47 protein-coding genes and 2 pseudogenes (1 of these 49 running past the window's edge) are annotated in these 53296 nt (G+C 73.4%); 20 read left to right on the top strand and 29 right to left on the bottom strand.

From position 1 onward, the window contains the following. Positions 1-243, top strand: a pseudogene (locus tag E4P41_RS22980) (hypothetical protein); the annotation flags it as partial. On the opposite strand, the gene shc reads toward E4P41_RS22980, so the two are convergent. The 9 genes from shc to E4P41_RS03255 all read right to left on the bottom strand — a co-directional run bounded on the left by shc (position 194) and on the right by E4P41_RS03255 (position 10521). Beyond that, a complete protein-coding gene (gene shc / locus E4P41_RS03295; protein WP_135139447.1) occupies positions 194-2098 on the bottom strand; it encodes a squalene--hopene cyclase in 1905 nt (634 codons plus the stop codon). The pseudogene E4P41_RS22980 and the gene shc sit on opposite strands and share 50 nt — an antisense overlap. Position 2099: 1 nt before the next feature. Then, positions 2100-3113 carry a polyprenyl synthetase family protein gene (locus tag E4P41_RS03290; protein WP_135139446.1) on the bottom strand — a complete coding sequence of 338 codons (1014 nt, stop codon included), beginning with the start codon at positions 3111-3113 and terminating at the stop codon, positions 2100-2102. Beyond that, positions 3110-4459, bottom strand: a complete 1350-nt coding sequence (gene hpnE, locus E4P41_RS03285; RefSeq protein WP_135139445.1) for a hydroxysqualene dehydroxylase HpnE — start codon at positions 4457-4459, stop codon at positions 3110-3112. Before hpnE ends, E4P41_RS03290 begins: the two co-directional genes overlap by 4 nt. Then, on the bottom strand, positions 4456-6315 hold the full coding sequence (gene hpnC, locus E4P41_RS22560) for a squalene synthase HpnC (RefSeq protein WP_209307514.1): 1860 nt from the start codon (positions 6313-6315) through the stop codon (positions 4456-4458). The genes hpnE and hpnC overlap by 4 nt, the downstream gene beginning before the upstream one ends. A 103-nt stretch (positions 6316-6418) precedes the next feature. Next, positions 6419-7159, bottom strand: a complete 741-nt coding sequence (locus E4P41_RS03275; RefSeq protein WP_245177073.1) for an SDR family NAD(P)-dependent oxidoreductase — start codon at positions 7157-7159, stop codon at positions 6419-6421. Beyond that, positions 7156-7974 carry a 4'-phosphopantetheinyl transferase superfamily protein gene (locus E4P41_RS03270; RefSeq protein ID WP_135139442.1) on the bottom strand — a complete coding sequence of 273 codons (819 nt, stop codon included), beginning with the start codon at positions 7972-7974 and terminating at the stop codon, positions 7156-7158. Before E4P41_RS03270 ends, E4P41_RS03275 begins: the two co-directional genes overlap by 4 nt. Continuing rightward, positions 7971-8642, bottom strand: coding sequence for a class I SAM-dependent methyltransferase (locus tag E4P41_RS03265; protein WP_135139441.1), 672 nt, complete (start codon positions 8640-8642; stop codon positions 7971-7973). The genes E4P41_RS03270 and E4P41_RS03265 overlap by 4 nt, the downstream gene beginning before the upstream one ends. Further along, positions 8639-9859, bottom strand: a complete 1221-nt coding sequence (locus tag E4P41_RS03260) for a 4-hydroxybenzoate 3-monooxygenase (RefSeq protein ID WP_135139440.1) — start codon at positions 9857-9859, stop codon at positions 8639-8641. The genes E4P41_RS03265 and E4P41_RS03260 overlap by 4 nt, the downstream gene beginning before the upstream one ends. A 62-nt stretch (positions 9860-9921) precedes the next feature. Further along, positions 9922-10521, bottom strand: coding sequence for a hypothetical protein (locus tag E4P41_RS03255; RefSeq protein ID WP_135139439.1), 600 nt, complete (start codon positions 10519-10521; stop codon positions 9922-9924). A gap of 153 nt (positions 10522-10674) precedes the next feature. Between E4P41_RS03255 and E4P41_RS03250 the strand changes: the two genes are divergently transcribed. From E4P41_RS03250 to E4P41_RS03225, 6 genes are read left to right on the top strand one after another with little or no spacing between them, the layout of a single operon-like run. Next, the gene (locus tag E4P41_RS03250) at positions 10675-12264 is read left to right on the top strand and encodes a fatty acid--CoA ligase family protein (RefSeq protein ID WP_167760898.1); all 1590 of its coding nucleotides are present in this window, start codon (positions 10675-10677) and stop codon (positions 12262-12264) included. Between the two features lie 23 nt (positions 12265-12287). Then, the gene (locus E4P41_RS03245) at positions 12288-12782 is read left to right on the top strand and encodes a PaaI family thioesterase (protein ID WP_167760897.1); all 495 of its coding nucleotides are present in this window, start codon (positions 12288-12290) and stop codon (positions 12780-12782) included. Beyond that, complete coding sequence (locus E4P41_RS03240; protein WP_135139436.1) at positions 12776-14122, top strand: condensation domain-containing protein; 1347 nt, start codon at positions 12776-12778, stop codon at positions 14120-14122. Before E4P41_RS03245 ends, E4P41_RS03240 begins: the two co-directional genes overlap by 7 nt. Next, entirely contained in the window at positions 14119-15312 is a 1194-nt protein-coding gene (locus tag E4P41_RS03235) for a cytochrome P450 (RefSeq protein ID WP_135139435.1), read from the top strand. The genes E4P41_RS03240 and E4P41_RS03235 overlap by 4 nt, the downstream gene beginning before the upstream one ends. Before the next feature lie 35 nt (positions 15313-15347). Further along, positions 15348-16922 (top strand): class I adenylate-forming enzyme family protein, encoded by a 1575-nt coding sequence (locus E4P41_RS03230; RefSeq protein WP_135139434.1) that lies wholly within the window; start codon positions 15348-15350, stop codon positions 16920-16922. Continuing rightward, complete coding sequence (locus tag E4P41_RS03225) at positions 16919-17176, top strand: acyl carrier protein (RefSeq protein ID WP_135139433.1); 258 nt, start codon at positions 16919-16921, stop codon at positions 17174-17176. The genes E4P41_RS03230 and E4P41_RS03225 overlap by 4 nt, the downstream gene beginning before the upstream one ends. A 126-nt stretch (positions 17177-17302) precedes the next feature. Here E4P41_RS03225 and E4P41_RS03220 read toward each other — a convergent pair whose 3' ends face one another. Further along, positions 17303-18628 carry an ATP-binding protein gene (locus E4P41_RS03220; protein WP_135139432.1) on the bottom strand — a complete coding sequence of 442 codons (1326 nt, stop codon included), beginning with the start codon at positions 18626-18628 and terminating at the stop codon, positions 17303-17305. Positions 18629-19168: 540 nt separating this feature from the next. Here E4P41_RS03220 and E4P41_RS03215 point away from each other — a divergent pair. The 7 genes from E4P41_RS03215 to E4P41_RS03185 all read left to right on the top strand — a co-directional run bounded on the left by E4P41_RS03215 (position 19169) and on the right by E4P41_RS03185 (position 25128). After that, complete coding sequence (locus E4P41_RS03215; protein ID WP_135139431.1) at positions 19169-20629, top strand: metallophosphoesterase; 1461 nt, start codon at positions 19169-19171, stop codon at positions 20627-20629. Positions 20630-20797: 168 nt separating this feature from the next. Beyond that, entirely contained in the window at positions 20798-21379 is a 582-nt protein-coding gene (locus E4P41_RS03210) for a hypothetical protein (RefSeq protein ID WP_135139430.1), read from the top strand. Positions 21380-21648: 269 nt separating this feature from the next. Beyond that, positions 21649-22545: an alpha/beta hydrolase gene (locus tag E4P41_RS03205; protein ID WP_167760896.1), complete on the top strand. Its 897-nt coding sequence runs from the start codon at positions 21649-21651 to the stop codon at positions 22543-22545. Further along, positions 22545-23948, top strand: a complete 1404-nt coding sequence (locus tag E4P41_RS03200) for a metallophosphoesterase family protein (RefSeq protein ID WP_135139428.1) — start codon at positions 22545-22547, stop codon at positions 23946-23948. Before E4P41_RS03205 ends, E4P41_RS03200 begins: the two co-directional genes overlap by 1 nt. 263 nt (positions 23949-24211) lie before the next feature. Then, entirely contained in the window at positions 24212-24340 is a 129-nt protein-coding gene (locus E4P41_RS23555) for a hypothetical protein (protein ID WP_280659041.1), read from the top strand. 5 nt (positions 24341-24345) lie between these two features. Then, positions 24346-24627 carry a copper chaperone PCu(A)C gene (locus E4P41_RS03190; protein WP_245177072.1) on the top strand — a complete coding sequence of 94 codons (282 nt, stop codon included), beginning with the start codon at positions 24346-24348 and terminating at the stop codon, positions 24625-24627. 198 nt (positions 24628-24825) lie between these two features. Further along, complete coding sequence (locus E4P41_RS03185; protein ID WP_135139426.1) at positions 24826-25128, top strand: urease subunit gamma; 303 nt, start codon at positions 24826-24828, stop codon at positions 25126-25128. Between the two features lie 273 nt (positions 25129-25401). Here the strand turns inward: E4P41_RS03185 and E4P41_RS03180 are convergent, their stop codons facing one another. From E4P41_RS03180 to E4P41_RS03130, 11 genes are read right to left on the bottom strand one after another with little or no spacing between them, the layout of a single operon-like run. Beyond that, positions 25402-26325 (bottom strand): DMT family transporter, encoded by a 924-nt coding sequence (locus tag E4P41_RS03180; RefSeq protein ID WP_167760895.1) that lies wholly within the window; start codon positions 26323-26325, stop codon positions 25402-25404. After that, entirely contained in the window at positions 26322-27278 is a 957-nt protein-coding gene (locus E4P41_RS03175; RefSeq protein ID WP_135139424.1) for a C-terminal binding protein, read from the bottom strand. Before E4P41_RS03175 ends, E4P41_RS03180 begins: the two co-directional genes overlap by 4 nt. Then, positions 27275-28702 (bottom strand): aldehyde dehydrogenase family protein, encoded by a 1428-nt coding sequence (locus E4P41_RS03170; RefSeq protein ID WP_135139423.1) that lies wholly within the window; start codon positions 28700-28702, stop codon positions 27275-27277. The genes E4P41_RS03175 and E4P41_RS03170 overlap by 4 nt, the downstream gene beginning before the upstream one ends. An 8-nt stretch (positions 28703-28710) precedes the next feature. Beyond that, a complete protein-coding gene (locus E4P41_RS03165; protein WP_135139422.1) occupies positions 28711-30312 on the bottom strand; it encodes a 5-guanidino-2-oxopentanoate decarboxylase in 1602 nt (533 codons plus the stop codon). Further along, a complete protein-coding gene (locus E4P41_RS03160) occupies positions 30309-31109 on the bottom strand; it encodes a glucose 1-dehydrogenase (protein ID WP_135139421.1) in 801 nt (266 codons plus the stop codon). The genes E4P41_RS03165 and E4P41_RS03160 overlap by 4 nt, the downstream gene beginning before the upstream one ends. Further along, positions 31106-33211 carry an acetate--CoA ligase family protein gene (locus tag E4P41_RS03155; RefSeq protein ID WP_209307513.1) on the bottom strand — a complete coding sequence of 702 codons (2106 nt, stop codon included), beginning with the start codon at positions 33209-33211 and terminating at the stop codon, positions 31106-31108. Before E4P41_RS03155 ends, E4P41_RS03160 begins: the two co-directional genes overlap by 4 nt. After that, positions 33208-34377 carry an acyl-CoA dehydrogenase family protein gene (locus tag E4P41_RS03150; protein WP_135139420.1) on the bottom strand — a complete coding sequence of 390 codons (1170 nt, stop codon included), beginning with the start codon at positions 34375-34377 and terminating at the stop codon, positions 33208-33210. The genes E4P41_RS03155 and E4P41_RS03150 overlap by 4 nt, the downstream gene beginning before the upstream one ends. A gap of 52 nt (positions 34378-34429) precedes the next feature. Continuing rightward, positions 34430-35566 carry an ABC transporter ATP-binding protein gene (locus E4P41_RS03145; protein WP_135139419.1) on the bottom strand — a complete coding sequence of 379 codons (1137 nt, stop codon included), beginning with the start codon at positions 35564-35566 and terminating at the stop codon, positions 34430-34432. After that, on the bottom strand, positions 35563-36369 hold the full coding sequence (locus E4P41_RS03140; protein ID WP_167760894.1) for an ABC transporter permease: 807 nt from the start codon (positions 36367-36369) through the stop codon (positions 35563-35565). Before E4P41_RS03140 ends, E4P41_RS03145 begins: the two co-directional genes overlap by 4 nt. Further along, positions 36369-37322, bottom strand: coding sequence for an ABC transporter permease (locus E4P41_RS03135; protein ID WP_209307512.1), 954 nt, complete (start codon positions 37320-37322; stop codon positions 36369-36371). Before E4P41_RS03135 ends, E4P41_RS03140 begins: the two co-directional genes overlap by 1 nt. Continuing rightward, positions 37319-38371, bottom strand: a complete 1053-nt coding sequence (locus E4P41_RS03130; RefSeq protein WP_135139417.1) for an ABC transporter substrate-binding protein — start codon at positions 38369-38371, stop codon at positions 37319-37321. Before E4P41_RS03130 ends, E4P41_RS03135 begins: the two co-directional genes overlap by 4 nt. A 207-nt stretch (positions 38372-38578) precedes the next feature. On the opposite strand from E4P41_RS03130, the pseudogene E4P41_RS03125 reads away from it, so the two are divergent. Then, positions 38579-39828: pseudogene (locus E4P41_RS03125) on the top strand (IS3 family transposase). Between the two features lie 35 nt (positions 39829-39863). On the opposite strand, the gene E4P41_RS03120 reads toward E4P41_RS03125, so the two are convergent. Then, the gene (locus E4P41_RS03120; protein ID WP_135139416.1) at positions 39864-40481 is read right to left on the bottom strand and encodes a TetR/AcrR family transcriptional regulator; all 618 of its coding nucleotides are present in this window, start codon (positions 40479-40481) and stop codon (positions 39864-39866) included. Positions 40482-41058: 577 nt separating this feature from the next. On the opposite strand from E4P41_RS03120, the gene E4P41_RS21890 reads away from it, so the two are divergent. After that, the gene (locus E4P41_RS21890; protein ID WP_167760893.1) at positions 41059-41490 is read left to right on the top strand and encodes a zinc-binding dehydrogenase; all 432 of its coding nucleotides are present in this window, start codon (positions 41059-41061) and stop codon (positions 41488-41490) included. A 64-nt stretch (positions 41491-41554) separates the two neighbouring features. Here the strand turns inward: E4P41_RS21890 and E4P41_RS03110 are convergent, their stop codons facing one another. From E4P41_RS03110 to E4P41_RS03100, 3 genes are all read right to left on the bottom strand, one after another. Beyond that, positions 41555-43264, bottom strand: a complete 1710-nt coding sequence (locus E4P41_RS03110; RefSeq protein WP_135139414.1) for an urease subunit alpha — start codon at positions 43262-43264, stop codon at positions 41555-41557. Then, positions 43257-43649: an urease subunit beta gene (locus E4P41_RS03105; RefSeq protein ID WP_135139413.1), complete on the bottom strand. Its 393-nt coding sequence runs from the start codon at positions 43647-43649 to the stop codon at positions 43257-43259. Before E4P41_RS03105 ends, E4P41_RS03110 begins: the two co-directional genes overlap by 8 nt. A gap of 101 nt (positions 43650-43750) precedes the next feature. After that, a complete protein-coding gene (locus E4P41_RS03100; RefSeq protein ID WP_135139412.1) occupies positions 43751-44053 on the bottom strand; it encodes an urease subunit gamma in 303 nt (100 codons plus the stop codon). 285 nt (positions 44054-44338) lie between these two features. Between E4P41_RS03100 and E4P41_RS03095 the strand changes: the two genes are divergently transcribed. Next, a complete protein-coding gene (locus E4P41_RS03095) occupies positions 44339-44872 on the top strand; it encodes a copper chaperone PCu(A)C (RefSeq protein ID WP_135139411.1) in 534 nt (177 codons plus the stop codon). Between the two features lie 101 nt (positions 44873-44973). Here E4P41_RS03095 and E4P41_RS03090 read toward each other — a convergent pair whose 3' ends face one another. The 3 genes from E4P41_RS03090 to E4P41_RS03080 all read right to left on the bottom strand — a co-directional run bounded on the left by E4P41_RS03090 (position 44974) and on the right by E4P41_RS03080 (position 49828). Next, positions 44974-46746: an ABC transporter ATP-binding protein gene (locus E4P41_RS03090; RefSeq protein WP_135139410.1), complete on the bottom strand. Its 1773-nt coding sequence runs from the start codon at positions 46744-46746 to the stop codon at positions 44974-44976. 62 nt (positions 46747-46808) lie between these two features. Then, positions 46809-48863 carry a hypothetical protein gene (locus tag E4P41_RS03085; protein ID WP_135139409.1) on the bottom strand — a complete coding sequence of 685 codons (2055 nt, stop codon included), beginning with the start codon at positions 48861-48863 and terminating at the stop codon, positions 46809-46811. Beyond that, entirely contained in the window at positions 48860-49828 is a 969-nt protein-coding gene (locus E4P41_RS03080) for a phosphotransferase (protein ID WP_167760892.1), read from the bottom strand. Before E4P41_RS03080 ends, E4P41_RS03085 begins: the two co-directional genes overlap by 4 nt. A gap of 617 nt (positions 49829-50445) precedes the next feature. On the opposite strand from E4P41_RS03080, the gene E4P41_RS21885 reads away from it, so the two are divergent. Genes E4P41_RS21885 through E4P41_RS03070 form a run of 3 tightly spaced genes read left to right on the top strand, consistent with a single transcriptional unit; the run spans position 50446 to position 52787 of the window. Beyond that, positions 50446-50604 (top strand): hypothetical protein, encoded by a 159-nt coding sequence (locus tag E4P41_RS21885; protein WP_167760891.1) that lies wholly within the window; start codon positions 50446-50448, stop codon positions 50602-50604. Between the two features lie 6 nt (positions 50605-50610). Further along, entirely contained in the window at positions 50611-52098 is a 1488-nt protein-coding gene (locus E4P41_RS03075; protein WP_209307511.1) for a HAMP domain-containing sensor histidine kinase, read from the top strand. Continuing rightward, positions 52095-52787 (top strand): response regulator transcription factor, encoded by a 693-nt coding sequence (locus tag E4P41_RS03070; protein ID WP_135139406.1) that lies wholly within the window; start codon positions 52095-52097, stop codon positions 52785-52787. The genes E4P41_RS03075 and E4P41_RS03070 overlap by 4 nt, the downstream gene beginning before the upstream one ends. Positions 52788-53074: 287 nt before the next feature. Here the strand turns inward: E4P41_RS03070 and E4P41_RS03060 are convergent, their stop codons facing one another. Beyond that, positions 53075-53296 carry the 3' portion of an urease accessory protein UreD gene (locus tag E4P41_RS03060; protein WP_167760890.1) on the bottom strand. The gene runs 561 nt beyond the window's last position, so only the last 222 of its 783 coding nucleotides appear in the window; the start codon falls outside the window, past its right edge; the stop codon is at positions 53075-53077.

Below are 53296 nucleotides of genomic sequence, written 5' to 3'. Positions count from 1 at the left end.
GGCATGGAGCAGACCCGCACCGGCGACTGGGTGCTCTCCCGGCTCGCCGTCCAGGAGCCGGGCCGGCTGGGCCGGCGCGGGCAGCTGCACCAGCTCGCCTGGGACGAGGTGACCGGGCTGGCCCTGCGCAGCCCGGTCCGCACCGCCCGGGCCTCGAGCCGCAGCGGGGCCAGCACCAGCACGGCGGGCGGGCTCACCGGGCGCCGCCGGGTTCCCGGTGCAGGTACCGCCCCAGCGCCATGAGCGGGAAGACCTGCCGGTACAGGTGGTAGGTGAGGTAGAAGTCGCCGGGGAAGCCGGTGCCGGTGGCCTGCGGCTCCTCCCAGGAGCCGTCCGGCCGCTGGGTCCGGGCCAGCCACCGCACCCCGCGGTCGACGACCCCGCCGCGCTCGCCGGCGGCCAGCAACGCCAGCAGGGCCCACGCCGTCTGGGACGCGGTGGGCGTGCCGCGACCCCGCCAGGCCTGGTCTGCGTAGGAGCGCGGGTCCTCCCCCCAGCCGCCGTCGGCCGCCTGGGAGGTCTCCAACCAGCGGACGGCGCGTCGGACCGGCGGAGCTCCCGGGTCGACCCCGGCAGCGACCAGCGCGGGGACCACCGCCCCGGTGCCGTAGACGTGGTTGACGCCCCAGCGGCCGAACCAGGACCCGTCCGGTTCCTGGACGTCCAGCAGCCACGCGACGCCCCGGCGGGCGGCGGTGCTGTCCGCGGAGCCGGTGACGGCGAGCATCTCCACGACGTGTGCGGTGACGTCGGCCGACGGTGGGTCGGTCACCTCGCCGAAGTCGAGGAAAGGCAGGTGCCGGCACAGCCGGCTGGTGTTGTCCGCGTCGAAGGCTCCCCAGCCGCCGTCGCGGCTCTGCATCCCGACCAGCCAGGCGGTCCCCCGGTCGACGGCGGCGCGGGCCGCGGGCGAGCCGGCCGCCGTCCGGGACAGGGCGACGACGACCTCGGCGGTGTCGTCGACGTCGGGGTAGAGGTCGTTGTCGAACTCGAACGCCCAGCCGCCCGGCGCCAGCCGCGGCCGCCGCACCGCCCAGTCGCCGCGGATCCGCACCTCCTCGCCGAGCAGCCAGTCGGTGGCCCGCCGCAGCGCCGGGGCGCCCGGGGGGAGGCCGGCGTCGGTGAGGGCGATGGCAGCCAGTGCGGTGTCCCAGACCGGTGACTGGCAGGCCTCGATGCGGCGCATGCCGCCCGCGCGCACGGTGAAGCGCTCCAGGCCCAGTCCTGCCTGCACCGGCGGGGAGTCCAGCGGGTGCCCGAGCAGGTGCAGCGCGATCAGCGAGTACACCCACGGCGGCTGGATGCCGCCCCAGGACCCGTCGGCCTCCTGCCGCTCCAGGATCCACCGCCCGGCCCGCGCCAGCGCCAGCCGGCGCAGTGGTCGCAGCGGATGCCGCTCGTAGCGGTGCAGCAGGCGGTCCAGCCGCTGGAAGGCCCGCCCGGTGCGGGACGCGGCCGGCGCCGCGGGCCGCGGGCCGGCGCGCAGCTCGGCCAGGTCGAAGCCGAGGGACCGGCTCGGGCGCAGCGCGCCGACGACGGCCAGCGGGACGATGGTCTGCCGCGCCCAGCAGGCGAAGCCGTACACGTTCAGCGGAGCCCACCGCGGCAGCAACACCAGCTCGGGGGGGAGCACCGGCAGCTCCGACCAGGGCTCCTGGCCGAACAGCGCGAGCCAGAAGCGGGTGAACACCCGGGCGTTCTCGATCCCGCCGGAGGCGAGGACGAACTCCCGCGCCCGGCGCAGGGAGTCGCTGTCGGGAGGATCGCCGGCCAGTCGCAGGGCGACGTAGGCCTCCACGCTGGTGGACAGGTCGCCGGGACCGCCGGGATAGGTGGCCCAGCTGCCGTCGTCGCGCTGGCGCGACCGGATCCAGGCCGCGGACTCCCGGGTCTGCGTCGCGGTCCGCACCCCGAGGAACTCCCGGAGCAGGAGGTCCTCGGCGTCCATGGTCACGTTGCTCTCGAGCTCGCCCTGCCACCAGCCGTCGGGGTGCTGCCGGTCGAGCAGCCAGTTCCGGGCCCGCTCCAGCGCCTCCGCCGCCCCGGCAGCAGGAGCGGTGGAAGGGGTCGGGACATCGGATGCGGGGATGCGGGTCATCTCAGCGCCTCCGCGCGGTGACGAAGCAGGCGATGTCGGTGAGCTCCTCGTGCACGTCGACGGGGACCGCCGCGGCGGAGAGCCGGTCGAGGGCCAGGTGCAGCCGGCGGTCGGCCTCGGCCGCCGCCCACTCCCGTCCGCCCGCCCGCTCGACGAGCAGCGCGGCCCGGCGGAGGTCGCCGTCGCCGGTCAGCGGACCGCGGCCGAGGAGCTCGGCCAGCCGGTCGCCACTGGGGGTGCGGCTGCGGAGTGCGGCGACGACCGGACCGCTCTTCTTGCGGGTCCGCAGGTCCGACATCGGCGGCTTGCCCGTGACCGCCGGATCGCCCCAGATCCCGAGCAGGTCGTCGGTCAGCTGGAAGGCCAGACCCAGGTGGGCGCCGAAGGCGCCCAGCGACTCGGCGAGGGCCATCCCGGCGGAACCGCTGAGGGCACCGGCGCGCAGGGCGCACACGAGGAGCGCACCGGTCTTGCGCCCGGCCATCGCCAGGTACTCGGCCACCGTGACGTCGGTCCGGTCCTCGAAGGCGAGGTCCTCGGCCTGGCCGCCGATCAGGGCGGCGGTCGCCTCGGTCAGGCACCGGTCCACGGCCAGGGCGGCGCCGTCGGGGAGCTCCAGGGCGAGCTCGGCGGCGAGGGCGAGCAGCGCGTCGCCGGCCAGGACCGCGCGCGCCGGCCCGAACGCGGCCCAGGCGGTCGGCCGGTGGTGCCGGGTGCGGTCGCCGTCCATGAGGTCGTCGTGCAGCAGCGAGAAGTTGTGCACGAGCTCGACGGCGACCGCGGCCCGGGTGGCAGCACACTCCGGCGCTCCGGCCGCGCGGGCGGCCAGCAGCGCCAGGGCCGGCCGCAGCGCCTTGCCGGTCTCCGCGGCCGGCCGTCCGTCGACGCACCGCCACCCGAAGTGGTGGGCGGCCACGGCCTGCAGCGAGGGGGCCAGCCGCGCGACCGCCGCGCGCAGCGGACCGTCGATGGCGGCACGGGCCTGCGGCAGGCCGGCCGGGAGCGCGAGGGTCATCGACCGGCTCCCGCGGGCGCCGGTCGGCGCAGGTCCGCCAGGACGACCTGGGCCGCGCGCCGGCCGCTGCGGACGGCGCCCTCCATCGTCGCCGGCCAGTCGGTCCGGGTCCACGCACCGGCGAGGGCGAGCCGCGGGACGGCGGTCCGGGCAGCGGGACGTAGCGCGCCGGCCCCCGGGGACTGCCGGAAGGTGGCCGCCGGCTCGCGGGTCACGAAGCTGTCCACGACCTGCGCCGACGCGGCAGCGGGCAGCAGGCGGGACAGCGCGGGCAGGTACCGCTCCCGCAGCGCCGCGACCGGCTGGGCCACGTCGGCGTCGGCCGCCGAGATCGACATCGCGAGGTACTGCCCCCGGCGCAGCCCGGAGCTGCCGGTGCGGTCGAACACCCACTGCACGGGCGAGTCGACCGCGGCCAGGAACGGCAGGGCGGTCACGGGGCGGTCGTAGACGACGTGCACGTTGAGGATCGCCGCCGTCCCCAGCCGCGCCGGCGCCTGCGGGTCGGCCAGCGCGCCGTCCGGCAGGAGCCCGCCGACGGCGTCGTTCGGGACGGCGAGGACCACCGCGTCGGCGGGCACCGGGCCGGACCGGGTCTCGACGGTGAACCCGGCCGCGGCGGGGCGGACGGCCTCCACGACGGCGCCGCAGCGGATCTGCGCGCCCAGCCGGCGCAGCTCGGCCGCGGCCGGCTCGGCGTGGAGCCGGGACAGGGGCACGGCCGACCAGCCGATGTCGGCGGCACCCGGCTCCGTCAGCAACCCGCGTCGCACGACCGTCGCGGCCAGGGCGAGCGAGGCCTCGGAGGCCCGGGCGTTGAGCGTGGCCACGGTGAGCAGCTCCCACAGCCGCTCGACCGCGACCGGCCGCTGGCCTCGTCCGGTCAGCCACGACCCGAAGCTCACGGCGTCCGCCGCGGGGTCGTCGGGGCGCACCCGGCGCAACGCGAGCGCCGCACGCACGGCGCGTGCCCGGTCCAGCGGCGGCAGCAGCCGGTAGCCGGCCAGCGCCCCGGCGAGGTGCAGCGGGGCCGGCAGGCGACTCCGGCGCAGGCGGCCGGCTCCTCCACCGGCCGCGACGACCGGCACGTCCAACCGCTCCTGCAGGACGGTGCGGTCCTCGACCCCGAGGCGGCGGAGGAAGGTGCGGTAGGCCGTGCAGCAGCGCAGGAAGACGTGCTGGCCGTTGTCCACCTCCAGCTCGCCCCGCCGGAAGGAGGAGGTGGCCCCACCCAGCCGCGGCCGGCGTTCCAGGAGGATCACCCGCGCGCCGGAGTCGGCGGCCTCGAGGCCGGCAGCCAGCCCGGCCAGCCCACCGCCGACGACGACGACCTGCGACCGGCTCACCGCGCCCCCCGGACCAGGGCCTGCACCGCCACGAGCAGCTTCTCGCGCCCCGGCAGGGCGACCCGGCCCTCGAGCACCCGGCCGGGCTCGGCGGCGATCCGGTCGAGCAGCCGGGAGTAGATGCCGGCCATGGCCAGGCAGCAGGCGGCGCTGCGGCGATCCAGCCGCGGAACGAGCCGCAGGCCGATCTCGTACCAGCCTCGGGCCCACACCGCCTCGGATCGCACCAGGTCGGGCAGCCGGTCGGCGGCGGCGTCCAGCGAGGAGGGCTTCCCGGCCTCGAGGGTGATGCCGTGCTCGGCGAGGTCCTGCTGGGGCAGGTAGACCCGGCCGTTCTCCAGGTCCTCGCGGACGTCGCGCAGGATGTTCGTCAGCTGCAGCGCGACGCCCAGCGCGTTCGCGAGACGGGTGGACCCGTCCGGGTCGGCGGTGCCGAAGACGCCGAGCGAGAGCCGCCCGATGGAGCCGGCCACGCGCTCGCAGTACCGGACCAGGTCCTCCGGGGTCCGGTAGGTCGTGCCGCGGACGTCCATCTCCACCCCGTCGACGAGGTCCGCGAAGGCGGCGAGGGGGATCGGCAACCTGGCGGCGGCGTCGGCCAGCGCCACGCTGACCGGGTCGTCGCGGTGGTCGTCCAGCGCCCCGAGCTGGGCCCGGACGGCGCCGAGCAGGCGGGCCTTCTCCTCGGTGGGGAGGACGGGATCGTCGCCGATGTCGTCGACCCGCCGGGCGAAGGCGTACACGGCCGACAGCGCCCGTCGCTTCCCGGGCGGGAGCAGGCGGATGCCGTAGGAGAAGTTGCGCGCCTGCTCGCGGGTGATCCGCTCGCACTCGCCGTAGGCGGCCGCGACCCGCCGCCGGCGGCCGGCACCGGGCCGGGGGTCGAGCAGGGCCCGCACGGCCTCGGTCGCGATCTGCCGGCGGGACGGGCGGGGAGCTCCGGCGAGCACGTCGTGGCCGGCGGCCCGGATGGCCCCGATCGCCGCCCGGCCGCCACCGACGAACCCGGCGACGAGCAGCCGCGCCTCGCCGCGCAGCGTGCCGACGAGGGCGGCCCCGGCGTCCAGGAGGGCCTCGGCGCGGTCGACCTCGAAGGCGATCAGCCGCCGCACGCCCGCGCCGGCGGAGTCGGCAGCGAGGTCGGCCTCGGTCACCCCGAAGCGGACGAGGTCCTCCGCGGGCAGGTAGACGCGGCCACGGCGGAGATCCTCGGCCACGTCCTGGCAGTGCTCGACCAGCTGCAGGGCCGTGCAGACGTCGGCGGCCAGCCGCAGCCGCTCGGGGGTCGCGGCGCCGTAGACGTGCAGCACCAGCTCGCCGACGGACTGCGCCGAGAGCCGGCAGTAGCCGACCAGCTCCTCGAACGTGGCGTACCGGGAGACCACCTGGTCCTGGAGGTTCGCCCGGACCAGCGCGTGCAGCGGGTCGGGAGGCAGGGTGCAGGCGCTGACGGCGGTCCGCAGGCCGGCCACGGCGGGCAGCTGCGCCCGGCCGGTCGCCAGTCGGTCCAGGTCCCGGTCGACGAGGCGCAGGAGCTCGGTGCGTCGGCCCCCGTCGTCGCGGACGCCGGCGTCCGGCTCGTCCCCCACGTCGTCCACGAACCGGGCGAAGCGGTAGAGGGCACGCAGGTGCCGGCGCCGGTCCGGCCGGACGAACCAGGGCGCGACGGGGACGTTCTCGGTTCCCTCCCGACCGGCCACCCGGCCGTCGAAGCGGTCGAGCACCGCCTGGTCGTCCGGGGACGGCACGGCACGGGACGTGCCGGTCGGGACGTCGGAGGCCGCACGCGCCGGGGCATCGGCCGGTGCGGCCGCTCCCCCGGTCCCCTGCCGGTCCTGGTCCTGCTCGGTTCTCACCGTTCCCTGTCCCTCCTGGGCCCGCGGGCCTGTCTGCCTCACCGTTGCGGATTCCTCGTGGCCGCGTACGGCTCGCGGCCGGTGCCGCGCCGCCCCGAGCCGGTCACGCCAGCCACCGGGCCAGTCCTCGGTACAGGGCCGGCGCGCCACCGTGCAGGCGCGCCGGCAGCCGGAGCCACCGCGGGGTGACCAGCTCGGCCGCACCGTGCTCGGCCGCACGGACAATGCTCCGGGCGACCTCCTCGGGCCCGCGCATCCGCGGCCACGACCGGTCGTACCGCCGTCCCCGGCGGGCGAAGAACGGAGTGTCCACCGCTCCGGGCAGGACGACCGAGACCCCCACTCCCCTGCGGCCGACTTCCATCCGCAGCGCGTCGGCGAAGGCGATGAGGCCGCCCTTGGTGGCGCTGTAGACCACCTCTCCCGGCACCGGGACGGCACCGGCGATCGAGGCCACGAAGACCAGGTGCCCCGACCCCCGCGCCAGCATCGAGGGCAGGAGCCGGCGGGTCAGCTCCACCGGTGCGCCCAGGTTGAGCGCCAGCATCGCCTCCAACCGCTCGACCGGCATCCCGGCCGTGTCCCCGGCCCACCCGGCACCGGCGGCGTGCACCACCAGGTCGACGGACCGGGCGGCGGCCGCCGTCGCCGCGAGTCCGTCGGACGAGGTGAGGTCGGCCGGAACCGGTTCCCCCCCGGTGCGCGCCGCCACCTCGGCCAGCGCATCCCGGTCCCGGCCGCCGAGGAGGAGACGGCCCGCCCCGCGCCGCGCCAGCTCGACCGCCACCGCCCGGCCGATGCCGCTGGACGCCCCGGTCACGAGGGCAGCGCTGCCGGCGATCACCACGGCACCCGGGCCCCGGCACGGGCCGGCTCGGGCACCTGCTCCTCCGGCCGGCTCCCCGCGTCGCGCAGCATCGTCTCCGCGTCGCTCTCGACCACCGACCGGACCGGGCCGAGGACGGCGAGGGCAGCCGCGTGGCCGAGCGGCGCGGAGAGGTCGTGCAGCGTCACGCCCGCCGGCATCCCCATGTCGTGCGGCCAGGACAGCAGCCGCGGTGGCGCTCCGGGGCCGCTCAGGCGCAGGGAGGCGGGCCGGGCCGCCAGGCCGACGCCGACCGCCTTGAGCACCGCCTCCTTGCGGGTCCACACGGTGAGCGCCCGCTCCTCCAGGTCGGCCCCGTCCCCGTCGACGGGCTCGGCGCGCCAGGCGTCCTCCCCCGGCCCGGTGGCGACGGCGAGCACCTCGGCCGGCGGCACACCGGCCGGCAGCCGCTCGACGTCCACGCCCACCGCCGTGTCCGCTGCGGCGGCCACGACCGCCCAGTTCCCGGCGTGGGCCAGCGACAGCTGCAGCCAGGGGGACCCGGCGACCCGCGGCCTGCCGTGCGGACCGCCGCAACGGTCACAGCGCCGGCGGATCGGGACGGACGCCGGATGACGGCCCAGGAACGCCGCTGCGACGACCCGCAGCAGCGCGGCGCCGACCACCTGGCGGCGCCGGTCGGCCGGCCGGTGGAAGCCGTCGGCACGGCGCAGCTCGTCGGGCGCGAGGAGGGCCTCCAGGCCGGGCACCGCGCGCTCGGTCCGGGCCCAGTACACGCGGACGCGGCCGGGAGCCGGCGCCAGGGGTGGGCGCGCGGGTCGCACGTCGCTCATCTCTTGTGCACCAGGGTCAGCCCGTCGGCGATGGGCAGGAGGGCGACCTCCACCCGCTCGTCGCCGGCGAGGGTGGCGTTGAAGGCCCGCATCCTGGCCGCGTCGCCCCGAGCGTCGGGCGCCAGGACCTCGCCGCCGAAGAGGGTGTTGTCGAACACGAGCAGCCCGCCGGGCCGGGTCCGGGCCAGGAGCTCCTCGTAGTAGTCCGGATAGCTGCCCTTGTCGGCGTCGACGAACGAGAAGTCGTACTGCTCCTCCCGCGGTTCGGCGCGCAGGGTGCCGATGGCGGGGCCGAGGCGCAGCTCGATGCGGTCGGCGAGCCCGGCGTCCCGCCACGCCCGGCGGGCGAACGCGGTCGCGGGCTCGCTGATGTCGCAGCAGAGCAGCCGACCGCCCGGGGCCAGGCCGCGGGCGATCGACACCGAGGAGTACCCGGTGAAGGTGCCCACCTCGACCGCGCGGCGCCCCCCGGTCAAGCGGGTCAGGACGGTGAGCAGCGGGCCCTGCTCCGCGGCGATCTGCATGCGGGCGTGCTGGGGATAGGCCTCCCGGGTCAGCGTCACCAGCTCCCGCTGGACCGGGTCCGGAGGCAGGCTGTGCCCGACCGCGTAGTCGATCACCTCGGGAGTCGGGGGCACGCGGGTGGGGATGGAGGGGGGCCCGGTCATGCGGCCGGCGCCCCCTCCGTCCGGACGGCTCCGCCGGCGCGGTCGGGGGGACATCCGGCGTGCTGCTCGGCGAGCAGCTGCACCGCTCGGTGCGAGGAGAGCAGGGCCCGCAGCTCGGCCCGCTGCAGGCTCCGGTCGAACGGGTCGGCGTTCGGCGGCACGTGCAGCAGCCGGGTCAGCCAGCAGGCGAACTGCTGCGCGCGCCACACGTGCCGCAGGCAGGTGTCGGTGTAGTCGTCGACTGCCGCGGGGTCCCTGCCGGTGAGGGCCGCGGTCAGCCGCTCGGCGAGCACCACCACGTCGCGGACGGCGAGGTTGAGCCCCTTGGCCCCCGGCGGGGGGACGATGTGGGCGGCGTCCCCGGCGAGGTACAGGTTCCCGAACTGCATGGGTGCGGCCACGAAGGCCCGCAGCGGGGTCACCGACCGCTCCACGATCGGGCCCTCCTGCAGCGCCCAGCCGTCCGTGGCCAGCCGCCGGTGCAGCGCCGCCCAGATCCGGCCGTCCGGCCAGTCCTCGACCCGGTCGTCGGGCCGGCACTGGACGTAGAGCCGGGTCAGCCGGGGGGATCGCATGCTGAGCATGGCGAACCCGTCCTGGTGTGCGGCGTAGACGGCGACGTCGGAGGACGGCGCGACCGCGGCGAGCACGCCGAGCCACGCCAGGGGGAAGCGGCGCTCCACGGTGGAGAGCACCCCGGCCGGCACGGTCGACCGGCCGACGCCGTGGAAGCCGTCGCAGGCCACCACGACCTCGCACCGCAACTCTCCCGTTCCCCCGGCGTGTCGGTACCGGACCACGGGCTCCCCCGTGGGGTCGGCGATCTCCTCCACCGGCGCCTCGAAGACCAGCGGCGCTCCGGTGGCCTGCCGCAGCTCGATCAGGTCCTTCACCACCTCCTGCTGGCCGTAGAAGGTCAGCGGACGGCCGGTCAGCGCGCGCACGGGCACCCGGTGGCGCTCCCCGTCGACCCGCAGCTCGAAGCCGTCGTGGCGCATCGCCTCCCGCGCGAGCCGGGCACCGGCTCCCAGCTCGGTGAGCACGTCGACGGTGCCCTGCTCGAGCACCCCGGCCCGCACCCGCGCCGCCACGTGCGCGCGGCTGCGGGCCTCCAGGACGACGGTGTCGATGCCCGCACGGTGCAGCAGGCAGGAGAGCACCAGACCCGCCGGGCCGGCCCCGACGATCGCGACGCGGGTCCGCGAGGGAATCGTCATCGCGACCGCTCCGTCACCGGAGCCGCACGGACGGCTGCCCGGTTCCGCCTCAGCACGCGCGGTCAGCGGCGGAACACGGACCGGACACCGGAGGTCTCCCGCATGTCCTGCTTGAGGTGGGAGTACATGAGCCAGCCGGTGGCGGCGGGGACGGCCACGTGCAGCGCGTGGCCGATCCGGTCCATGCGCTGGGCCTGCTCCAGGGTCTGCGGGGAGACCTGCGTCGACGTACCGGCCTGCCCACCGGCGGTCACCTGGCCCGCGGTGCCCGACGTCTGTCCCCCCTGCTGCAGCATGCGGTCGCCCTTCTCCCGCACCGTCCGCGCGGCCACGGCCGCACCGAGCGCGGTGGCGGTCAGGAAGGCCCGGAGCGGGCTCTCCGGCCCGTCGGTCAGCCACCGCGGCACGCCGTTCTGCAGTGGCTTGCCGTCGTAGCGGACCATCCCGGTGCCCACCACGTAGGCGGTCACCGAGCCGGCGATCAGGCCCCGCGAGGCCTTCCACCCGGCGTCCACGACGCGGGCGCGCTCGACGGGGTCGTCGATGGCGCCGCCGACGCCGCGGAGCAGGGATCCCAGCCCCATCAGGGAGCTGCCCCACCAGGCGGCCAGCCCCATGTTGCGGATCGCCCGGTAGTTGATCTGAGCTCGGTTCGTGGTCACCGCTGGTCCTCTCCTCGGGTGTGCTGGACGGCGGCCGGTGCACCCCGTCGGCTCGGGTGCGACCGGCTCCGGCTCGTGGTTACGGTGTGCCCCCCGTGAGCTCCGGGGTGCGCCATGTCACAGACCGTCGCAGGTGTCGGGAGGAGTCGCGAGGTGAGTCCGTTCCCTGGAGAGCCGCCGCAGGGCACAGCGGCCGGCAATGTTGCAGACCTGTGTCAGATCTACGCCGACGTGCTGGGCGCCGAGCGGGTCGACGACCGGGAGGGGTTCTTCGCGCAGGGAGGCTCCTCGCTCCTCGTCGAGGTCCTGCTCGAGCGGGTCGCCGCACGGCTGGGGGTGCACGTTCCCGTCGAGGCCTTCTACGCCGACCCCACCCTGGCCGGGCTCCGGACGCTGGTGGTGGGCCCGGACGTGCCGACCGGTCCGGCCGACCTGCCCGGGCTGCTGGCCGCGGCGGCCGAGCCCGACCCGGAACGACCGGCGGTCGTGGGACCGGACGGGGTCCTCAGCTACGCCGAAGTTGTCAAGTTGGTGACAGGTGCGGTGACCGCCGACCGAGGTGCCGGGGAGCTCCGACGGCTGCGCGTGGCCACCACCGTCGCCGGTGCCCGCAACGTGCTGGAGCACCTGGCCCGGCGGGCCCCGACGCTCCTGGTGGATCCGGGGGCCACCGCCGCGGAGGAGCAGCGGGCCTGGCAGCTCTTCGCCGGCGAGTTCGAAGCCGGCAGCGGAGTCCTCGGAGCGGATGCGGTGCACGGGGTGACCACCTCCGGGTCCACCGGTCGGCCCAAGGTCGTGCTCTCCCCCGACGACGGGATGGTGGTCATCCGTCGGCGCCAGGCCGAGGGCCTCGGCATCCGCCCCGGCGACCGTTACCTGGTCACCGCGCCGCTGCACTGGGGCTTCGGCCTGGGGGGCGGCCTGATGACCGGGCTGCTGGGCGGCGCCACCGTCGTGCTGCCCTCGCTGCCGCTGACCCCTGCCGGCCTCTCGGCCACCGCCGGACAGCATGCGGTCACGGTGACCATGGGTGTGGGCACGGCCTACCGCTTCCTGCTCGCGGGCGGTGCCGCACTGCCGGCCCTGCGCCTGGCCGTGGTGAGCGGCGAGCCGCTGCCCGCTGCGCTGGCCCGCCAGTGGCAGGAGCGGACGGGGGTGGCGCTGACCGACGGCTACGGCACGAGCGAGACCGGCCACGTCAGCGACAACGTCGCGGGGGTGCCCGGGTCGGTCGGCCGTCCCCTGTCCGGCGTCGAGGTCCGGGTCCGGGGGGACGACGGAGTGCTCGTCGAGACCGGCGTCGGGGAACTGTTCATCCGGTCGCCGGCGCTGGCGAACGGCTACGCCGGCGATCCGGAGCTGACTGCACAGCGGTTCCGCGACGGCTGGTTCCGCACCGGCGACCTGGCCGAGGTCCGCGCCGACGGCCACCTGTTCCTGCGCGGCCGCCTGGACGACCAGCTCAACGTGGGCGGCACCAAGGTCGACCCGCGGGAGGTGGAGACCGCCTGCCGGGAGGCACTGGGGCTGACCGACTGCGCCGTGATCGGCGTCCCCCTGGGCCCGGGCCGGACGGAGGTGTGCGCCTACGTCGTCGCCGACCGGCCGGTGACCCGGGCCGACCTGGTGCGTGCCCTCGCCGACCGGCTCAGCGGCTACAAGATCCCCACTCGCGTGGTGCAGCTGGCCGCGCTCCCGAGGACGCCGAACGGCAAGCTCGCCCGCACGGAGCTGCCGCAGTGAGCGGTGGCGACGATCGGCCCCCCGTGGCCGGCGACCCGCAGGTGGCGGCGCGCCTGGGCCGCGGAACGCTGGAGGACGTGCCGCTCGAGGTGCTGCAGGCCGGGCTCCGGCTGCCGCTGCACGACCACCTCGGGCTGGAGCTGACCGGGCTGCGGCCGGTCGTCGTCGAGCTGCCGCTGACCGAGCGCAGCCGCAGCCTGGCCGGGCCGCTGCACGGCGGCGTGCTCGCCACCCTCGTGGACGTCGCGGCGAACGTGGCCGTGGCCACCAGCGGCGCGGTCGACGTCACCCGCTACGGCCTGGTCACCGTGCGGGCTGAGATCGACTTCCGCGCCCAGCCGTCCGGGACGCGGGTCCGCGCCGAGGCCCGGGTGGCCGAGGTCGGGCGGCGGACGGCGCGGACGGAGTGCGTGGTCACCGACGACGGAGGGCGGACCGTGGGGCGGGCCGCGATCACCACGCGGATGCTCCCCCGGGCAGGGGTTCCCGGCACCGGGCTGGCGGGCGCCGCGTGCTGACCCCCGGTGGACCGGGGCTGTCCTGGCCGCAGCAGGTGCTCTCGCTGGCCGAGCGGATGCGCCCGGGGACGGTGCTCGACCCCCGCTGCGGGGTCCGCCGGGCGTTCGTCTTCGACGAGCAGCCCGACCTGGACCTGCTGGGCCGGGTGCTGACCGCGGTCGTCGAGCGGCACGACGCCGTGCGGACCCTCCCCCGACCCGGCGGGGACGGCGTGGTCCCGGAGCCGCGGCTCCCCTCCCCGGTGACCGTCGCGGTGGCCGCCCTGCCACCCGGCGCGGGGGACGAGGAGACGCGACGTGCGGTGCTGGCCGCCGCCACGGCCCCCTACGACCTGGCGGCCGGGCCGCTGCTGCGCGGGGTGTGGCTCTCCCGGCCGGGCGCCGGCGGCGTCCTGCTGCTGGGGCTGCACCACTGGGCCGGCGACGCCGCCGCGCTCGACGCCCTCCAGCAGGAGACCGCGGAGCTCTACTCGGCGCTGCGCTCCGGCCGGCCGCTGCCCCCGCCTCCGCCCCGGTACGCCGAGCTGGTCGCGGCCCGCAGCTGCGCTCCCTCGGAGCGCGACGGCGAGCTCAGCGCCTGGTGGCAGGCCGAACTGGCCGGCGCCCGGCGGGGGAGCCTCCCGGCCCCCGGCTCCGGCCGGACCCCCGGTGGGGCCACCGGTCTGCTGGCCCGACCACTGTCCGACGCGGCGTCCGAGGCGCTGCTGGAGCTCACCGACCGGCACCGCGCCTCGCCGTACATGGTGCTGCTCGCCGCGCTGGGCGCGCTCCTGGACGACGGCCGGTCCGCCGACGACCTCGACGCCACCCTCTTCACCGTCGACGGCGGGCGCTCGGCCGGCGAGCGCCGCACGATCGGCTTCCTGGCCGAGCCGCTGCCGCTGCGGCTGCGGCTGGACCGCACCCGGCCGCTCGGCGACGCGATCGGGGCGGTCCGGACCACGGTGCTGGCGGCCATGGCCCACCGCGACGTCCCCTTCCTCCAGCTGCTGCAGACTGCACCGCGGCTGGCGGTGGCGCTGCTGCGCGGCCGGCGGCCGGCCACGCTGGTGCAGTACTTCTCCCCCTCCGACCTCGTCCTCGACGGGCTCGTCGGCCGGGTGCTGCCCACCTTCCCGGCGTCCGACGTCGACGAGCCCCACCCGTGGGCCGTGCCGATCGACCTCGACGTCACCGTCGAGAGACGAGGGCGGAGGCACGACGTCGCCGTCCTCTTCGACCCCGGGCTGTGGAGCCGCGGGGACGTTGCTCGGGCGGTGGACTCGTGGGAGGCCGTGCTGAGCCAGGGCCTCACCGATCCGCGGCGGCCGCTGGGCCGGCTCGCGGGAGGCCCGCGGTGACCGCCGCCGAGGCCGGGCCGCGGCCCAGCGACTGGTTCCCGCTGCAGCTGCACGACGGCGTGGACGCAGAGCAGCGCTCCGCCTGGCTGGCCGCCCGGCGGGCGCGCACCCCGGTGGAGCCGATCGCCGCCGTCCCCGGCGCGGAGCCGGTGTGGCTCGTCTACCGCTACGGGGACGCGGTGGCCGTCCTGGCCGACGACGCCGGGTTCTCCCTCGGCGTGGTCGAGGAGCGCTACGGCGCCGTCCTCGGCCGGTCGATGCTCACGCTGGCCCCGCGGGCGCGGCGGGCCCTGCGGCGCGTGGTGGCCGGGCACCTCTCACCGGGTGCGCCCGGGGTGGCCGACGTGGTGCAGGCGGTCGTCGCCGAGCGGGTCGCCGCCCTCGCGGCGGCCGCCGAGGGGCCGGTCGACCTCGTGCCGCTGCTCGCGGGGAACGTGCCGGCCCGGGTCCTCGTCCGGCTGCTGGGCCTGCCCGAGGAGGAGTGGCGAGCCGTCGCCGCGCTGGCGTCGGCCGCCGCCGGCTTCCTCACCGATCCCCGCGGAGCCCTGCGGGCGGCCCGGGGGCTGCGTCGGAGCTACACCGACCTGGTGCGCGGGGCCGGGGCCCGGGACGGCCTGGTCGCCGCCTTGGCCCGGGCAGAGGTCGACGGCCGCCCCCTGGACGAGGCCGAGGTGGTCGCGTCCCTGCTGCTGCTGACCTGGGCCGGCACGGAGACGGCGGTCCCCGCCATCGCCACCTGCCTGTACGCGGTGCTGTCCGACCCCGTCGTGCAGGAGGCGGTGCGGGCGGATTCCGCACTCGCCGGCGCGGCGGTCGACGAGTCGCTGCGCTGGGAGGCTCCGGTCCAGGTGACTTCACGCCGGGCCGAGCGCGCCACGCAGGTCGCCGGCACACCGATCCCGGCAGGTGCCACCGTGCTGGTCCACCTCGGGTCGGCCAACCGGGACGAGCGGGTCTTCCCCGCCCCGGACCGCTTCGACCTCACCCGGCCCGTGGGCCCGCCGGGGCACCTGGCGTTCGGCTCAGGGGCCCACCGCTGTCTGGGGTGGCGGCTGGCCCGGGCCGAGGTCGCCGGCTGCCTCCAGGCCCTCCTCGCCCGTTTTCCGGAGATCCGGCTGGCCGCCGGTTCGCCACCGCCGGAGGGCGAGGTGCTCCGCAGCCCGCGCCGGCTGCTCGTGCACCTGCACTGACCCGCCCGTGCCACCCGTCCCGATCCGGAGACCCCATGTCGCAGCCGTCCCTCCGTCCGACGATGACCCTCGGGGAAGCGTTCGACGCCGCCGTGGCCGCCGCCGGGAACGCCTGGCTGGCCGACGACGGGGGGCAGGTGACGCTGCACCGACTCGCCGAGCGGGCCGAGGCGTTCGCCGCGGCCCTCCGCGGGGCCGGGATCGGGCCTGGTGACCGCGTCGGCCTGCTCCTGCCCAACGGGATCGGCTACGTCGAGGCGTTCTTCGGAACGGTCCTGCTCGGCGGCGTCGCCGTACCGCTGGACGACCGGCTGACCGACCGCGAGCTGGCCGAGGCCGATGCGGCGATCGACCTGGGCGCCACGGTCGCCGAGCGGGCCCGCCCCGGACGGACCGGGCGGCTCGACGTCCTCACGGGCGGCGGGAACTGGCTGGTGCCCGGCGGTCCCGCACCGGTGCACGCGCCCGCGGCCGTGCGCCGCCGGGACGACCCGGCGGCGGTCTTCTTCACCTCCGGCACCACGGGGGCCCCCAAGCCGGTGACCCTCACCCACCACGGGCTGGTCCGCCCCCTGCTGGCCCTGCAACGGCTGCACGCCGCCTTCTTCGCCGGCTCCCCGGTCACGCGGGTCAAGCGGGTCGCCACCGTGGCCTCGCGGCACGGCAGCAAGCTGCTGCGGGCCGCCGGCCGCCAGACCTGGCTGACCGCCAGCCCGTTCCGCAGCATGGCCGGCCACCAGGTGCTCACCGGCTCGCTGCTGCTGGGCCACAACCTGGTCACCACCGCGGCGTTCACGCCCCGCCGCGTCCTGGAACTGGTCGACCGGCACCGGGTCAACGTGCTCGCCGGCACGCCGGCGATGGCCGAACTCCTGCTGCGGGTGGAGGACCTCTCCCCCTACGACCTGTCCTCCCTGCTGGTCCTCGGCCTCGGCGGTGGCCCGGCGTCCCCGGACCTGGTGACGCGGGCCCGCGATCGCTTCTCCTGCGCGGTGACGGTGGGCTACGGCTCCACCGAGCTCGGCGGCGGAGTGCTGGCCACCCGGCTGGAGGACTCGCTGCGCACCCAGGCCGAGACCGTGGGACGCCCGTTCCCCGGCACGGCGGTGCGCGTCGTCGACGAGCACGGCGCCGAGCTGCCCGCCGGGACGCCGGGCGAGCTGCTCTGCCGCCCTCCGGACGCACCCGAGGACGCACCGTGGCTGCGCACCCGGGACCTGGCGGTCGCCGACGGCGACGGGAACATCCGGATCCTCGGCCGGGTCGACGACCTGGTCGTCCGGGGCGGCCAGAACATCCACCCGGCCGAGGTCGAGCGGGTCGTGGCCGAGGTTCCCGCGGTGCAGCGCTGCGCGGTGGTGGGCGTGCCCGTGCACGGGGACCAGCAGGTGTGGGTGTTCGCCGTCCCGGTCGACGGACGAGAGCTGACCGCCGACGACATCCGCCGGCACTGCCGCGCCGGCCTGGCGCCGGCCCGCCGGCCCGACCGGGTACGGATCGTCCCCGAGTTGCCGGTCAACGAGTACGGCGAGGTGCGGCGGCACCTGCTCCGCGAGCAGGCGGTGGCCGAGATGTCGGGGCGGGGCACACGTGAGGGAATCGAGGGATGAACGATCAGCCGATGTCCTTCGGGGCCTTCCGCGACTACCTGACCGAGCAGCTCGAGGTGGACCTGTCCGGCGCCGGCCCGGGCAGCCGGCTGAACGACGACCTGGAGCTGGACTCGATCCAACGGCTGGAAGCCCTCGTGGCCGTCGAGGAGCTCGGCGTACGCCTCGCCGACGAGAGCGCGGGGCCGGAACAGACGCTCGGCGGACTGCACGAGCTGTACCTGCGGGCCGGCGACACCGGGTCCGCGGCCTGACAGCGCTCTGCCGACTGCTCGGATGCATGGCCGGCTCGAGCGCGTCCGCAGAGCGCGGGAGGATCCGGCGAAGGGGTCGGCGTGAGCCGGGAGACCGCTGTGAGCTCTCGCGGACCTCCGCCGAGGTCAGCCGCGGCCGTCCCGCCGGGTCGCGGTCGGGCAGTCGCCGGCCGGCTCGAGCAGGTGGGTCAGGCCGGTGAGCCGCAGCAGGCGCAGCACCGGCGCGCTCGTCCCCTCCAGTCGCCAGGCCGAGGCCGCGCGCCGGAGGCGAACGAGGACGCGGGCGAGACTCGCGCCGGCGAACGTGACCCCCGAGGTGTCGACGATCACCGGGCGGCGCGCCTGCACCACGACCCGGTGGACGGCCTCGGCCTGCTCGACGCAGCTCATGTCGAACTCCCCGGAGACGACGACCCGGACGAGGTCGGCGTGGACGCGTGCCTCGATGCTGTCCGTGGGCCCCGGTGCCGGACCGAGGTCGGAGCGGTGGGGGGCCGGACCGGCGGACGTGCTGCTGCCGGGGCGCACGGGTGCGTCGGACGTCGGCCCGGCCACGTCCGACGGACCCGCCCCCACGGGGAGCCGGAGGACGAACCGGGCCCCGCCGCCGGGGCCGTCCTCGACCTCCACCGAGCCACCGACCGCGGTGAGGTGCTGGCGGACGAGGGTCAGCCCCAGCCCGGTGCCGGTCCTGCTCGCCGCTTCGCCGCGCCGGAACGGCTCGAAGATCCACTCCCGCTCGGCCTCGGGGACCCCTGGACCTGCGTCCTCGACCGCCACGCAGGCGTGGCCGTCCGCCAGGCCGATCCGGACGGCGGTGGGGCCGCCGGCATGCACCCGCGCGTTCTGCAGCAGGTTCTCCAACGCGCGGCGCAGCCGCCGCTTGTCCGTGACGACCGCCCGACCTGCCGCCCCCGCCTCCACGTGCACGGGCACCTGCGGCTCGGGCGAGCCGGCGACCACGGCGCGGACCAGGTCGTCGAGCGGGAAGGTGTCCAGCACCGGTTCGGACGGCGCCGACCGGACGTGGGCCAGCTGCAGCAGGTCGTCGACGAGGCGCTGGAAGCGGTGCAGCTCGGCGGTGAGCAGCTCGACGGCCTCGGCCTCGACCGGGCTCAGCCGGGCCCGGGCCTCGGCCAGGATCGCCGCGGCGCCGGCCAGCGTGGTCAGTGGCGCCCGCAGGTCGTGGCTGACGTCTGCCGCGAACCGCTCGGCACGGGAGACGCGTTCCTCGATGACGTCGGCCATGCGGTTGAAGGAGGAGGAGAGGTCGTCGACGTGGACCTCGTCGGCGACCGGTATGCGGGCCCGGAGGTCACCTGCGGCCAGCTCGTCCGCAGCGGCCGACGCCTCGACGAGTAGCCGCAGGAGCGACCATGCCTGCCCCGTGGCCGACCCGGCGGTTCCTGAGCACCCACGCGCCCGCGACGTGCCCCATGGGTCATCCGCCATGCCGCTCCCCGCTGCGTCGCCTCCGCACGGAGACACCCCTGCACCGGCCGGGAGGCACTGCGGCGCCGTACCCGGCTTATCGAGAGTAGAACCGCCGGGAACACACGGGTCACGTGTGGCAGCAGAGATCCGCACGACCTCGCGGTGTGCGCCCGCGGCCTGGTGCCGTGGCCGCGCGCCCGGGCCGTCCGTGCGACCGTCGGTCAGCGGGGTCGCCCCTCGGGGACCGCCTCCGCCGGCGGACCGATCACCGGGTCGATCCCCGCCGCGGTGAGCGCGCGGTTGCGGTGCGCCTGCCAGCACGCGTCCAGCAGGAGGACGAGGTCCTGGTCGGAGGCTCGTGGATACGGGTGAGTGCCGTCCGGACTGCGACCAGGTGGTGAACCGCTCGTCCTCCGGCAGGTAGCCGGCGAGGCGGCGCAGGTTGCCGGGGAGGGCCCCGTCACGGGAGCGCAACGCCGCCGGGGCCGGCGTGACGGCGAGGTGACGATCTGCGTCCCCGCCGGGCCGCGGCGCCGACCGTCTTCCTACCGTCCGGGGGTGAGCTCCCCGAGCGGCCTGGGCCGGCGTCGACGACGCGGCCGCCGAGTTGCCGGCAGATGGGCCGTCCGGATCGCCGTGGCCGTGGCCGGCGCCCTCCTCGGAATCCTCCTCGTCGGCCGGGTCGACGCGCCGATCGGGCCGTTCGACGCCACCCTCGCCTTCTCCCCGACCGGGGGCGGCGCGGAGCTGATCATCCCGCCACTGGGCTCGCTCGCGGTGGACGCCTACGACGGGCCGCTGGGCCTCGACGTCCGGTTGCAGCGGCTGGACCAGCAGCGGGTCACCGAGCTGGCCACCGACCCCGCCCAGCTCGACGGCATCATCGACGAGGTCACCGCGGACCTGCGGAACGCCGTCGTCGAGCTGGTGTGGACCACCGCCGGTGCGGCGCTCCTCGGCGCGGCCCTCGCCTCGCTGCTGGTCCTGCGCCGCTGGCGCGAGCCGGCCATCGCCGCGGGCCTCACCGCCGTCCTGCTGGCCGGCACCGCGGCCTGGTCGGTCACGACCTGGCGGCCGCAGGCGCTGGCCTCGCCGACCTACAGCGGCCTGCTGGTCAACGCGCCCGAGCTGCTGGGCGACGTCGAACAGGTGCTGGCGAAGTTCGGTGCGTACCGGGCCTCGCTGCGCGGGCTGGTGAGCAACGTCAGCACCCTGTACGCCACGCTCTCCACCCTGCCGCCACCGGACACCATGGACGGCACCGTCGCCCTGCTGCACGTCTCCGACATCCACCTCAACCCGGCCGGTTTCGACCTGGTCGAGCAGCTGGTCGAGCAGTTCCCCGTCGACGCCGTGCTCGACACCGGGGACATCACCGACTGGGGCAGCGAGCCGGAGAACGCGATCATCGACCGGGTCGGCAACCTGGGCGTGCCCTACGTCTACATCCGCGGGAACCACGACTCCGCGGCGACCGTGGACCTCCTGGAATCCCAGCCGAACGTCACCGTCCTCGACCGGGAGGCGACCACCGTCGCCGGAGTCACCGTCGTCGGCACCCCCGACCCGCGGTACACCCCGGACGGCGACGACCCCGCGAGCCGGCCCTCCCTGGAGCAGACCGGGGAGGCGCTCGCCGAGTTCGCCGAGAGCCTGCCGGAACCCCCCGACATCGCGCTGGTGCACGACCCCGAGCAGGCGCCGCCGCTGGCCGGGTCGGTCCCGCTCGTCCTGGCCGGGCACACCCACCAGCGCGACGTCAGGATGCTCGACGGCGACACCCGGCTGATGGTGCAGGGCTCCACCGGCGGGGCCGGGCTGCGCGCGCTGCAGGGCGAGTACCCCGAGCCGCTGACGGCGACGGTGCTCTACCTCGACCCCGGGAGCGACGAGCTCGTGGCCTACGACGAGGTCACCCTCGCCGGGCTCGGCCGGACCGAGGCGACGATCGAGCGCACCGTCGTGCAACCCCTGCCGGACGACGGAACCGGCGCCGCGGAGCCGTCCACGGCCGACTGAACCCCTCCGTCACACAGCCGTCATCCACGCCTCGCACATCCGGCGGCTGGGTTTCAGCTGCGTGACGAAGGAGCCTCCCGGCGGATGCCGCCGCGGGACGTGGACACGGTGGAGGTGCACGTGAACGACAGACCGGGGCCCCTCCCCGGACGTATCGAGAGGAACCCCATGCGCTCCACCCTGACCCGCCGCTCGCTGCCCGCCCGCACGGGCGCGGCTGCCTTCGCCGCCTTCGCCACCGTCGGGCTGGCCGCCTGCGGCGGCGACACCGCCGGCACCGAGGCCGGTGCCGACGTCGAGGACATCGTGGAGGAGGAGCCGGCCGCGGACGAGCCCGCCGCGGAGGAGCCGGCCGACGAGCCGGCCGCCGAGGAGCCGGCCGCCGAGGGTCCGTTCGAGGGCCCCTTCGACTCGGCCTTCTACGACGAGATCGACTCCTACGTCGGCCAGGAGGTCGTCCTGTCCGCCGACGTCAACGAGGTGATCACCCCCACCGCCTTCACCATCGCCGGCACCGACGACACCTCCGTCGAGGCACTGCTGGTCGTCAGCGCCACCGAGAACAACGAACTGGCGCCCGAGACCACCGTCGAGGTGACCGGCACGGTGCAGCAGGCCTTCGTCGTCACCGAGGTCGAGGAGGAACTCGGCATCGACCTCGACGACGCGCTGTTCGCCGATTACGAGCAGGAGCCCTACGTCGTGGCCGAGAGCGTCGAGGTCCTCGAGAACGTCGACTCCGTCGACTGATCTCGCCCCGGCCCGGCCGGGAGGCACCTCCCGGCCGGGCCGTGCCGTTCGAGCCCCGCGGAGCAGACCGCGGTCGGGCACGGTCCGCAGGGGACAGGCTCGCCGGTCCTCCCACCGCTGTGACCGTGGGACGGCGCCACTGCGGAGTATCCAGGAAGTGCCCGTCCGGCCGCCGCGTTCCAGCGGCCGCGATCCAGGCCGGCGTCGGAGAGGATCACGGAATGGGACGACGAGACCTCCCGGACGACGCAGGCCGTCCTGTCGAGGCCATGACCGGTCCGGCAGCGGCGGACACGACTCCGACCGACGTCCGCTCCTTCGACGGCACCCGCCTGGCACTCAGCGTGTGGGGTCCGGAGGAGGCGCCGGTCGTCGTCCTCGTGCACGGGCTGGGCCTGTCGATCGAGTCGTGGGGAGAGGTCCCCGAGCTGCTGGCCGACCGGCACCGGGTGCTCGGCTACGACCTGCGCGGGCACGCGCAGAGCGGGGACGCGCGCTCCGGCGGGTACGACCTGGAGGCCCACGCCCGGGACCTGGACGCCGTGCTCACCGCCTGCCTGCCCGAGGGGCGACGGGCGGTGGTCGCGGGGCACAGCTTCGGTGGGGGGATCATCCTGGCCACCGCCCGGCTCGTCGGCACGGAGCGCATGGCCGGCGTGGTCTTCGCCGGCTCGGGCGGCTCGGGGGTCACCGCGCCCGGTCTGCCTGCCCGCCGCCTCCCCCACGGCGTGCAGGCGGCGGCGCAGAAGGGCTGGTTCCGCGTACTGCGGGTCACCGCCCTGGTCGGCCGGAGGCTCCGTCCGGTGAAGGCGGTGTCCGACCGGCTGGTCCGCCGTGCGGCCTTCGCCGCCGACGCTCCTGAGGACGCCGTCGCCCAGGTGCGGGACAGCTTCCTGACCACCCGGCCGCTGGCGCTGGCCGGCACCACCATGGCCAGCGTCAACCACGACGGCATCCGGCTGGCCCCGTACCTCGACGTCCCCACGCTGGTGCTGCACGGCCGGAACGACCCGGAGGTGCCGCCCGACGATCTCCAGGAGCTCATGACCGCACTCCCCGACGGGGAGGCGGTGCAGATGCCCGGCGCCGGCCACATGCTGCCCCTGTTGCACCCCCACGTCGTCGCCGAGCAGATCGCCCGCTGGGCGGCCAGGACCTCCGGCTGATGGGGCGACAGCTCCACTTCGAGCCCTTCGTCCACCTCGTCGACGTCGGACCCGACCGGGCGTTGGTCGCCTGGGGCGGCTTCTGGTTCGCCCGCGACGACCCGGCCGGCCGCTGGCGGGTCGTCGGCGACGGACACCTCGACGAGGTCGACCCCGGCCGCACCTCGAGCATCGGCGCCGGCTCGGAGCCCTACGGCCGTGCGGACGTCGAGGTGCTCGACGACGGCGGCGCCGTGGTCGCCCGGGCGACCACCGCCGAGGCCAACTCCGTGTGGGTCGAGGGGCTCTCCCCGGACACCCGCTACCGCTACCGCGTCGCCGTCGACGGGCGTCCGTGGGCGGACGGCGAGCGGTGGGACTGGGGGCCGGTGCCGCGCGGCGGGCTGGACCTGCGCCCCGGCGGTCGGGCGTACGACTTCGCCTTCCGCACCCATCCCGCGCTCGACCGGCCGGCTCCCCTGGATTTCGCCGTCCTCGGCGACTTCGGCGTCGGGATCGTGGCCGACACCGAGGCCGGCCGGCGGCAGCGGCGGGTCGCCGAGGTGCTGGACCGGCTCGTCGACCGGCCGGGCATCCGGCTGGTCCTCACGGTCGGCGACAACGTCTACGCCACCCCGGGCCGGCGGGGCTCGGAAGGCAGTGGGGACTCCGACGACGACTGGTACGGCAGCTTCTACCAGCCCTACCGCTACGCCCTCGCCCGCATCCCGGTCTACCCGACGGTGGGCAACCACGACACCGCCGACCAGGAGTCCAGCGACGACCGCGCGCGGATCCGCGACAACTTCCACACCGACGCCCGCTTCACCCCGGATGTCGCCGGGGCACGGGCCTCGGTGGACCCGGGCATGTTCTACCGCCTGGCTTTCGGCGCCGACGTGGAGTTCCTCTGCATCGACACCTCGCTGTCCCGCGACCTGCCCACCGAGCACTTCTTCGAGCACCCGCGCCACCATCGCTTCCTCGCCGACGCCCTGCCCGAGGCCGACGGCCCGCGCTGGCGCATCCCGTTCTCCCACCACCCTGCCTACTGCGCCGGTCCGCACCACCCGAACACCGCCGCGATGGTGGAGCACCTCGTGCCGCTGTTCTGGCGGGCCGGCGTCCGGGTGGCCTTCGCCGGCCACGAGCACAACTTCCAGCTCTCCCGCGTCGACGGCATCGACTACGTCGTCTCCGGCGCGGGCGGCCAGCTGCAGGAGGAACCGCCGACGGGCTTCGCCGAGGCCGGCACCGTGGCCTGGGCCGCGCAGGCCCACCTGCTCCTCGTCCGTATCGACGGCGTGGAGATGACGCTCACGCCGGTCGCCGCCATCGAGCGGGACGGCGAGCTGGAACCCATGACGCTCCGCACCCCGGAGGGCCGGCTCGTCGAGGTTCCCGTTCCGGTGCGCGCGGACTGACGGTGTGGTCGCTCGTGGCCACGGGCCCGTCGTCCTGTCCCTCCGGGCCCTCGTGACGCCGCTGCCGACGGCCGTGTCCGGTCACGAGGCCGTCATCTCGCCGCGTCGCGGGACGGCCGATGTGACGTTCCTCTGACGAACACCGGCGGACGTGGCCGACCTCCCGGAGCTCGCTCACCGTGGGAAGGGCGCCGGTCCGGCTCCCCCCGTGCCGGGCCGGCGCCAGTCACCGCCTGACGGCCGGCGACGAGTCGGTCGACCTGATGAGCCTCGACCTGCCGTTCATCCCCGAGTCCGCCGAGGCCGGGGTCCTCGCCGACGTCCCCGGGAACGTCGCGGAGCGGGTCACCGAGGGCGGATGGTCAACACCGGCAGGGAGGAGGATCAGCTGATCGGCGTGTCCGGCCCTGACTTCACGGGCGTGGTCGTCGAGGGAGCCCCGAGCGCCCCGCCTCTGGAGATACCCGTCCCGCCCGGTGAGACGGTCTTCTCCGGCGGTTCTTCCGGACCTGTCCTCATCCTGACCGGGATCGACGAGACCCTCCGGACCGCCGAGACCATTCCGGTCACCTTCACCTTTCGGGACGCCGGCGACGTCACCGTCGACGCGGTGGTGAGCGCTCCGCTGCGGCGGACGATCGATCGGTATCTCCGCGAGCAGGAACCCGGCGCCAACTGACGACGGGGCAGGCTCGGGCCTGGTCTCCGGTTCGTAACCGGTCGGGAGGAGCCGACCACGACCACGGTGCGGGACCGTCCCTCCGGTAGCCGCATCGCCGGAGGACCGGCATGTCGACCTGAGACACAGCGGCGCAGTCGGCCGGGCGTTGACACGGATGGGACGGCGTCAGGTCCGTCGCCGTCGGAGGAGTGACGGATGCTGTTGTCGTCGCACGAACGCGAACGGTTGACGATCTACACCGCGGCGAAGCTCGCCGCTGAACGCAGGGACCGCGGCGTCAAGCTCGACCTCCCCGAGGCCACGGCGTTGCTCACATCGTTCCTGCTGGAGGGCGCCCGGGACGGCCGGACGGTAGCCGAGCTGATGGACGCCGGGCGGAATGTGCTCAGCCGCGACGACGTGAGGGACGGCGTGCCGGAGATGCCGGGCCAGGTCCAGATCGAGGCGACGTTCCCCGACGGCATCACGCTCGTCACCGTCACGGCACCGATCCCATGAGCCGCGGCGAGCAGCCCAGCGACGCTCCGGACGGACGCGGGCGGCGCGGCAGCGACCGGCACCCGTCGAGCGGGTCGAACGGCCCCAGCCTCCCGCGACGGCCGGGCACCGGGCTGATCGACCACGAGCCCGCCACCGAGCTCCCATGGCGCAGCGCTACGTCCTCTTCTAGCCGGACCTGGCGGGAGAGCCCGACCGAGGCCGGAGTCTTGACGTCGGCGAACGACGTCGAGCGGGCCTGCGTGCCAGGTCCGGCTACGGCTCGTGCCTGGGCTACTCGCGCCGCACGAACTGCTCCTCGGGCGACCTGCCAGCTGGGACGGGTGGGGTGACCGGCCTGCTGGGCGAGAGCGTCACGACCACGTTGGCGATGACCAGCATCGCGCCGCCCACGAGCAGACGTCCGGTGAGCACTTCCGCGGTGAAGAGCACGGCCAGGCCCGCGGCCCACACCGGCTCGGCGGCCATGATGACCGCCGCGTGGGTCGCGGCCAGGCGACTCTGCGCCCACGTCTGCACGCCGATGGCCAGGGCGCTGGCGACGAGCGCGAGATAGGCGATCACCAGCCAGTCCACACGGCTCGTCGGCATGTCGACGCCGATGACCAGGGCGGGCACTCCGACCACCACGGTGATCGCGATCATCTGGATCGTGGTCAGCGCCCAGGCCTGCCCCGGCAGCGACCAGGCTCCCAACGCGACGATCTGCAGGCCGTAGAGCGCTGCGGCTGTGAGCAGCAACGACTCCCCGAGCCCGAACTGCCAGTCCTGCAGGGCGAAGACCGCGAGTCCTGCGAGTGCGAGGAGTACGCCGGCCAATGTCGGTAACGACGAGCGCGCCCGGAAGATGAGGTAGGCGAACACGGGCGTGAAGGCCGCATACGTTCCGATCAGGAAGCCGGCTTCCGACGCGGAAGTCAGCCGGAGTCCGTAGTACTGCGGAATCTGCGCGACGCCGTAGATGCTGCCCAGTACCAGGGCGCGCAGCCAGGTTGTTCGCGACAGGCCACGCAGACAGCGCGGTCGGACCAGCCACATCACCAGTGCCGCCATGCCGAACCGGATCGCGAGCATGGTGAGTGGGTCGTGTCGGGTGACGACGCCCTTGGACATGAAGAACGTCGAGCCCCACAACGCGGTGACGAAGCTGAGTGCCAGAACGGGCACCAGCACACGGGGGCGCGCGAACGTGGTCACTCTCCTACGACCACGGAATGCACGACCGTTCCGGTCGTGAGCCATGACGTCGCGTTCTCGGCCTGGGTCATCACGTAGTCGCGAGCGGAGGCGTCGGAGAGGTAGGCCGCGTGCGGGCTGAGCCACAACCGAGGATGCTGGAGCAGCCGCAGATCCGTGGGCGGCTCTTCGGGGAACACGTCGAGCGCTGCCCCGCCGAGCCTGCCGGCGTCCAGGGCGTCCATGAGCGCGGTGTGGTCGATGAGCTCGCCGCGGGCGACGTTGACCAGCATCGACCCGGCCCGCATGAGGCCCAGCTGGGGTGCGCCGATGATGCCACGGTTGGACGGGGTGAGCGGCGCGTGCAAGCTGACCACGTCCGAGCGCGCCATCAGGTCGTCGAGGTTGCACGGGGACATCCCCGGTGGCCACCTGTCGACGGGCAGCAGGGGGTCGTGGCCGAGGACGGTGGCGAACAGTGGCTGCGCCATCGCCGCCAGCCGGCGGCCGATCCGGCCCATTCCGACCACGCCCAACGTGCTCGCCGACAACCGGCGCAGCCGCTCAGTGGATCCGTCCCATGTCCCCGACCGCACCGCCCGGTCCAGGAACGGAAGCCCGCGCAGCAGGCCGCAACCCATGGCGAGCGCATGCGAGGCGACCTCCTCGCTGGCTGCGTCGGGCACGTTGGCGACGCACACCCCGCGGCGAGCGGCGGCGTCGAGGTCGACGGTGTCCACGCCCGCGGACTGGGTGCAGATCAGCTTCAGCAGCGGCAGTCGCGACAGCAACGCCTCCCCGACCGGTGTGTATCCGATCAGCAGCACCGTGGCGTCGTTCGCCTTGTCGGCGATGTGGTCGGGATCGTCGCTGTCGAGCACGCGGACCACGAAGCCGTGCGACTCCAGGTGCGCCACGCCGGGTCCTGGATCGAGCTCGCCGACGTCGGTGTAGACGGCAACCGGGGCACTCAAAGCTGCACGGACTTGATCTGCTGGAACTCCTCCAGACCGAAGCGACCGAGCTCGCGGCCGTAGCCGGACTTCTTGTAGCCACCGAAGGGCGCGTCGATGTTGAACTCCGCGCCGTTGACGTCGACCTGCCCGGTGCGCAGTCGGCGGGCGACCGCGAGGGCATGCGCCTCGTCGCCGGCCCACACCGCACCGGCCAGGCCGTAGTCGGTGTCGTTGGCGATGCGGACGGCGTCGTCCTCGGTGTCGTAGGGCAGCACCACGAGCACCGGCCCGAACACCTCCTGCTGGACGATCTGGTCACCGGGTGCGACCTCGGAGACGACGACCGGCGACACGTAGTGGCCGGTGTCGCCGCTGTGGTCGACGAGCTCGGTGACCACAGCACCGGCCGAACGCGCCCGTGCCACCAGGTCGAGGACCGTCTGACGCTGGCGGGCCGAGATCAGCGGGCCGAGGTCGGTGTCTTCGTGCTGGGGATCACCGACCACCAGCTCACCGGCCCGCTTCGTGGCGAGGCTGACCGCCTCGTCGTACCGCTGGGCCGGGACCAGCAGACGCGTCCAGGCGCTGCAGGTCTGGCCGGTGTTGACAGTGGCGGAGTCCACGGTGGCGCGCACCGCGGTCTCCAGGTCCGCGTCGGGGAGCACCACGCTGGCCGACTTCCCGCCGAGCTCGAGGCAGACCCGCTTGAGCGACGCGGCTGCCTGGGCGGCGATCCGGGACCCGACGCCGGTGGACCCGGTGAAGGAGACCACGTCGACGTCGGGATGGGTGACGATCGCCTCGCCGACCCGTGTCCCGGACCCGGGGACGAGATTGACCACGCCGGCCGGCAGCGCGGCCGCCAGCGAGGCGTCGGCCAGCAGGTACGCCGTGAGCGGGGTGAGCTCGGCCGGCTTGGCGACGACCGTGCATCCGGCGGCGAGAGCTGCCGCGACCTTGATCACGAGCTGGTAGAGGGGGTAGTTCCAGGGCGTGATGCATCCGACCACTCCGGCCGGCTCGCGCAGGACCAGCGAGTTCCCGATCCGCTCGTCGAGCTGCTCCACGCGCAGCAGGTCGACGTAGGAGGCGAGGATGTCCAGGGAGATGTCGACGTGCGCCTCCCGGGCCACCCGCACCGGCGCCCCGACCTCGGCGACCGTGGCCGCGACGAGTTCGTCGCGGCGGGCTGCCAGGGAGATGTGCAGCGCCTGCAGGTGGTCGGCCCGCTCGGAGTCGGGCATCCGGCTCCACGACTCGAACGCGGCGCGCGCGGCCGTGACCGCGGCGTCGACGTGCTCGGGTCCGGAGCTCGCGGCGCTGCCGATCTCCTGCTCGGTGGCCGGGTTCTCCACCGGGATCGCGGCACCGACCTTCACCCAGGCGCCGTCGATCAACGCATCGTCGCGGTACCAGCGGTGAGCGGCGCGGGGCTCGGTCATCGTCACTCTCACTGGTCGGACTCGGGCTCGGGGATGTGGATCAACGTCGGGCGATCTGCCTCGAAGGCCTCCCCCAAGGCTGTGGAGAGTGCGGCAGCGTCGGTGAGCGCGACAGCGTGGCAGCCCAGGCTGCGAGCCAGGCCCACGAAATCCGGGTGCCCCAGGTTCACGCCGAGCGGCTGGTCGCCGCGGGCCGCCTGCTCGTTGCGAATCTCGCCGTAGCCGCCGTTGTCCACGACGAGAAGCGGAATCGCCAGGCCTGCCTCGGCCGCGCCGGCCAGCTCCACGATGGTGAACATGACGCCCCCGTCGCCGTGCATGGCCATCACTCGTGCGTCCGGCCTGGCGAGTTTCGCGCCGATCGCGGCAGGCAGGCCGTAACCAAGGGTCCCCACGCCGGTCGGGTAGAGGAACGAGGCCGGCCGGTGGGCGGGCAGGTTCGAGATCGCCCCGTAGTAGCAGGCCATCGCGCTGTCGGCGGCCACCACGTCGCCGGGCTGCAGCACCTCGGACATGGCCTCGATGATGGGCAGGTAGAGCGCGCCCTCGACGCGTGCGTCTGCCTGGAGCCGCTTGCGCCAGGCGTCGGCGCGGCCGGCGGCGCCAGGAGCGGGCTCGTGGTCGAGGCGGCTGAGCAGACCCTCGATGCTGAGTGCCGCGTCACCGACGACGGCGACGTCGGGGACCGCGTTGCTGCTGATCTGGACAGGGTCGACGTCGATCCGGACCAGCGTGCCGCTCACCGGAAGCGGGCCGATCCACAGGTCGGACGGCGCCAGCTCGGTCCCGACCGCGAGCAGCACGTCGCAGTCCGCGGCGAACTCCGCGACGCTGGGGTGGTGCACGCCGGTGCCCAGCCCGAGCGGGTGGTCGTCGGCGACGGTGCCCTTGCCGTTGGTGGTGTGCACCACCGGAGCACCGAGGCGTTCCGCGAGTGCGACCAACTCGACGGCCGCGGCGCGAGACCCGCCGCCGGCCACGATCCCGGGGCGTTCGGCGGCTCCCAGCACCATGGCTGCGCGGTCCAGCTGCGAGGGATCGGCCTGGTGAGCGAGGTGTGGAACCGGTGGTACGAGGGACACCTCGGCCTCGATCTCGAGGAGGTCGAGCGGGATCTCGAGGTGCACCGGGCGCGGTCGACCGCCCTGCATGGCGGCGAATGCCTGTGCGACTGCCAGCGGGATCTCCTCGACGCTTCCCACCCGATGGCTGTAGGCCACCACGGAGTCCATGGCGCGGCTCTGGTTCTTGACCTCGTGCAGGTACCCGTTGCCGCGGGCCGGGTGCTGCAGGGGCATGCCGGGAGAGATGAACAGCACCGGCACGGAGTCGGAGTACGCCTGCGCGGCTGCGGCGGCCGTGTTGAGGATCGCCGGCCCGCTCGTCGTGAGACAGACACCGACCCGCCCGCTGGAACGTGCGTAGCCGTCCGCGGCGTACCCGGCTCCCTGCTCGTGCCGGGGCGAGAAGTGCGCGATGTCGTACTTGATCAGGTGGGCGTAGATCGGCAGGTTGTGCGTGCCAGGGATGCCGAACACGGTGCCGACGTCGTGTGTGGCGAGGGCTGCGACCAGCGCCTCCCCGCCGGTGAGTCGCGTGGGCTTGTTCACGAGCGGGAGTCTCCGTAGATCTGCTTGCCGAGCCACTGGCCACCGTCGACGGTGAGCACTTCACCGGTGATGTAGCGAGCGCGTTCGGAGAGAAGGAAGGAGGCCGACTCGGCGACCTCCTCGGGCGAGGTGAACCGGTTGGCGGGGACGCTGCCGAGCACCCGGCGGCGGTCCTGCTCGGAGGCCCAGAGCGCGGCGCCCGCACCCTCGGTCTCGGTCGGTCCGGGAGCGATGCAGTTGACCCGGACGCCGGACGCGGCCCACTCCACGGCCAGCGTCCTGGTCATCGCGAGCACGCCGCCCTTGGCGGCGGCGGAGTGCACGGTGCCGGGGTGCCCGTGCCAGGCGTAGGTGGCGATCACGTTCAGGATGGCCCCGGCGCCGGCCGCCAGCATGTGCTGTGCGGCGGCGCGGGTGCAGAAGAAGGTGCCGTTGAGCACGATGTCGATGACCGCCCGCCAGCCGTTCGGGGACAGGTCCTTCCCGGGCACGGTGAAGTTGCCTGCGGCGTTGTTCACCAAGGCGTCCAGGCGGCCGTGTCGTTCGACGGCAGCGTCGACGGCAGCGGTCACCGCGTCCGCGTCGCGCACGTCACAGGAGACGAAGTCCGCGACGGCACCGAGCTTCTCGGCAAGCCGCGCGGTCTCCTCGAGTGGCTCGGGCCGGCGTCCGAGTACCACCACCGTGCCGCCCTTGGCGGCGTAGTCGAGCGCGATGGCCCGGCCGATCCCGGAGCCGCCGCCGGTGACCAGCGCGACCTTTCCGGCGAAGTCGCCCTCGGTTCGAGCGTCCGTCATGGTTGCTCCCCCTCAGGGACAGTGGTGGGATCGGTTGCGAGGGCGATCAGTGCGTCGACGGCGAGTGCGCCGTCGGGTCCGATGCGGACCGGGTTCAGCTCGATGTCGGAGCAGTCAGGAAGCTCGGCGAGCAATCGGGACACGGCGACCACGAGCCGGACCAGGGCGGCGATGTCGGCCGCGGGCTTGCCGCGCCACCCGGTGAGCAGTGCGTGGCTGCGCAGCCGTTGCACCATCGCGGCGGCGGTGACCTCGTCGACGGGAGCCAGCTCCAGCGCGGTGTCGCGGAAGAGCTCGGCCTGGGTCCCGCCGGCGCCGACCATCACCACGGGTCCGAAGACCGGATCACGTCGACCACCGACGATCATCTCGACGGTGTCGGGACGGGTGTCCATCTCCTCGAGCACGTAGGTTCCGGGCCCCAGCCTCGCCGACATCTCGTCGAAGGCCTTGCACGCAGTGTCGCTGTCGGGGATGCCGACGACGACGCCACCGACCTCGGTCTTGTGCGTGATCCAGTCGGCCTTCAGCACGAACGGGGCGGACAGCTCCGTAGCGGCCTGGGCAACGGCATCGAGGTGCTCGACCCGACGTGCAGCGGGGAATGCCACGCCGGCGGACTCGAGAAGTGCACGGGCCGAGAGGTAGCCGTCGACGATCCGGCTCCCCGGTCGTGGCGGCAGGGCCTCCAGCGCACGACCGGGCTCGGCGGCGATCCGCGAGCAGGCGGACAGGCTCAGCGCCGCGGTCTCGATGGTGTGGTAGGTCGGCACACCGAGTTCGCGGATCAGATCGATGGTGGCCGACTCACGGCACATGCTGTGCAGAGCGACCGGCTTTCCGTATGCCCGCGACGCGCCGGCGATCCGCCGCGCCACGGCCTTCTCCTCCTCCTCGATCGAGGGTGTGTAGAAGCCGTAGCTGCCGAAGTAGCCGGTCACCGTGACCGCGTCCACCTCTTCGAGCGCGAGCAGGTCTTCCACCACGGCGGCGTAGACGCCGAGGTCCCGCTCGCCGGCCCCGGCGAGGTCGATCGGGTTGGTGAGGCCGGCGTCCGGCGGGAGCATGGCGGCGAGCCGCTCGCGCGCGGGACCGGGGAGCGGCACCACGTCGAGCCGCTGCGCTCCCATCATGTCCGCAGCGACCGCGCCCTGGCCGCCGCTGTCCCCGACGATGGCGATCCGGCGGCCGCTCGGCAGCGGCGCGTCGACGAGCATCTGTGCGACCTCGACGAGCTGGGCAGGAGTGTCGACGCGGATCGCACCGGCCGCCCGGCAGGCCGCGTCCACGACATCCAGCGCCGAGGTCATCGACCCGGTGTGCGACTGGGCGGCACTCCGGCTGGCCTCGCTGCCGCCGACGGTGAGCAGGACGGTGTGCTTGCCGGCCTGGCGCAGCGCGCGCAGCGTGTCGATCATCTGGCGCCCGTCGACGAAGCTCTCGACGTACAACGCGACGACGAGCGTCTGGTCGTGGTCGGCCAGGTCCGCGGCGACCTCCGCGGCGGTCACGTCGACCTGGTTGCCGACCGAGACGAACCTGGACACGCCGAGGCCGCGCGCGGCGGCCAGTCCGGCGAGCTCGGATCCCAGCTGGCCGCTCTGGGACACGATGCCGAGCGAACCGGCCTGGAACTCGCCCCACGCCAGTTGCAGGTCCGTGCCTGCGTCGTAGATGCCCAGGCAGTTGGGGCCGACGATCCGCGCGCCGCGGTCGCGGATCTCCGCGGCCAGCTCGCGCTCCGCCCCGGGCCGACCCAGGGCCCGGTCCAGGCCGGCGGTGATACCGACGAAGCCTCGTGCACCTCGGTCGAGGGACTGGCGGACGACGTCCGGCACGCCCGCGGGCGGCACGCAGAGGACCACCAGGTCGAGCGGGCCGTCGATGTCGTCGATGCTGTGGACGCTGGCGTGGCCGTCGATCATGGCCCCGTTCCGGTTCACCAGATGCACCGCACGTCGGTGGATGCCGGCTGCGGCTCCCCGGGCAAGCCAGTAGCCCCACTTGGTGGGATCCGCGGTCGCTCCCACGACGGCGACGGAGCCGGGATCGCGGAAGGTGTCCAGGTCTCGCCTTGCCTGCTCCGCGAGGGTCGAGATCACGAGGTCCCCATCAGGCGCCGGGAGATGATGAGCCGCTGGATGTCGGAGGTGCCTTCCTCGATCTCCTCGAGTTTGGCGTCACGCATCCACTTCTCGACCGGGAACTCGCGGGAGTAGCCCCAGCCGCCGTGGGTCTGCACGGCCGCCGACGCGACCCATGAGGCGTTCTCGGAGGCGACCAGCTTGGCGATCGCGGCTTCCTCGGTGACGTCGAGGCCCTGGTCGAACAAGCGTGCGGCGCGCATGGTGAGCAGGTGCGAGGTGTCGACCCGCGCGGCCATGTCGGCCAGGCGGAACGCCACCGCCTGGTGGTTGATGATCGCCGTCCCGAACTGTTCGCGTTCCTGGGCGTACTTGATGCTGGTATCCAGGGCTGCGCGGGCCAAGCCGGTCGCCGAGGCGCCGATCAGGATGCGCGAGGCGTCGAAGGTGCGCATCAGGCCGTAGAAGCCCTGGCCCTCGTCGCCGAGGCGGTTGTCGACCGGCACCCTCACGTTGTCGAGGAGGACCTCGGCGTTGACGATGCCCCGCTGGCCCATCTTCCTCATCGGGCGGCCGACGATGAGGCCGTCGGCGTCCCGGGGAACGAGGAACGCGGTGACCCCGCGGGAGCGCAGCGCGGCATCGACGGTGGCGAAGACGACGAAGTACTCGGCGTAGGGCGCGTTCGAGATCCAGGTCTTCTGGCCGTTGAGGACGTAGTCGTCCCCGTGGCGCACCGCACGGGTCTGCAGACTCGCGGCGTCGGAACCGACATCGGGTTCCGTGACCGCGAGCGCGGTCACCGGCGGGACCTCCGTGCACAGCAGACCGAGCCAGTGCTTCTTCTGCTCCTCGGTGCCGAGGGCCTCGATGGGGGCGGCGAAAAAGCCGTTCGAGGTGAGGAAGTTGCCGATCGAGATGTCTCCGTAGCACAGCTCCTGCTGCACGAGAGCCTGCGTCACCAGGTCGGTGATCCCTCCGCCGCCGTACTCCTCGGGCAACATCAGGTGGGTCAGCCCGATCTTGGCTGCGGACTGCCACAGGTCCATCGGCGACTCGCAGTCGGCCTCATCGATGTCGGCGGCGCGCGGCCGGATCTCTCGCACGGCGAAGTCGCGGGCGAGCCGGATGAACTCGGCCTGCTCCTCGGTGAGGTCGAGAGCATCTCTGAGGGCGCGGGACATGAGGGACTCCTAGCGTGTGGTCGTGCGGTTCGGGGGTGCTGCGGGGTAGCAGTCAGGCGGGAACTGCCGCCCTGCCTGCTGGGATTGCCGCTTCGTCCGCCGGCGGGCCGTCCGCGACGACCTGTCCGTGCTGTTTCGCCCAGGTGACGACGACTGGCTCTCCGGGGACGAGTCGGCTGTGTCGTCGGTCGGCAGGGGTCCGGGCCACGACGTGCGTGCCATCGGGGAGCGTGACCTCCGCACGGCGACCGCTGCCCAGGTAGATCACTTCGCGGACGGTGCCGCGGAGTGCGTTGCACCCGACGGGTACCTGTTCGTCGGGCCGCAGCACACTCACGTGCTCGGGGCGAACCATGACCGAGCCGGCGCCATCGGCGGACCCGTCTCGCACCTGGATGGACCCGTGCTCGCCGTACGGGAGCACGCCGTTCACGATCGTCCCGGAGAACAGATTCGACTCGCCCAGGAACTCGGCGGTGTACCGCTCCGCCGGCTGCTCGTAGAGTTCCTCCGGCGTGCCGATCTGGACGATCCGCCCGTCGCGCAGCAGCGCGATCCGGTCCGACATCGCCAGCGCTTCTTCCTGATCGTGGGTGACGAAGACGAAGGTGATGCCGAGTTCACGGTGCAGCCGCTTGATCTCGAGCTGCAGCTGCTCGCGCAGGCGCTTGTCGAGCGCACCGAGCGGCTCGTCCATGAGCAGCACCTTCGGCCGGAAGACGATCGCGCGAGCCAGCGCCACGCGCTGCTGCTGCCCGCCGGACAGCTGCTGCGGCATCCGCTTTCCGAGATGACCGAGCTGGACGATGTCCAGCGCTTCCTCGACCAGCCGGACCATCTCCGCCTTGGGAGTGCGGCGTCGGCGCAAGGGGAAGGCGACGTTGTCGAAGACGGTCATGTGCGGGAAGAGCGCATAGTGCTGGAACACCATGCCGAGCCCGCGCTTGTGCGGTGGGGTCTTGGTGATGTCGATGCCATCGACCTCGACCACTCCGGCGTCGCAGTCGGTGAAGCCGGCGATGATGTTGAGCAGGGTCGACTTGCCCGAGCCGCTGGAGCCCAGCAGCGTGATGAACTCGCCGCTCTCGATGTCGAGGTCGACCTGGTCCAGGGCACGCGCGTCGCGGTACTGCTTGGTGACGCCGGAGACGCGTACCGGGGCTCCGGCGAGTTCAGTGGTGGTGGTCATCGGTGGCTCCTGGCGAGACGACGGTTGCGGATCAGGCGCGCCACGCCCAGCGCGGCGAAGGCCGTGATGGTGAAGAGCAGCAGCAAGCTGGAGACGGCGGTCACCGTTGGGTCGATCGCGACCCGTACGCCCGACCACATCTGCACGGGGAGGGTGGTCAGCTCCGGCCCGGAGAGGAACAGGCTGACCACGACCTCGTCCCAGCTGGTGATGAAGGCGAACAGGGCACCGGCGGCCACGCCGGGTGCGATGATCGGCAGGGTGACCCGCAAGAAGGTGGTCAGCGGGCTGGCTCCGAGGCTCATCGCTGCTTGTTCCAGCCGCTGGTCGAACGACGCGAGCGAGGCCGCCACGTTCACCGTCACGAAGGGCACGCCGAGCGCGGTGTGCACGAGCACGAACCCGAGCGTGGTCTGGGTCAGCCCCACCTGCAGCGCCGCGGCGTACACCGCGAGCCCGACGATGACATAGGGCACGATCAGCGGGGCGATCACCAGGCCGGCGACCGCCGCCTTCGCCCGGAGCCGTCCGCGGACCAGGCCGAAGGCGGCCGCGGTGCCGAGGATGACGGCCGTGATCGTCACCAGCACGGCGATCTTGAGACTGGAGAGGGTACTTGCACGCCAGCTGGGGTCGCTGAAGAAGTTCTCGTACCAGCGGAACGACCAGTCGGTCGGGGGAAACTCCAGGAACGAGCTGTCGGAGAAGGACATCGGGATGATGACGAGGACCGGTGCGATCAGGACGAGCCCGGTCAGGACGGCGAGGGTCACGAGCCCACCGCGGACGAGGAGTCGCGACATCACTGCTCCTTCCAGAAGATCCGGCGGACGTCGATGAACCGGCTGGCTATCGCGAGCAGCACGAGGGTGACGATCAGCAGCACGGCAGCGAGTGCTGACGCGAAGCCCCAGTTCAGGACAGTGCTGACCTGCTGCACGATCAGCTCACCGAGCATCACGTCGTCGGGGCCGCCGAGCAGGGCCGGGGTGATGTAGAAGCCGAGAGACTGGATGAACACCAACAGCGAACCGGCCGCGACCCCCGCGGCCGACAGTGGCACGAACACCCGCCAGAACGCGAAGGCCGGTCGAGCCCCGAGCCCTTCAGCGGCCTGCAGTAGGCGACGATCGATGCCGCGCATGGTGGCGTACAGCGGCAGCACCATGAACGGCAGCATCACCTGGACCATGCCGATGAGGACGCCGGTGAAGTTCCGCACCATCGTGATCGGGTCGCTGATCAACCCCAGCGACAACAGGGTCTCGTTGATCGCTCCGGTGTCTCGCAGCAGCAGGACCAGCGCGAACGAACGGACCAGCAAGCTCGTCCAGAACGGGACGAGGACGACCACCAGCAGGACGCTTCGCCACACCGGCGGGGCGATCGTCATCAGGTAGGCGTACGGAAAGCCGATCAGCAGGGTGATCAGGGTGACCGTGATCGCAGTGACGAAGGTGTTGACCAGGACGTCGGTGTAGATGGGGCTGGCGAAGAAGGCCGCGTAGTTGCCGAGCCCGAGGGTCGGGTCGGTGAAGCTGCGGGCGAAGACGATCGCCAGCGGGACGATGAGCACCACGAGCAGGTAGCCGGCGATCGGCAGCGCCAGGGCGCCCCAGCCGTCGGTGAGGAAGAAGCGCCTGCGCTTGCCCGGCGGAGCCGGGGAGCCGGCTCCTGGCGGCGCCGGCCGCGGGTCCGGCTCAGCCCCGCGGCTCGGCGCCCTCCTGTCGGGTGCGGTGGTGGCCGAGCTGCTCACGACGCCAGCCACTCGTTGAACCGCTCGGAGACGGCGTCGTAGTTCTCGGCCCACCAGTCGTAGTCGATGACCGTGGCGCGCTTGGCGGCGTTCTCCTCGGAGGTCGGCAGTTCCTCCAGGATCTCCGGCTCGAGCAGCTCGAGCGCCTTGTCGTTGACCGGCGCGTAGGCGCTGGCCCGGGTGTCCGCGGCCTGGCCCTGAAGATCGGTCACGAAGTGGCCCATCCACTCCATCGCGAGGTCGGCGTTCGGATAGCCCTTCGGGATGACCACCTGGTCGTAGGAGAGGAAGTGCTGGTTGAACTCGTTGGCCACCGGCTGCCCCTGCTGCGCGGCCTGGAAGACTCGGCCGTTCCAGGCCTGGACCAGCGGCGCCTCGCCGCTGGCGAGCAGCTGGACCTGCTGGTCGCCGGTCTCGTAGAAGACGATGTCGTCCTTGATCGTGTCGAGCTTCTCGAACGCCCGATCGACGTCGAGGGGGTAGAGCTCGTCGGCCGGCACGCCATCGGCGAGCAGCGCGGCCTCCAGGATCCCGCCGGTGACGTACTTCCAGAAGCCGCGCTTGCCCGGGAACTGCTCGGTGTCGAAGAACTCTTCCCAGGTCGTCGGGTGGTCCTCGCCGAAGACGTCGGTGTTGTAGGCGATGTTGAAGGCGTACTGCAGGTTCGGGATGGCGCACTCGTTCACGAACTGCGGGTCGAGCACGGAGGTGTCCACGACCTCGGTGTCGATCTTCTCCAGGAGCCCCTCCTCGCAGGCGGTGGCGGAGAAGTTCGGCTCCACCTCGACGATGCCCCAGCTGACCTCGCCGGACTCCACCTGCGCGCGGAGCTTGGCGTAGTCGGTGGGCTGGTCCTGCAGGATCTCGACGCCGTTCACCTCGGCCCAAGGCTTCACGTAGGACTGCACGTGAGCTTCCTGAGCGCTGCCGCCCCACATGACCACGGTCAGGGTCTTGCTGTCTTCTGCCGCCGCCCCGCCTCCGCAGGCTGCTGACGAGCCGACCATCGCGACGGCCGCGAGTGCAACGCCCTTGCGCTTGAAGGTCATCCGAGCTCCTCGATTCTTGACTGGCGCGTCAGTTAACAACGTGAGCATGCGGCGCGGATCACACCGTGTCAAGGCGGATGTGTGATCTGGGTCAAGAAGTTGCCCGGAGGGCAAGGACGCCGGACGGCCGAGGGCGCCGGCGTCAGGACGACTTCTGAACCGTCCAGGACCTGGTGGAGGCTCTGATCTCGCAAGGTGACTGAAGCCGTGCCAGCACCGCGCAAGTACGACCAGAAGACCCGCGCCCGCGCCGTGCGGATGTGTCGGGACCGCATCCGTGATCTCGGCGAATCGAAGCTGACCGCCCGCCGCGCCGTGGGTGCGGTGCTGGACATCGACCCGGCCACCCTGCGCAACTGGGTCGAGCAGCAGGGGATCGACACCGGCCCGTCCCGGCGTGATGACCGAGTCCTCCGACGAGCTCGAGGCGCTGCGCCGGGACGTCACCGAGCTGCGCCGGATGAACGAGATCCTCGAGACCGCCTCGGCGTTTCTTCGCCGCGGCGGAGCTCGACCGCCGACTGCGCTGATCTGCGACTACATCGCCGCCCACGCCGACCGCTTCGGGGTCGAGCCGATCTGCCGCGTGCTCACCGAGCACCGGATACCGATCGCCCGAGCACCTACTGCGAGCGCATCCAGCGCCCGGTCAGCCCCGCGGAGCTGGCCGACGCGTACGCCGCGAACACCCTGGTCGACCTCTACCGGGCCAACCGCGGCCTCGACGGGCTGCGCAAGCTGCAGCACGCCGCCCGCCGCGCCGGGCACCCATGCGGCCGTGACCAGGTCGGCCGGCTGATGGGCGTCGCCGGTCTCGACGGGGTCCGGCGCGGCCGCCGGTCGACGAGGACGACCACGCGGGACCAGTCGGCGCCGCGGCACCCGGACGTGGTCGACCGGGCCTGGGCCACGCCGTCCCGGCCAGACCAGCGGTGGGTCGCAGACCTCGCCTACGTGTGGACGCTGGCCGGGTTGGTCTACGTCTACTTCGTCAGCGACGTCCACTCCCGCCGCATTCTGGGCTGGCGGGTGTCGTCATCGAAGACGACCCGCTGGTCACCTCCGTGCTGGAGCAGGCGCTGTTCACCCGCCGCTGGGCACCACCGCCTTCACCGCCACGGGCCTGGTCCATCACTCCGACGCCGGCTCGTGCCAATGCACGTCGCCGGCCCTCACCGAGACGCTGACCGAGGCCGGCATCGCCGGCTCCATCGGCCCGGTCGGCGACGCCCTGGACAACGCGCTGATGGAGTCCACCATCGACCTCTACGAGACCGAACTCATCGACCGGCAGCAGTCCTGGACCGGCCGCGCACAGGTCGAGCGGGAGACCGCCGCCTGGGTCCACCGGTGCAACACCGAACTTCTGCACTCGGCGATCCGCCTATCGACCACCGGGCGAGTTCGAAGACCACTACCGTGACATCCACGTCGCCCCGGACCTCGAAGCGGCCTGAACCCAGCGTCCGCCAGATCCAGGACGGTTCATCGTTCAGCTGACCGGCAAGACCTCGGCGACGTCCACACAGAACCCGTCGAGCAGTTGTTGGCACACCCTGCGCATCCGCGGGCCGTCCATGCTGTGCGAGCCGAGGATGACCTGGATCGCCAGCCCGTCGATGAGCCCGATCAGCATGTTCGCCTGCACGACGGGATCGGCCCGCACGATCAGGCCCTGGTCATGTCCGTCGCGAATGATGCTGGCGACGATCGAACGCCAGTCGCCATACACAGCGTCGTTGAGAACCTGGAGGTCAGGCTCCTGAATCGCCTCGACCCACAGCTCTGCCCAGACCCGCCACGCCTGGACCGTCTCCGGCCCCTCAGGCACATAGGAGTCGACGAAGGCGCGAAGCTTCGTGACCGGGTCGCCGTCGCCGTGCAGGATCACCTTTCGGCGTTCCAGGGAGTTGCGGAAGTTGAACTCGAAGGCCGCGTGCAGCAGGTCGCGCTTGGTGGGGAAGTAGTAGTGCACCGTCCCGGTGGAGCTCCCGATCGCCGCGGCTACGTCGGCGACGCGCAACGATCGGAAGCCCTGGTCAGCCACGACTTTGCACGTGGCGGTCAGGATCTGTTGGCGTCGTTCCGCTTCGGCGCTGGGTCGCCCCACGTTTCCTCCTGGAGGTCGCGTCGTGGGTCAATATTAACTGACTCGACAGTTAAATGCGCTCCGCCAACACCACCACCCCTCTCCAGGGACGCCCCGGGGCCGGTCTGCAGGCCACGGCCGTTTCACGATCGTCCATGGGTCGTCGAGGGCGTTGGCCGGCAGTGGTGATCGGCGGCGTGATGGTCCCGGGATGAGCAACGGAGCCCCGATAACACGAGGTGTCCGCTCACAGACGCCTGGCCACCGGAGCTCCGTTGTCGTCTCATCCTGCCATCGCCGAGTCGGCTTTCACTGCGTTGGTGGCGGCGAGTCCGCCGACGGGCGCCGATCGGCTCTACCGGCTGCCGGACGGCGCCGATCCGGACGCGGCGGTCGCGATGGTGCATCCGGCCGCGACCGCCCGCCTGGCTCTCAGCATCCACGCCGGTCTGCGGGGCGGCGAGACCGTGTACGTAGCCGGAGGTGCCGGCCACGTCGGCAGTGCGGCGATCGTGCTCGCCGCGCGGGCCGGCGCCCGGGTGATCACCGGCGCCGGTGCCGCGGACCTCGACCGCTGCCGTTCGTCGGGACCGCCGTCGTGCTCGACTACCGCGACCCCCACCTCGTGCAGCGCATCGAGCAGGCCGCTCCCGATGGGGTGGACGTGCACCTGGACACCCCCGGCCCCCTCGACCTCGACGCGGCCGTCGGCCTGCTCGCCCGCCGGGGCCGCATCATCGCCATGGCCGGCTTTGCCGCGCGCCCGGCGCTGCCCGTGGGCGGGCTCTACGGCCGCGACGGCCGGATCGTCGGATTCGCCATGAGCAACGCCAGCAGTTCCGAGCTCGCCACTGCGGCGGTCCGCGTCAACCAGCTCCTCGCCGACGGCTCCCTCAACCCCCGCCGGGTCGAGGTGCTGCCCTCGAGCGCGGCCGCCGAGGCCCACCGGCGGCTGGAGGCCGGCCAGGCCCACGGCGTCCGTCTCCTCCTGCGACCGGCACGCGCCTCTCCGGGCTCCCTGCAGCCGTGACCACCGCTCTGTCCGACGGCACCCGTTCCGGCGGGCGCAGGCCACCACTCTTCGGTTCTGCCGGTCAGAAGAGGAAGTACCGCTGCGCCATCGGCAGGTCCGTGGCCGGTGCGTGCTCGATGAGCTCGCCGTCGATGCGGACGCTGTAGGTGTCCGGGTCGACGTCGATCCGGGGCCTGGCGGTGTTCTCCGGCAGGTCGTCCTTGGTGCGCCCGCGCACGCTCTCGACGGGGACCAGCGGCCGGCGGGTGACCAGCCGGTCGGCCAGGCCGTCCTCGATGGCGGCCGCGGCGACGAACGCCACGCTGGTGTCCGCGGCCGCCGGGCTCTTCGCGTTGAACCCCAGGCGCGGCAGCACCGGCTGCGGAGTCGGCACCGAGGCGTTCGGGTCTCCCAGGGCGGCGAGGGCAGCCATGCCGCCCTTGAACACCATGAACGGCCGGATACCGAACAGCCCCGGCTGCCAGAGCACCAGGTCGGCCATCTTCCCGGCCTGGACCGAGCCGACCTCCCGCTCCAGCCCATGGGCGATCGCCGGACAGATCGTGTACTTCGCGACGTAGCGCCGGGCGCGGTGGTTGTCGGCGCGACCGTCGCCGGGCAGTGCGCCGCGCACGTGCTTCATCCGGTGGGCGGTCTGCCAGGTCCGGAGCACGACCTCCCCGATCCGGCCCATGGCCAGCGCGTCGGAGGACATGATCGACAGCGCGCCGAGGTCCTGCAGCACGTCCTCGGCCGCGATCGTGCCGGCGCGCACCCGGCTCTCGGCGAAGGCCAGGTCGTTGGGCACCTGCGGGTTGAGGTGGTGGGCGACCATCACCATGTCCAGGTGCTCGGCGATCGTGTTGTGGGTGAACGGTCGCGTCGGGTTGGTCGAGGCCGGGAGCACGTACGGCTCGCTGGCGATGCGGATGATGTCCGGTGCGTGGCCGCCGCCGGCGCCCTCGGTGTGGTAGGCGTGGAACGTCCGGCCCTTGACGGCGGCCAGCAGGCTCTCCACGAACCCGGCCTCGTTCAGGGTGTCGCTGTGGATCGCGACCTGCACGCCGGACTCGTCGGCGACGCTGAGCGCCGCGTCGACGGCGGCCGGGGTGGCGCCCCAGTCCTCGTGAACCTTGAACCCGCCGGCCCCGCCACGCAGCTGCTCCCACAGCGCCTCGTGAGAGACGGTGTTGCCGCGGGCCAGGAACAGCACGTTCACTGGCCACGGGTCGAACGCGTCCAGCATCCGCTGCAGCCACCACGCACCCGGGGTCGCCAGCGTGGCCTTGGACCCCTCCGTGGGGCCGGTTCCTCCGCCCACCACGGTGGTGGTCCCCGCGGCGAGCGCTTCCTCGAGCATGTCCGGGACGATGTAGTGCACATGGGTGTCGATCGCGCCGGCAGTGAGGATCAGGCCGTTGCCCGCGGTGATCTCCGTGGACGGGCCGATCACCAGGTCGGGGTGGACGCCGTCCATCGTCTCGGGGTTGCCGGCCTTGCCGAGCGCGACGATCCGGCCGTCCCGGATGCCCACGTCGGCCTTGATCACCCCCCAGTGATCCAGTACCACTGCACCGGTGATGACCAGGTCGGGGGTGCCCTCCGCGCGCGTCGTGCGGGACTGGCCCATCGACTCCCGGACGGACTTGCCGCCGCCGAACACCGCCTCGTCCCCGCCGGCGCAGCGGTCCTCGGTGACTTCGATGAACAGGTTGGTGTCCGCCAGCCGGATGCGGTCACCGGTCGTCGGTCCGAAGGAGGCGTCGTACTCCGCCCGGCTGATCTCACCCACCGAGCTCTCCTCCGCACTCCCCACGGAGCCCGGCCACGATCCGCTGGCCTCCGATCGGGATCAGCTCCACCTGCTCGGCGGCGCCGGGCTCGAAACGCATGGAGCCACCGGAGAGGACGTTGAGCCGACGTCCCCAGGCTGCCTTCCGATCGAACTGCAGGGCCGGATTGACCTCGGCGAAGTGGTAGTGCGAACCCACCTGGACCGGCCGGTCGGCGGTGTTCTCCACCCGCAGGGTGAGCACGTCCCTGCCCGCGTTGATGACCACCGGGTCGTCGCCGTAGAGCACTTCCCCGGGGATCAGCGGCTCGTCGCGGTGCGGCTCGTCCCCGGTGTAGTGGCGCCGCTCCGCCTGCCGCTCACCGGTGCCCGGGCGCCGCGGCATGCTCGGGTTGTTCGATCCGCTGTGCGGGTGCCGGTCCGGCTCCGCACGGCGCGCCCGACCCCGGCCGCCGGGGTCGTCACTGGGGTGCTCTCCGCGGCGCGTCATGGGATCGGCGCCGTGACGGTGATCAGCTTCGTGCCGTCCGGGAACGTCGCCTCCACCTGCAACATCCCCAGCAGCTCCGGGACCCCTTCCATCACGTCGTCCCGACGCAGGACGTCCCGCCCGGCCTCCATCAGGTCGGCGACCGTCCGGCCGTCCCGGGCGCCCTCCAGGAGGAACGAGGTGATGAGCGCCGTGGCCTCGGGCAGGTTGAGCTTCAGGCCCCGGTCCCTGCGTTCGGCGGCGAGCTTGGCCGCTGTGTAGATCATCAGCCGCTCGCGCTCGTGCAACGTCAGCAGCATCCGCCACCCCTCGGGAGAGGACGACCCTGCCGGCGGACGTCGTTCCGACTCGCGTGCTGCCGGGAACGGCCGTTCCACCTGCAGGTCTCACGCTCGGTTGCCGGTTCTGGGCCCGCTCACCATGCCAGACCGCAGTCAGCGCCGCTAGAGCAGCGGCGACCCCGGCTGGGTATCCAGGTCTCCTCGATGGGTAGACAGCCCGCAGGCGCTGACCTCGGTGGGCGCCGGCGACGGAGAGGCAGGACCCGCATGCGTGGCGGTCAGCGGACGAGGGGGAACCGAGTCATGGGACACGTCAACGGGCGGCTGGTGCACATCACGACGGGATGCCTGCTGCTGGTGGCGTCGGTCGGCGTGACGGCCTGCGGGGAAGAGGCGTACACCCGCGCTCCCGACGTCGAGGCCTCCGTCGGGGACATGGAGCTGCGCGACATCCAGCTCGCGCCTCCGCCGGAAGGCGTCTACGAGGGCGGCAGCGCAGCCAGGCTCGAGTTCGCGATGGTCAACACCGGCAGGGAGGAGGATCAGTTGGTCGGCGTGTCCGGCCCTGACTTCGCCGGGGTGGTCGTCGACGGAGCCCCAGGCAGCTCGTCCCTGCCGATTCCCATCCCCCCCGGTGAGACGGTCTTCTCCGGTGGCCCCACCGGACCTGTGCTCATCCTGACCGGAATCGACGAGACCCTCCGGACCGCCGAGTCCATGCCGGTCACCTTCACCTTCGAGAACGCCGGCGCGGTCACCGTCGATGCGGTGGTCAGCGCCCCGCTCCGGCTGACGGTCGACCGGTACCTGCGCGAGCAGCGACAGCTCCTCAACTGAACGGAGGTGGACACGGGCCTGCTGCCCAGGTCGTCCCCGGTCGGAGGGACCGCCCCGACCGCATCCGGCGAGGATGCAGCGTGAGGAGAACCCGAGGGTGTTCACGGTGCGACGAGGATGTCGGTCATGTCGCGGTACTGACCTGCCCGGGCGGAGAGTTCGGCGTGCGTGCCGGCGTCGACGACGCATCCGTGCTCGATGACGTACACCTGGTCGGCGTCGCGCAGGGTGGTCAGGCGGTGGGCGATGACCAGGACGGTGCGTCCGGCGGTGAGCCGAGCCAGGCCACGCATCACGTAGGACTCGCTGATCGCGTCCAGCCCGCTGGTGGGTTCGTCGAGCACCACGATTGGGGTGTCAGCTGCCAGGGCGCGGGCGATGGCGATGCGCTGTCGCTGCCCGCCGGACAGTGATGCGCCGCCCTCGGCGACCTGGGTGTCGTACCCGTGCGGGAGGCGGTCGGCGAACTCGTCGACGTAGGCGGCGTGTGCGGCGGCGAGCAGCTGGTCGCGGCTGGCGTGGGGGGCGCCGTAGGCGATGTTGTCGAGGACCGTGCCGGAGATCATCAGTGGGTCCTGCGGGACGACGGCGATCTGGCTGCGGACCGAGCGCAGCGTGAGGTCGCGGACGTCCTGTCCGTCGAGGAGCACCTCCCCCGCGGTGACGTCATAGAGGCGGGGGACGAGGCTGGCGATGGTGGATTTGCCGGCCCCGGTCGGTCCGGCCAGCGCCACGACCTGGCCGGGCCGGGCGTGCAGGGACACGTCGTGCAGCACCGGGCCTCCGGGTTCGTAGGCGAAGGAGACCCGCCTGAGTTCGATGTCGCCGTGCAGCGGCGGAGCCGGCGCAGCGCCGGGGCGCTCGGAGATCACCGCGGTGGAGTGCAGCACGTCGTCGATGCGCTCCGCCGCGGCCTGGGCCTTGCTGATCGTCGAGGACAGCCGGGCCAGGGCCTTCATCGGGGCGTACACCTGCTGCAGGTACGCCAGCAGCACGAGCAGGACGCCCAGGCTGAGCTGTCCGCGCAGCACCAGGGTGGCGCCGACGAACAGCACGGCGGCGCGGCCGGCCTGGGCGATGACCTCGACGGCGGCCGGCAGGCGGGACTGCAGGTCGACCTGTCGCAGCCCGGCGTCCAGCCGGGCCTGGGAGTGGGTGCGGAACCGCTCCAGACCGCGGCGTTCGGCGGCGAAGGACTGCACCAGGCGGATCGTCGACAAGGTTTCGGTGACGTGGCTGGAGACGCGCCCCTCGTGGGTGCGTGCCTCGCGGGAGGCCTGCTTGATGGCGCCGCGGTAGTGCCGGACGACGGCGTACAGGGCCGGAGCGACACACAGCAGCAGGACGGCGAAGACCGGCTGGATGAACACCGCCACGACGACGATGCCGACGAGCAGGGCGAGGTTGGGCAGCAGGGTGCTGAAGGCGGCGACCAGCAGCGCCTGGATGGCTGCCACGTCGCCGGTCAGCCGGCTGGCGAGGTCGCCGACCCGCTGCCGGTCGTGGAAGGCCAGGGACAGCCGCTGCAGGTGCGCGAAGATGTCGGTGCGCAGGTCGGCGATGATCCGTTCCCCGACTCCCTGCAGCAGCCTGGACGACAGATAGGTGCCGAGCGCGACCAGCGCGGCCAGCGCCACCAGGGCCAGGGCGCAGGCGGCCAGCACGGCTGTCGGTGAGTCGGCGAGCGGGCCGAGCAACGCGGCGAGCAGGCCGTCGGGAGCGCGCTGCTGGAGCACGTCGTCGACCACGACCTTCAGAGGCCACGGCAGCGCCAGCTCGATGGCCGCCACCACCAGCACCATGACGCCACCGGTCACCATCGGAGTTCGGTAGGGGCGCAGGGTGGAGCCGAAGCGGCGCAGGAGCTCAAGCACGGGTCACCCCTTCATCCCGCGGCGTCGTCGACACCCTCTCGGGCCGCAGGCCATGGCCGCCCTCACCACACTCCGGACGCCGCGGCCATCGTGCCGGTCGGCTCGGCCGGCGTGCCTGGATGCAGGTGGCCGTCGACGGCGGCGATGAGCGCCGGACCGGTGCCGTCGTCGACCGGGCCGGTACCCAGGACCAGGTGCAGGTGCCGGCCACAGCCGTCGACCCCACCGACCAGGGCGTGTCCGGTGGTCGGGCTGGTGCCGATCAGCGAGCCGGTGTGTTCGGCCGGGTCGTGCGCGACCCACGCGTCGACCGTCGCGGTGCGAGCGCCCCACCACGTCCGGCCGTGGATGGGGCTCGTGGCGTTGCGGCCGGTACGCAGGAGGGCGGGGTAGTCCGGGGACAGCGCGACCGTCGTCCGCAGTTCTCCCGGCAGACCGCTGCGTCGAACGCAAGCCACCAGCGCGGTGCCGTCTGCCGTGAGGAGCACCTGCTTGGTCAGGCCCCGGTCGGGGCCGGGCTCGACGTCGATCAGTTCCACGACCGCAGTCTGGGCGGTGACCTCGACCCGGCCCAGCTCGTGCCGGTGGGTCTCGGTGCCGAGCACGGCCAGCGCGCCGGGATGGTTCGGCGGCGCCTGCATGTGCTGGTGCAACTCGGTCTGGAAGTTCCAGTGGTCGGCCGGGTTGCCGACCACGACCACCGCCCGCGACGTCCCGTCGGGATCGGTGTCGCGGCGCACCAGCAGGCTCAGTCGTCCACCGTGCCGGGGCGAGAGCACGGCGAACAGCCGGTGGCTGCTGAGGACGAGCTCGTCCTCGCCGTCCCCGTCCACGTCGGTGACCAGGACCCGCAGGCCGTGCGCGATCCGGTCGGCGGCCCACCGGGCGGCGGCGAGCACGGGCAGTGCGTCGGCGGCGTGTGCGGCGGTCGTCAGCACCCACGGGGCCGGGGCACGTCCGCCGCCGACGTCGGGGTCCTGCCAGGCGGTCTCGTGGCGGCCCAACAGCACCAGCCGCTCGGCCAGCGCGCACAGCCCGGGATCGGCGCCGTCCTGTTCGGCCTGTTCCACCGCGGCCTCGACCCGGTCGAGGCGCTCGGCAGAAGGGCGCCACCGCGGGTCGTCGCCCCAGCGGCCGTAGTCCTCCCCGGCGCCGTACTGGTGCGCCAGCTCGTAGTAGGCGCCGGCCTCCACCGGGATCTCCGGCGTGGGAACGACCCGGTCGCACCAGTCGTCGAGCGCGACCGGCTGCAGCGCCTCGCTGCGGGCCAGCCAGCGCAGGAACCGGGCGTACCGTTCCAGCCCCTGCTCCCACCCGGCGACGCCGGCGACTCGCTCGAGGTCGTCGGCGAACACCAGCAGCGATCCCTCGGGGGCCCGGTGCGCGTCCGCGGCGAGCTCGGTGAGCAGCCGCAGGTGGTCCGGGTCGTGCGGCGGCACCAGATAGCGCAGGGAGGAGGCGATCGGGACGGCGACCAGCCCGTCGCCGTCGGCGATCCGGTACGGCGCCAGCGACCCCAAGTGCAGCTGCCCGCGGATGGTGGGGGGAAAGCCGTCGCTGAACCAGCGGTAGGGGCCGGCGGCATCGAAGGCCTCCCGTGTGCTGCCCGGGTAGCGGCCGTCGCTCAGGGGGTGTGCCAGCCGGTCGTCCAGCAGCACCCGCTCGTAGCGGACGCCGGTGGCGTCGGCGTCCCGCAGCGGCGGCGCGCATGCACCGGTGGCCCACACCCGCTCGGGCACCCACGCCGTCTTCAGCCGTCGCCGGGGCACCCCGAGCAGGTCCTCGGCCAGGTCGTGGAACGCCCGCAGCTGCCGACGGTTGTGCCGCGCCGAGGCCAGCGGCATCACGTTCTCCCCGTAGGTGCCGCCGACCAGGGTGACCAGACCGCTGGCCAGGTGCTGGCGCAACCGGGCCAACAGGGCGGGCCGGTGCCAGGCGATGGCCTCCAGCACCGGGCCGGAGATGTGCAGCGCCGCCGGGATGCCGTGGTCGACGTGCAAGGACAGGACCGCGTCGTAACCGGACGCGGTGGTGCTGATCCCGTCGCGGTCTGGGTACCCGTCGGTGATCACGAACTGGTTGGCGTGATGCACGAAGGCGATCGGGGCGGCCGTCACGACGTGGGCTCCTGTCCGGTGGTGAGGGCGGAGAAGGTGGCGGGGACGCCGCCGGCGAGCACCGCGATGGCGACGCCCAGCCAGCGGTCGAGCAGGTCGGCGCGGCCCGTGCGGTAGGTGATCAGCTCGAAGTGCAGGCTCTGCACCAGCGCACGGGCGACCTCCGCCGGGACCGCCTCGGCGTCGGTGCCGCCACAGGCCGTCCAGCGTCGCCAGAACGCCAGGCCCGCGGCCGCTCCGGGCTGGAAGGAGCCGGTGCGCATCCACGAGACGACCAGCAGCTGGCCCAGGGCGTATCCGGCGTCGTAGGCCGGCCGGCGCAGCCCGGCTGTGTCGAGGTCGATGGCGGTGACCGTCAACGGACCACCGGCCGCCAGGTGGAGGTTTTCCGGGTGCAGGTCACCGTGGGAGGCCACCAGTCCGGTACCAGGCGAGCTCGGATCGCCGTACAGCCGGCCGTGGGCGGCGTCGGCGACCCGGAGGAGTCGATCGGCGGAGTCGGGGTACCGATCGGCGAGCCGGCCGCTCTCGCGGCGCAACTCCTCGCCCGCGCGGTAGCCGGTGCGGTCGGGCAGCGCGACCGGCAGCGCCTGCAGCGCGGTCAGCCAGTCGGCGGCGGCGACCGCGGCGACGTCCCGGTCCGCTGCCGGAGCGAGCAGCCAGTCCGTCCAGGCGGCTCCGGGCGCCACCTCGGTGACCAGCGTGCGGTGCGTGCCGGACCATCCGGGCGCCGGCGTGACCGCGAACCGGCCCGGCGGGGCGAAACCCGCCTCGGCCAGGCGCTGCAGCCAGCGCCGGGTCCACGCGCCCCGGTCATCGGAGTACTGCTTGAGCACCAGCCCGGGGCCGGCCCTCATGTCGAGCACGGCCAACCGCTTCGGTCCGCCGCGCAGCACACGAACCCCAGCGGTCTTCCCGACCAGGGCCGGGACAGCCTCGGCTAGGACGCCGCGCGCCCACTGCATGGCCTCAACGGTGGGTGCCCCGTCGAACTCGATCCGCGAGGTCACTTCCCCGCCCGACTGACCGGACGTGGTCACCAGCTGTCGGAGGTCGGGCCGGGGCTGGCGTTGCGAACGGGCCACCATGTGTGCACGCGCTCCTGCGGTCGTCACCGGATTCGTCGTCTACGACGCTGCGCGACCCGGATAAGACCTGCCTTGGCGCTGCTTTACAGATTTCTCATGTCGATCGCCCGGGACGGGTGCCAGCGGCACCCTGGAGCTGAGAGTCGTCTCATCTCCGGCTTATCGGGCCGCAAGCTCTGTGGAGGAGGCTTGGCGGCATGACTCGTCGCCGAACGGCTGCGCTCCTGGGGGCGACGCTGCTGCTCTTGGCTGCCGCGTGGGCGCTCGGTGGAGCGGTGCTCGACCACCCACCGGCAGATCTGGGCGGCGTGGTCGTGGTCGGTCCCGCCGGAGACCGGCCGAGCACATCCGCGGTCGCTCCCCCGATCGGCCCATCGACCCAGCCGGACGACCCGGGAGCGGTCGATCCCGCACCGCCTCCGCCTGGGACCACCGCCACGGCTCCGACCACCGCGCCTCCCATCCCGCCCTCAGCACCGCCGGGAGCCGCCAGGGTGACCGGCGGACCCGCGCCGACAGCCGGGGACGACGACGATGACGACGACGGCATCGACGACGGGGGCGCCGGCAGTGGCGTCGACATCGACGACGGAAGCACCGACGACGGCACCGACCCTGACGACGACGGTGCTGACGACGACACCGACAGCTGAATCGACGTGTCCGACCACACCGCGCCGCGCGCCGCAGGTCCGAGCGCGCGCAGTCGGATCATCGGCTGGATGATGCTGCTGGTGGCGCTGGCCCTGAGCGCGGAACTGGTCATCGCCGCTCGCGTGCTGACCGAGCGGGCCGAGGCCGAACTGGACCAGGAACTGGTTCACGAAGGCGACAAGCTGCGCGACTACGCGGAACGAGCCGTGGACCCGGCCACCGGCGAGCCTTACCGCGAGGTTCGGAACCTGCTTGCCGGCTACCTCGCGGAGGCCGTTCCCGACGCCGACGAGACGCTGTTCAGCCTGGTCGACGGCCGTCCCGCACACCGCGCCCGCGCCGAGCCGCCGGCCCGGCTGGACACCGACCCCCGATTCGTGTCCCGCATCGCCGGTCTGAGCCAGCCGGAGTCCGGAACGGTGGCCAGCGCTGCCGGCCCGGCCCGGTACGCCGTCTTCCCGGTGCGCCTGGAGGGTGCCCCGGACACCGGCGCCCTGGTGGTGGTCGAGTTCGCCGCGCCGGTCGAGGAGCGGGTGGCTTCGACGGTCCGGGTGCTGGCGGTGGTCAGCTTCGTGGCATTGACCCTGGCGGGCCTGGCGAGCTGGCAGGTCGCCGGCCGGGTCCTGGCCCCGATCCGGACACTACGCCGGACCGCCGAAACGATCCGCGAGTCCGACCTCGACCAGCGGATCGTCGTGACCGGCACCGACGACGTCGCCGCCCTGGCGCACACCTTCAACGAGATGCTCGACCGTCTGCAGAGCGCCTTCGCCGGCCAGCGCCAACTCCTGGACGATGCCAGCCACGAGCTGCGCACGCCGATCACCGTGATCCGCGGCCACCTCGAGCTGATCAGCGACAAACCAGCGGAACGCTCGCGGACCCTCGCCCTCGTGCTCGACGAGCTGCACCGGATGAACCGTCTGGTCGACGACCTGATGCTGCTGGCCAAGGCCGAACGCCCCGACTTCCTGGACCTCTCCGAGGTCGACGTCACCGACCTGGTGATGGAGGTCCTGGCCAAGGCCAGCGCGCTGGGCGACCGGCAGTGGACGGTGTCCGACGCGGCCGAGCAGACAGTGCTCGCCGACGGCCAACGGCTGACCCAGGCATTGATGCAGCTGGCCGCCAACGCGGTACGCCACACCCGGCCCGAGGACGCGATCTCGATCGGCACCACGGTGGTCGACGGCCGGCTCCGGCTCGGCGTCAGCGACACCGGCACCGGCATCGCCCCCGAGGACTGCGCCCGCATCTTCGACCGCTTCGCCCGCACCGGACACCGCGGTGACCGCGGCCGCCGGGGTGATGGGGCCGGCCTCGGCCTGGCCATCGTTGCCTCGATAGCCCACGCCCACGGCGGTCGGGTACTGCTGGACAGCACACCGGGGAAGGGCTCGACGTTCATCCTCGACCTGCCGCTGGTGCCGGCCGACGGCCACCACCACGACACGGCAACCGCGGCCACCGGCCGATCCGAGGCGCGCCGGTGAGCCGCATCCTGGTCGCCGAGGACGAACCGCGCATCGCCTCGTTCCTCGAGAACGGCTTGCGCAGCAACGGGTTCGTCGTCACCGTGGTCGCGGACGGGGAGTCGGCCTACCAGTACGCCCGCACCGGCGCATTCGACCTGATGGTGCTCGACCTCGGGCTGCCGATCACCGACGGTTTGACCGTGCTGCGATTGCTGCGCGCCGAGAAGATCGACCTGCCCGTGGTCGTGCTGACCGCCCGCGACAGCGTCGCCGACACCGTCACCGGCCTGGAAAGCGGCGCCGACGACTACATCCGCAAGCCCTTCGGCTTCGACGAGCTGCTCGCCCGCGTCCGGCTCCGGCTCAGGGGTCCGGGACGGGCACCGGAACCCACGATGCTGCGCGCCGGTGACATGACCCTCGACCTGCGCACCCGCAGGATCCTGGTCGACGGCGGGACCGCAGAGGTAGCGCTGACCGCCCGCGAGTTCGCCCTCGCCGAGGTGTTCTTCCGCCATGTCGACCAAGTTCTGACCCGCGAACAGCTGCTCAGCCATGTCTGGGGACTGGACTTCGACCCCGGCTCCAACGTCGTCGAGGTCTACGTGCGCTACCTGCGCCGGAAGCTCGGTGACACCCGGATCGAGACGCTGCGTGGAATGGGCTACCGGCTGCACTCACGCCGCCGATCCACCATGGAAGGCTGAGCAGCTTCCCATCGGGGAAACCGCTCGACGCGGTATCCCCAGCTTCCAAGCACGCCGCTCTCGCCTTCAGCCTCGGCACGCTGTCGGATCTGCGGCTGACCGGCATGACGGGGGTCGACGTTGGCTGCGACTGTTCGGCGCGTTACCCGGCATGGCGGTGCGGCCGAGCCCGCCGTGCACGCCGCCGCGAAGTCGGCGGCAGCACCGCTACGCCGTCGCTCTCCGCAGGTCCGCGCAGTGAGAGCAGTGCAGGGAACTGCGGCCGTCGGCGCTGCCCCTGCCACCCCTCATCCCGTGAGGCGATCGAGTCCGACGTCCAGGCTGCGGCGCAGCGAGAGGTTGTCGGTGGCGACCGCGCTCACGAGCGCCGCCGGCCCGTTGAGCGGGAGGACGGCGCTGTCGCCGTCGAGCGCAGCGGCGGGTGGCGGGTCATCGGACCAGCGGGGGTCGACGACGAGGAGCGTTCCCAGTGCCCGTCGTCCGCCGGTCACCGCGGGGCTGCCCCAGCC

The organism is Geodermatophilus sp. DF01-2 (assembly GCF_004571065.1).
In the GTDB taxonomy this organism is placed as follows: domain Bacteria; phylum Actinomycetota; class Actinomycetes; order Mycobacteriales; family Geodermatophilaceae; genus Geodermatophilus.
The sequence above is the reverse complement of the archived record's forward strand: the minus strand, read 5'-3'. Positions and strand labels throughout refer to the sequence as shown.

Coding starts and splice junctions, on each gene's coding strand:
- E4P41_RS03210 (WP_135139430.1), top strand. CDS start 20,798: ATGCGCTCCACCCTGACCCGCCGCTCGCTGCCCGCCCGCACGGGCGCG.
- E4P41_RS03095 (WP_135139411.1), top strand. CDS start 44,339: ATGGGACACGTCAACGGGCGGCTGGTGCACATCACGACGGGATGCCTG.
- E4P41_RS03170 (WP_135139423.1), bottom strand. CDS start 28,702: ATGACCGAGCCCCGCGCCGCTCACCGCTGGTACCGCGACGATGCGTTG.
- E4P41_RS03260 (WP_135139440.1), bottom strand. CDS start 9,859: ATGACGATTCCCTCGCGGACCCGCGTCGCGATCGTCGGGGCCGGCCCG.
- E4P41_RS03080 (WP_167760892.1), bottom strand. CDS start 49,828: ATGCAGTGGGCGCGCGGCGTCCTAGCCGAGGCTGTCCCGGCCCTGGTC.
- E4P41_RS03130 (WP_135139417.1), bottom strand. CDS start 38,371: ATGACCTTCAAGCGCAAGGGCGTTGCACTCGCGGCCGTCGCGATGGTC.
- E4P41_RS03225 (WP_135139433.1), top strand. CDS start 16,919: ATGAACGATCAGCCGATGTCCTTCGGGGCCTTCCGCGACTACCTGACC.
- E4P41_RS03230 (WP_135139434.1), top strand. CDS start 15,348: ATGTCGCAGCCGTCCCTCCGTCCGACGATGACCCTCGGGGAAGCGTTC.
- E4P41_RS03140 (WP_167760894.1), bottom strand. CDS start 36,369: ATGTCGCGACTCCTCGTCCGCGGTGGGCTCGTGACCCTCGCCGTCCTG.
- E4P41_RS03105 (WP_135139413.1), bottom strand. CDS start 43,649: ATGCCGCGGCGCCCGGGCACCGGTGAGCGGCAGGCGGAGCGGCGCCAC.
- E4P41_RS03160 (WP_135139421.1), bottom strand. CDS start 31,109: ATGACGGACGCTCGAACCGAGGGCGACTTCGCCGGAAAGGTCGCGCTG.
- E4P41_RS23555 (WP_280659041.1), top strand. CDS start 24,212: ATGAGCCTCGACCTGCCGTTCATCCCCGAGTCCGCCGAGGCCGGGGTC.
- E4P41_RS03220 (WP_135139432.1), bottom strand. CDS start 18,628: ATGGCGGATGACCCATGGGGCACGTCGCGGGCGCGTGGGTGCTCAGGA.
- E4P41_RS03100 (WP_135139412.1), bottom strand. CDS start 44,053: ATGCTGCTGACGTTGCACGAGCGCGAGCGGCTGATGATCTACACAGCG.
- E4P41_RS03270 (WP_135139442.1), bottom strand. CDS start 7,974: ATGAGCGACGTGCGACCCGCGCGCCCACCCCTGGCGCCGGCTCCCGGC.
- E4P41_RS03145 (WP_135139419.1), bottom strand. CDS start 35,566: ATGACCACCACCACTGAACTCGCCGGAGCCCCGGTACGCGTCTCCGGC.
- E4P41_RS03200 (WP_135139428.1), top strand. CDS start 22,545: ATGGGGCGACAGCTCCACTTCGAGCCCTTCGTCCACCTCGTCGACGTC.
- shc (WP_135139447.1), bottom strand. CDS start 2,098: ATGACCCGCATCCCCGCATCCGATGTCCCGACCCCTTCCACCGCTCCT.
- E4P41_RS03150 (WP_135139420.1), bottom strand. CDS start 34,377: ATGTCCCGCGCCCTCAGAGATGCTCTCGACCTCACCGAGGAGCAGGCC.
- E4P41_RS03265 (WP_135139441.1), bottom strand. CDS start 8,642: ATGACCGGGCCCCCCTCCATCCCCACCCGCGTGCCCCCGACTCCCGAG.
- E4P41_RS03205 (WP_167760896.1), top strand. CDS start 21,649: ATGACCGGTCCGGCAGCGGCGGACACGACTCCGACCGACGTCCGCTCC.
- E4P41_RS03185 (WP_135139426.1), top strand. CDS start 24,826: ATGCTGTTGTCGTCGCACGAACGCGAACGGTTGACGATCTACACCGCG.
- E4P41_RS03290 (WP_135139446.1), bottom strand. CDS start 3,113: ATGACCCTCGCGCTCCCGGCCGGCCTGCCGCAGGCCCGTGCCGCCATC.